The following is a 57,671-nucleotide window of genomic DNA, read 5'->3' on the forward strand; positions in this document are numbered from 1 at the left end:
TTGTACCATCACTCGCATTCACCGTAGCTGATTCTGCTTTGTACAAAATCATGCTGGCTGAGGCCACACCCGCTGTAAAGGTCATACTGGTTCCGGTACCAAAGTTCGTACCCGCTACCGTTGGTGTAGTCGCTGGACTTGGTGAAGCATTCGCTCCTGAGAAAGTAATTGTTTTAGCGCCTGTATACGTAGTAGCTGTATTGCCATTCGCATCTTGTGCCGTCACCGTAACTGTTTGAGAGCCTCCTGCAGTCTGTGTGCCTGTTCCTGTTACCACTAATTTCGTAGCGGCTCCTGCATTGATTGTTACACTTCCACTGGTAACGGGAGTTCCTATAGATGGAGTAAAGGTAAATGTGCCCACTCCAGAGGTTCCAGTAAAAATCAAGCCTAAACTTGTTAAGTCAGCAACACCACTCGGGAAATCCATAGCGGAGTTTAACTTATTAGTACCCGATAATCCTGAAATACTTCCTGTTAAACTTGTGGTTACAGTAATATTATTGCCTGAGGCATTAAATCCTATAACCGTATTTCCGAAAGCATCTTGAGCTGTTAAGGTATTCGTTCCTGTAAAGGCTGTGCCATTAATCTGCGGACTCGCTAAGCTTACCGCTAGTTTATTGAAAGCGGCTGCACTAACAGCTACTGTCAATCGATCTGCTCCTGTTGCTGAAATCGAACCATCTGTCACTGCTACTAATGCTGTCTCAGCATGGTACAATTTCATGTTCGTTGTTACGCTTCCCGATGCAAAGGTCAACGCTGTCGTTGATCCAAAAGCTATATCCGTTGCTGAACTATTCGTTACCTTAGCTGTGGTTACTGGGGCAGTTGAACTGCTTGCTCCTGAGAATGTTAAATTCTTGGAGCCCGTATATGTTGTCACGGTATTACCACTCGCATCTTTAGCTGTAATCGTTATCGAATTACTTGTTCCAGCCCCTTGGATAGCTGCACCTGTTACTACTAATCGCGTCACTGCTCCTGGATTAACCGTCACACTGGAACTAGTGATCGCCGTTCCTGTAGCTGGGGTAAACGTAAAAGTTCCTACTCCCGAGGTTCCGGTATAAATCATTCCATCACTAGTTAAATTAGCTACTCCACTTGTAAAGTCTCCAGCTTGATTCAATACATTGGTTCCTCCAGATCCTAAACCAGTCACCGTTCCTCCCAATGAATTAGTTACTGTTACATTGTTTGTCGAAGCATTAAATCCCGTAACGGTATTTCCATAAGCATCTTGTGCCGTTAAGGTATTCGTTCCCGTAAAGGCCGTTCCATTAATCTGAGGGCTAGCTAAGCTTACTGCTAATTTCGAGAATGGAGCTGGATTTACCGTTACGTTCAAGGTTCCGCCGGTATTCGAATTAATCGTGCCATCTGTTACATTAACGGTCGCAGCTTCAGCCTTGTACAATGACATAGGAACATTGATTGCAAATCCTGTAGTAAATGTTATGACTGTACCAGTACCAAAATCAACTTGAGCTGAATTTTTATCGGTTATTTTTGGGGAAGTTGGCGGTAACAAAGAAGCATTTGCCCCTGAAAAAGTTAAGGTTTTATCACCTGTGTAAGTGGTTGCAATATTACCATTGGCATCGAAAGCAAATATATTAATGGTTTGAGCGTTACCTGCTGTTTGAGTAGCTGTTCCTGTGATACTAAATTTGGTTGCCGCACCGGCATCTACGCTTACTGATGAACTAGTTACTGCCGTTCCTGTAACTGGTGTAAAAGTAAAAGTCCCAGAACCTGAGGTTCCTGAATAGGTAATTCCTAAACTAGTTAAATTAGCTACCCCACCGACAAAATCAAGCCCTCCGCTTAATTTGTTGCCTCCTGATAAACCACTGATACTTCCTGTCAAACTCGTTGTTACTGTAACATTATTTGTAGAAGCATCGAATCCAGTAGCGGTATTACCATAAGCATCTTGCGCGGTTAAGGTATTCGTTCCTGTAAAGGCTGTGCCATTAATCTGTGGACTAGCTAAGCTTACCGCCAATTTCGTCATCGTCGATGAACCAACTGTCACATTCAAAGTTCCGCCGGTATTCGAGTTAATTGTACCATCACTCGCATTTACCGTAGCTGATTCTGCTTTGTACAAAATCATGCTGGCTGAGGCCACACCCGCTGTAAAGGTCATACTGGTTCCGGTACCAAAGTTCGTACCCGCTACCGTTGGTGTAGTCGCTGGACTTGGTGAAGCATTCGCTCCTGAGAAAGTAATTGTTTTAGCGCCTGTATACGTAGTAGCTGTATTGCCATTCGCATCTTGTGCCGTCACCGTAACTGTTTGAGAGCCTCCTGCAGTCTGTGTGCCTGTTCCTGTTACCACTAATTTCGTAGCCGCTCCTGCATTGATTGTTACACTTGAACTAGTCACCGCTGTTCCTGTAGCTGGAGTGAATGTAAAGGTTCCTGCTCCTGAGGTTCCGGTATAGGTGATTCCATCGGTGGTTAAATTTGCCACTCCACTTGTAAAGTCTCCAGCTTGATTCAATACATTGGTTCCTCCAGATCCTAAACCTGTCACTGTTCCTCCTAAGGAATTTGTAACCGTTACATTGTTTGTCGAAGCATTGAATCCTGTAGCAGTATTACCAAAAGCATCTTGTGCAGTTAATGTATTCGTTCCTGTAAAGGCTGTGCCATTAATCTGCGGACTCGCTAAGCTTACCGCCAATTTTGTCATCGTCGATGGACTCACAGTCACTGTCAAACGATCTGCTCCTGCTGCTGAAATCGAACCATCGGTCACTGCTACTAATGCTGTTTCAGCATGGTACAATTTCATGTTCGTTGTAACACTTCCCGAGGCAAAGGTCAATGCTGTCGTTGATCCAAAAGCTATATCGGCTGCGGAACTATTCGTTACCTTAGCTGTGGTTACTGGGGCAGTTGAACTGCTTGCTCCTGAGAATGTTAAATTCTTGGAGCCCGTATATGTTGTTACTAAATTACCACTTGCATCTCTTGCCGAAATTGTAATCGAATTAGTTGCTCCAGCTGTTTGGCTTGCTGTTCCTGTTACCACTAATCTCGTTGCTGCTCCTGGATTAACCGTCACACTAGAACTAGTAATCGCTGTTCCTGTGGCTGGAGTGAATGTAAAGGTTCCTGCTCCTGAGGTTCCGGTATAGGTGATTCCATCGGTGGTTAAATTTGCCACTCCACTAGTAAAGTCTCCAGCTTGATTCAATACATTGGTTCCTCCAGATCCTAAACCTGTCACCGTTCCTCCTAAGGAATTAGTCACCGTTACATTGTTTGTCGAAGCATTGAATCCAGTAGCTGTATTACCATAAGCGTCTTGCGCCGTTAAGGTATTCGTTCCTGTAAAGGCTGTGCCATTAATCTGTGGACTCGCTAAGCTTACCGCTAATTTCGTCATCGTCGATGGACTCACAGTCACTGTCAAACGATCTGCTCCTGCTGCTGAAATCGAACCATCGGTCACTGCTACTAATGCTGTTTCAGCATGGTACAATTTCATGTTCGTTGTAACACTTCCCGAGGCAAAGGTCAATGCTGTCGTTGATCCAAAAGCTATATCGGCTGCGGAACTATTCGTTACCTTAGCTGTGGTTACTGGGGCAGTTGAACTGCTTGCTCCTGAGAATGTTAAATTCTTGGAGCCCGTATATGTTGTTACTAAATTACCACTTGCATCTCTTGCCGAAATTGTAATCGAATTAGTTGCTCCAGCTGTTTGGCTTGCTGTTCCTGTTACCACTAATCTCGTTGCTGCTCCTGGATTAACCGTCACACTAGAACTAGTCACCGCAGTTCCTGTGGCTGGAGTGAATGTAAAGGTTCCTGCTCCCGAGGTTCCCGTATAGGTGATTCCATCGGTGGTTAAATTTGCTACTCCACTTGTAAAGTCTCCAGCTTGATTCAATACATTGGTTCCTCCAGATCCTAAACCTGTCACCGTTCCTCCTAAGGAATTTGTAACCGTTACATTATTTGTCGAAGCATTGAATCCTGTAGCTGTATTACCATAAGCATCTTGTGCGGTTAAGGTATTCGTTCCTGTAAAGGCTGTGCCATTAATCTGTGGACTAGCTAAGCTTACCGCCAATTTCGTCATCGTCGATGGACTCACAGTCACTGTCAAACGATCTGCTCCTGCTGCTGAAATCGAACCATCGGTCACTGCTACTAATGCTGTTTCAGCATGGTACAATTTCATGTTCGTTGTAACACTTCCCGAGGCAAAGGTCAATGCTGTCGTTGATCCAAAAGCTATATCGGCTGCGGAACTATTCGTTACCTTAGCTGTGGTTACTGGGGCAGTTGAACTGCTTGCTCCTGAGAATGTTAAATTCTTGGAGCCCGTATATGTTGTTACTAAATTACCACTTGCATCTCTTGCCGAAATTGTAATCGAATTAGTTGCTCCAGCTGTTTGGCTTGCTGTTCCTGTTACTACTAATCTAGTTGCTGCTCCTGGACTTACCGTCACACTAGAACTAGTCACCGCTGTTCCAGTAGCTGGAGTGAATGTAAAGGTTCCTGCTCCTGAGGTTCCAGTATAAATCATTCCATCACTGGTTAAATTTGCTACTCCACTTGTAAAGTCTCCAGCTTGATTCAATACATTGGTTCCTCCAGATCCTAAACCTGTCACCGTTCCTCCTAAGGAATTAGTCACCGTTACATTGTTTGTCGAAGCATTGAATCCTGTAGCAGTATTACCAAAAGCATCTTGTGCAGTTAATGTATTCGTTCCTGTAAAGGTTGTACCATTAATCTGTGGACTCGCTAAGCTTACCGCCAATTTCGTCATTGTCGATGGACTCACTGTCACTGTCAAACGATCTGCTCCTGCTGCTGAAATCGAACCATCGGTCACTGCTACTAATGCTGTTTCAGCACGGTACAATTTCATGTTCGTTGTAACACTTCCAGAGGCAAAAGTCAATGCTGTCGTTGATCCAAAAGCTATATCCGTTGCTGAACTATTCGTTACCTTAGCTGTGGTTACTGGGGCAGTTGAGCTGTTTGCTCCTGAGAATGTTAAATTCTTGGAGCCCGTATATGTTGTTACGGTATTACCACTCGCATCTTTAGCTGTAATCGTTATCGAATTAGTTGCTCCAGCTGTTTGGCTTGCTGTTCCTGTTACCACTAATCTCGTTGCTGCTCCTGGATTAACCGTCACACTAGAACTAGTCACCGCAGTTCCTGTGGCTGGAGTGAATGTAAAGGTTCCTGCTCCTGAGGTTCCAGTATAAATCATTCCATCGGTGGTTAAATTTGCCACTCCACTAGTAAAGTCTCCAGCTTGATTTAAAACATTGGTTCCTCCAGATCCTAAACCTGTCACCGTTCCTCCTAAGGAATTAGTTACCGTTACATTATTTGTCGAAGCATTGAATCCTGTAGCTGTATTACCATAAGCATCTTGTGCGGTTAAGGTATTCGTTCCTGTAAAGGCTGTGCCATTAATCTGTGGACTAGCTAAGCTTACCGCCAATTTCGTCATTGTCGAGGAACTAACTGTCACATTCAAGGTTCCGCCTGTGTTTGAGTTAATGGCTCCATCACTCGCATTTATCGTAGCTGATTCTGCTTTATACACAGTCAAAACAACATTAATGGCTGCACCCGTGGTGAAAGTTATGACTGTACCTGTACCAAAATTTATTAATGCCGAGTTCTTATCTGTAATGGTTGGATTGGTCACAGGATTCGGGGAGGCAGTGGCCCCTGAAAAAGTTAGAGTTTTATCTCCTGTGTAGGTTGTGGCCACATTTCCACTAGCATCAAGGGCGAAAATATTGATAAATTGACTATTTCCTGCTGTTTGAGTACCTGTACCAGTGATACTAAATTTAGTTGCGGCACCGGCATTGACCGTGATACTTGAACTAGTTGCAGCTGTACCACTTGTTGGAGTAAAGGTAAAGGTTCCTGATCCTGATGTTCCTGTATATTTTAATCCTAAACTGGTTAAGTTAGCCACCCCGCTGACAAAATCACCCGCCTGATTCAATATATGATTAAGTCCTGATCCTAAGCCACTTACTGTACCTGTCAAGCTCGTTGTTACCGTAACATTGTTGGTGGCAGCACTAAAGGTTGATACCGTATTTCCATAAGCATCTTGAGCAGTCAAGATATTCGTCCCGGTAAAGGCGGTGCCGTTGGTTTGTGGACTAGCCAAACTTACTGCCAATTTATTAAAGGCAGCTGCACTAACGGTAACACTTAAATTATCACCTCCAGTAGAACTAATAGATCCATCTGTGACTGAAATCGTAGCAGATTCAGCTCTAAATAAGGACATAGGAACAGAAGATGCAACTCCATTCGTAAAAGTTATGAGGGTGCTTGAACCAAAATTAATTGCCACCGCATTTTTATTGGTTACAGTTGGATTAGTTGCCGGATTGATGGATGCATTGGCACCTGAAAAAGTTAAGGTTTTGTCTCCTGTATAGGATGTGGCAATGTTACCACTGGCATCATAAGCGGTCAAAGTTATATTTTGACTATTTCCTGCAGTTTGAGTGCCTGTTCCAGTAATGACTAGTTTAGTCGCTGCCCCAGGATTTACGACAATGGAACTACTAGTTATGGCTGTACCAGTTGCTGGAGTGAAAGTAAAGGTCCCTGTACCGCTGGTTCCCGTATAAGTCATTCCATCGCTTGTTAAATTAGCGACACCACTCGTGAAATCTCCCGCCTGATTCAAAACATTGTTAGCACCTGAACCTAAACCACTTACCGTTCCTCCCAGAGAATTAGTTACTGTAACATTATTGGTTGAAGCATCAAAACTTGTTACCGTATTACCATATACATCTTGTGCTGTTAAGGTATTGGTTCCCGTAAATACTGAGCCATTGGTTTGTGGAGTAGCTAAACTTACGGCTAACTTACTGTAGCTAGCTGGGCTTACCACGACAGATAGTCGATCGGCGCCGGCAGCCGATATAGTACCATCCGTAACTGCAATTAAGGCCGTCTCAGCATCGTATAATTTCATAACAGTGGTGGCTACACCAGCAGAAAATGATTCTGCAGTGGTTGAACCAAAGTCAATGTCAGCTGCGGAACTATTTTGTGCCGTGGGAGCGGTTACCGGGTTGGGTGAACTAGCTGCACCTGAAAATGTTAAATTTTTTGCCCCCGTATAGGCAGTGGCCGTATTTCCATAAGTATCCTGAGCAGTAATCGTAATGGTTTGGCTTCCACCAGCCGTTTGAGTACCTGTGCCTGTAATTACAAATTTAGAAGCCGTACCTGGAGTAACAGTTAATGTGGCAGTTTCAACAACATACCAACCCACTGAATTTTTTAATTCACAATTAAAGACTTTAGAACCAACTTGAGTATCTGTAACAGTAACTACAGCTGTACCAGAACCTGCAGTGGTACCTGGATTAGTTCCTGTTATAATAGCCGTACCACTGGTGGAGCTAAAAGTTGCAGTAATATTATTGGTATTGGCATTTGCCGTAGTTTTTGAATTGGCAGTTAAAGTAGTGGTAGTACCTGCTACAACAGATCCTGCCGTTAGTGTTAGAGTAGAACCCACACCAATGGCAGCAGAAAAAGTATGCACAATGGTACCTTCACTACCCGCATTACTAGCGTATGAGGTACTCGCATTGATTGTTGTGGTTGAATTTGGTAATTTCAATACATAACCAGCGGTAGTAGAACCTGTATTCAAAAATGCCAAAACCGAACCCGTTGGTGAACTTGTGATGGTTCTATTAACTGTTCCAGTTTGGCTACTAGCGCCAAAAAAGAACGTACATGCAATAGATCCAGTTCCACCTGTTGTGGCATTCCAGGCACTCGAAATCACAGCTGTTTCCAAACGAATCGGGGTAGATGCAATAGCAGAAGCAGCCGTAGTGAAGTTATTTCCAGATACCGTAGCAACCCAAGCTTGGGCTAAATATACCCCGGCATCTTCTACATGAATCGTTTTACCATCCACTTTGATCTTATTATGGTCATTACGAACCAAAATACTCTGGTAATAATCATCATTTACATCCAGCTTTAACAACGTAGTAGCAAATAAATCACCCTCATCACCTGGCGAATCTTCCAAACCATTCAAATAATCATCCATGGCATGGCCATATTCTTGCAAAAGCAAAGAAATCATTTGAGAGTCTGTTGCTTCTGGATATACAAAATTCCCCTGGCCTTCTGAATACTCTTTGTTCATGTAAATCCTAGGACGACCATCTGGACCGACAGAACTATAACTTGCCATGGCTCCGTGCATATTTTCCCATTTCACAAACTGAATAGGCACAAATAAGCCATTACCTAAAACAACATTTCGTAAAGAAACCGCCCTTTCGTCAAAAGAGGCATCCATTTGCTTACGCTTACCCGGGAAAAACTTAAATAATTGATCGCGGTAATCCGCCTTGGAAAAAAAAGATCTTAAATGAAAATCAACCCCGTTTTTAGCCTTTAATACCCGTTTTTTAGCAAAAGTCAGATCTAAACTATCTTCCGACTGCGCCACAAAAACATCTTGAGAATAGGGTATTACTGCGGCTTGAGCAAAAGAAGGAGCTAAAGGAGAATAACTTCTTTGAGCATAGGAATCAAAACTTAAGGTAAATAAATATAGGCCAAAAATTGCCATAGAGGCAGATCTGCCTATTATTGATTTTCGTGTAGAACAAAATGAAAGAATACAAGTGATTCTTTGTAGCATAAATTAATGAATAGAACAAAAACACATTAGATTAAGACTTTCCTATATTCTTAAGTCTAATGAAATTCAGTATAGGCTTGTTAAATAAAACTCTAAATATAAAGTATAAATCAATTCTTTAAAGGTACTAAAATTATGCACATGAAATAAATAAAACCCGAGGCAACTTGTTCTCAATTTTAAATTCCATTCTTCATATCCTTTAAATACTCCGATGGCGTTTTACCCGTATTGTATTTAAAAGCTTTCACAAAATTAGATCTAGATAAAAAGCCAGAAGAATGCGCTAAGGCCTCTAAGGTGTTCTGCTGGGCTTTTCCTGATTGAATTAAGGTAATAATATGCTTAACCCGTAACTCATTTTTCCAATCATTAAAACTTACTCCTAAATGATTATTGAAATAATATGACAATTGATAATAAGGTATTTTAGTATCCTCAGCGATCATAGACAAAGAAAAGCGGCTCCTTAAATATGGCTCATCTGCACAGTATTTAGCTATTTGATGGCCAATTTCTTCCAAACGGAAATAAGGAACTTCATAAGCCGTAGAAACAGCTGCACGTTTCACTGGAGGCGCAAAAGTTGATAGTACTAAATCCCCTTGATTACGGGAAGTACTGTGTTTCTTTTTCTTGTATTGAGGACTAAACAATACATAAGGAATAAATAGGATGGATAAATTCTGCAAGGAATAAACCCAATACTTTACATCATAACAAACCTTCAATACCGTAGGACTCAACAAACTTTGATTTGAATTTTTAAGCTCTATATTGTTCAAAAAGACCAAAAAAGCAGCTGTATTGAGCAGAATGTACAAAAAGATGATAAGCGCAATCCAAAGAATACTGACTTTATGTGTCACAAAATAGTTTTTAATTCGACAACGTTTAATCAAATAAAAACCTGTGTAAATAAAGTATCCTATTGTGAATACAGGACGAGACATGGACTGAACAAAAGTAGGTATTATCAAATACGGAGCATCATACAAAGCTTCTGAATTCTCTACAATTTTGTGAGCCAAAAGTAGCTTTTCATCAAAAGAAGAGAATAAATGAGGTAAAATGTTGATGAAAAATAAAACAGCAGGAATAACATGTAACCAGTCTTTTTGCACCAATCTTTCTCTTCCTATTATGACCTTGACAAAAAGGAAGAAAACAGGCCCCATTAGGAAATACAAGGGACTAAAATTGATGGCAAACAAGGAAATCATGAACTCAGAACGAGGCGTGCTGGTAACGTCATGGACAATACCAAAAACACTTGTCAAGAAGTAAAAAATAGCTAGAAGGATTTTGGCATAAGCTCTACCTTCGCGGTATATGTAGAGCAGTAACGCAACAACCAGTCCTAGAAAAGAAAGATTTAGTATCATGAATAATTATAGAACACGGAATGATGTAAAAATTTAGAACACGGGAGCAAACATCAATTAAGAAGATGCATCACAAAAATAGATTAAAAAATTTAAAATCAAGAACTTTAATTCTATTTTTTGTTCTTAATTTCAAATTAGATACTATTTATTTGAACAAAACAATTATTAAATATAATTATTTCAATCAAATTTAAAATTAATAAAAATCTTGATTGAAATTAATTTAAACTTATGTTTACAAGATTTGGCTAAATTGAACAAAAAAATTAGCCCAAATGAAGGCAAAAAAAACACTCGATCTCTGCTAAAAATCAGGATTAAAACAAATCAAATCTCAATCTTGATTCTATTTTTTTATAAAGATTACGACCAATTTCAAGGCGACGAGAATTGCCTATTTGAAAAACACTGAAGCATTGGTCGCAAATACTTAATTCTCAGGCTTTACAGAATTCAACATTTTAATCAAAAAAACCCGCCTTAATTTAACATTTAAATAATTAAACATTTTTTTAATTAAATATTTACATTAATAAAAAATAATACAATTAGTTTATCGTCATTTCTTTTATTTCACCTCGAATAATTAATTCTGCCGCCGTAGCAGCTTTAATTTTTTCAATACTTATACCTGGCGCACGCTCTACCAACAAAAAACCTCCTTCAGGTAGAATATCAATCACAGCAAGGTCGGTAACTACTCGGCGGACACATGATTTACCTGTTAAGGGCAAATCACATGTTTTCAACAATTTAGATTTACCATCTTTATTCTGATGAAGCATGGCAACAATAATATTAGGCGCAGAGGCCACCAAATCCATAGCACCGCCCATACCTTTAACTTGCTTACCCGGAATTTTCCAATTAGCTAAATCGCCATTTTCCGAAACTTCCATCCCTCCTAGTATCGTAACATCAATATGAGCCCCCCGAATCATGGCAAAACTATCTACCGAGCTAAATAAGGAAGCCCCTGGTATCATGGATATCGTTTGCTTACCTGCATTGATTACTTCGGGATCAACTAAATCCTCCGGAGGAAAGGGCCCAATACCCAATAAACCATTCTCAGATTGTAAAATAACCCGCATGCCTGCAGGAATATGATTAGCCACCATGGTCGGAATTCCAATCCCCAAATTCACATAGTCGCCATCCTTAATTTCCAAAGCTAAACGCTTAGCAATAATTTCCTTTTGAGCATCATAAACCGCAATTTGTGCCAGGTCTTTGTCGGTGGTCCGATGCTCAATCCTTTTCTGATAATCCTTTCCTTGAAAAATCCGATTCACATAAATACCAGGCAAATGAACTTCATCTGGATCAAGAGCTCCCAAAGGAAGCAATTCCTCTACTTCGGCTATGGTAATTTTACCAGCTTGAGCCATCATAGGATTAAAATTTCGGGCAGTACCATGGAAAACCAAATTCCCTTCCAAATCGCCTTTCCAAGCTTTTACTAAAGCAAAATCAGCGGAAAGTGCTTCTTCTAAAAGGTATTCTTTCCCTTGAAACACTCGAATCTCTTTACCCTCAGCCACCTCCGTACCTACTCCAGCAGGAGTAAAAAATGCAGGAATACCAGCTCCAGCTGCTCGTATACGCTCAGCTAATGTCCCCTGTGGAACTAATTTGACTTCCAATTCCCCCGATAAAAGTTGCTCTTCAAACAGCTCATTTTCCCCAATAAAAGAGGAAATCATGCATTTAATTTGTTTGTTTTTCAATAATATCCCTAAACCAAAATCGTCTACCCCAGCCTCATTGGATATACAAGTCAAATCTTTCACCCCTTTCCTACTCAATTCCGCTATCGAATTTTCAGGTATTCCAGCTAGACCGAATCCACCCAACATAATCCTTGCCCCAGACGAAACATCAAATAATGCCGTTTGGGCATCTTTAAACACTTTAGTATTCATATTGTCTATTTTCAAGCTACAATACTAAAGAAATTAGCTTATGATAAAAATGAAAAACAACCGATAGGGACCCCTTCAAGGAAGACATTGATCAGGTTTTTAGGGCTTTTTTTTCTTCACGCTGCAACGCTGTCAAGGTTTGAAACCTTGACAGCGTTAAACGGTTCCTGCGTGAAACGATTCTCCATTCACATATATTGTCCAACAAATTGATATTAAAATCGGTGTAATTTGGTCGCTAGCCTCATTTTGACATTTTGAGCTTTGGACATATTTATCTAATTTAAAGTCTTATTAGCTATTGCCTCTAAAACCTATCAAATGATGCCAGAAAAGGAACCTGGATTAAAAAGAACCTTAAGCCCACTCATGTTGTGGGGTCTTGGTGTCGGATATGTCATATCAGGCATGTATTTTGGCTGGAATCTTGGACTAGAAAAAGGAGGAACCCTAGGTCTTGGTTTAGCCACCCTCCTTATTATCCTTCTATATACCACATTTACTTTTTCCTATACCGAATTAGCCTGTGCCATACCCAAGGCAGGAGGTGGTTTTGATTATGCAGGCAGAGCCTTAGGACCTACTTGGGGCTTTATCGCGGGTATGGCCCAAACCATAGAATTCATCTTTGCTCCACCGGCCATTGCCTTTGCGATAGGTGCTTATTTTAATTTGTTTTTCCCTCAAATACCCATTCTAAGTATTGCTATATCCTCCTATTTTCTGTTTACCGCACTCAATGCCTATGGCGTAAAAGCAGCCGCCATCTTCGAATTAACTATCACCATTCTGGCTGTCGGAGAATTATTGCTTTTTGCAGGTATCACCTTACCCGCATTTGAATTAAAACACCTTCAAAGCAATCCGCTACCCCATGGCTGGTCAGGATTTTTTGCTGCCATTCCCTTTGCCATCTGGTTCTTTTTGGGCATTGAGGGGGTCGCCAATGTGGCTGAAGAGGCGATAAATCCTCAAAAAACCATTCTGATAGGATTCGGCTCAGCTATTTTGACCTTAGTGGTCCTGTGCATGCTCACTTTTTTCAGTTCCATTGGAGTTAACGGTTGGGAATCCATTGTCTACCAAGCCGACGGCTCTTTATCGGATTCACCGCTACCATTAGCCTTAAAACAGGTAGTAGGCGATAGCAACCTCTTGTACCATTTATTAATTTCCGTCGGTCTTTTTGGCCTGATTGCCTCTTTTAATGGCATTATTCTAGCTGCGGGTCGATCTACCTATGAATTAGGCAAAGTACATGCGGCACCCCCTTTTTTAGGACGAGTTCATCGAAAATTCCAAACCCCAGCCAATGCTTTATTCATCAATATGACCTTAGGGATTTTAGCTTTATTAACGGGCAAAACGGCTGAAATCATCACCATTTCTGTTTTTGGAGCACTAACACTTTATGCCGTATCCATGGTATCTATTATAGCGCTCAGAAAAAAGGAACCCCATTTAGAAAGACCTTTTAAAACTCCTTTTTTCCCTTATTTCCCTTGGATTGCCTTGATTATCTCAGCCGTATCCATGCTATCCATGATGTATTATAATCCTTATCAGGCGGCCATCTATTTTTTGATTTTACTAAGCAGCAGTATCATATATCGATTTTTTGGACCTAAATTGACCCATAAACCCTAATTTTCAACGTAGAAAATGACCTCTACCGAACTAAAAAACTATTTATCTGCCCACCCGACCTCGAAGGTAAAAATTGCTTTCACGGATATCGATGGGATTTTGCGTGGCAAATACATTTCCACCGAAAAATTCTTGTCTATTTTGGAAAAAGGCACCACCTTTTGTGATGTCGTTTTTGGATGGGATGCCGCCGATGTTTTATACAGTGATGGCAAAAAAACCGGCTGGCATAGCGGTTTTCCTGATACACCGGCCCAACTAGATTTGAGTACCTTTCGACAAATCCCCTGGGAAAATAATCTTCCTTTTGTACTGGGAGATTTCTTAGAGCAAGATGGAAGTCCATCTTCTGTTTGTCCAAGGCAATTACTGAAAAAAATTATATCTGAGGCAAAAGCCTTAGATTTTAATCCCATTTTTGCTCAAGAATTTGAATGGTTCAATTTCGCTGAAACCCCGGATTCGGCCCAGGATAAGCATTATAAAAACCTAAAGCCCCTAAGTCCTGGGATGTTTGGTTACTCTGTACTTAGAACCACCCTAAATAATCCGTTTTTCAACGATTTATTCGAACAACTAAAAGCTTTCAACGTTCCAATTGAAGGATTACATACCGAAACTGGGCCAGGCACCTATGAAGCGGCTATTGCTCATTCAGGTGCTTTGGAGGCAGCGGATAGAGCGGTCCTTTTCAAAACGGCTGTAAAGGAAATTGCCTATAAACATCAAATCATGGCCACTTTCATGGCAAAAATTGATGAAAACCTGCCAGGCTGCGGTGGACACGTACATCAAAGTCTTTGGGATGCCGATGGATCAACCAACTTATTTTACGATGCCCTAGATCCTTACCATTTAAGCCAAACTGCAAAACATTATTTAGCGGGTATTTTACATTGCCTACCACATATATTACCCATGTTTGCCCCAACCATCAACAGTTATAAAAGACTGGTGGAGGGTGCTTGGGCTCCAACCACCTTGACTTGGGGTCTGGATAACCGTACCGTTGCTTTACGAGTATTAAGCGCTGGAGCTAGTTCTGCTCGTATAGAGACTCGTGTTATAGGTGCGGATGTAAATCCATATTTAGCCATTTCTGCCTGTTTGGGAGCTGGTTTATATGGCATAAAACATAAACTTGCGCTTCAAGATCCTACCACGGGAAATGGATATTTAGATTATTCTCATGGTAGTATTCCCCATACCTTGATCGATGCTACCCGAAATATGCAACAATCAAGTATTGCCAAAGAGATTTTTGGCGAAGAATTTGTTTCCCACTTCACCATGACAAGAACTTGGGAATGGCAACAGCACTTAAAATCTGTGACCGACTGGGAATACAAACGTTATTTTGAAATCATTTAATCAAGCCTATATTTTAAACACATGTCTTCATCTATTTTACAGTACAATTTCCCAACCACCATCCGTTTTGGTGCTGGTGCTATCAGCGAAGTAGCGGATTATTTAATCAAAAATAATCTCCAAAAACCTTTGGTAGTGACTGACCCAGTGGTAGCTGGTTTGGATTTTTTTAAATCCTTCATTCAATCGCTTGAAAAGAAAAATATCTCGGTGGAGGTCTTTTCTCAAATTCATAAAAATCCTGTAAAATCAGACGTTTATTTGGGTGTTGATGCCTATGACGCTAGCCAAAGGGATTCCATTGTTGGAATCGGTGGAGGTGCCGCAATGGACGTAGCAAGAGCCATGGTTTTGCGCGTAAACCATCGAGAAGATTTATTTAAATACGATGATTTAATTGGTGGAGACATCTATGTTACCAACAATGTCCCTCACTTTATCACCATCCCTACTACGGCAGGTACAGGTTCAGAAGTAGGTCGTAGTGCCATCATTGCTGATGATATTACTCATCAAAAAAAGATTCTTTTTTCTCCGAAATTATTGGCTAAAACCATCTTTGCTGACCCTATGCTTACCATGGATTTACCTCCTGCCGTAACTGCAGCTACGGGTATGGATGCATTGACGCATAATTTGGAAGCCTACATAGCCAAAATGTCCCATCCTTTGTGTGAAGGCATTGCTTTGGAAGGTATTTCCTTGATTGCGAAATCCATGGAAAAAGCGGTCAAAAATCCAGACCTTGAATCCAAAAGCAATATGTTGATTGCCTCATTAATGGGCGCGGTTGCCTTCCAAAAAGGTTTAGGCGTTGTTCATTCTTTGGCTCACCCTATGTCCTCTTTATTGGATACGCACCACGGATTAGCCAATGCCGTCAATTTGCCTTATGGCATGAAATTCAATATAGCAGGTTTTGAAGAAAAATTCAGTCGCATTGCACGAACCTTAGAAATTAAGGATGAAAGTGGACAAGGAGTGGTGAATTTTCTGTTTGAATTAAATAGTAAAATTGGTATTCCGCATCAATTACGTGAAGTAGGGGTCAAAGATGAACATATTGAAACCTTAGCTGATTTGGCTATTGCTGACTTTGCTCACCCTAACAACCCAAAACCTGTTAGTCGAGAAGATTTTAAAAACCTGTATTTAGAAGCTCTTTAGGTAATGAAAATTCGTTTGGGCATAAGTTATAGTAGTACCAATTTCCAGAATTACCTCCGCTGGTTTGACCCGGAGGTAGATGCAGGGAAAGTGGAACTAATTGAACTGAAAGCTGGAAAAAGTACTGATTCCGATTTCGCTTTATGTGATGGATTTGTACTGAGTGGAGGTTGTGATATTGACACCTCCCTCTACCAAGGGGCAATCGATTACCCGCACAAACCCGAAGAATTTGAAACCGAACGAGATTATTTTGAAGCATCCATCTACAGGTATGCCAAAGCACATCACAAAGCATTGTTGGGGATTTGTCGGGGCATGCAACTTGTCCAAGTTATCGAAGGAGGAAAGCTCATTCAAGACTTGGGAGAAGAGGCCAATGGAGTACATAAAAAGGCAGGAAATACAGATAGAAAACATTCCATCCAGATTAATGGAGATAGCCTGTTAGCGAACATTAGTCGACTTAGCCAAGGAGAAGTCAATTCGGCCCATCATCAAGCTATTGACCCAGCACAATTAGGTAATAATCTTATGATTTCCGCTTGTGCACCTGAAACGAATAGCCCAGAGGCATTGGAATACCTTCATAAACAAGATCATGCTTTTATGCTTTGTGTACAATGGCATCCAGAACGCATGGAAGAAAAGGAGAAAAGTCCTTTATCTGAAAACATTAAACAATCATTTTTATCCGCGATCATTCATTCATTATAAGCTATGCAAGTTATTAATCCCGCCACGGAACAAGTTATTCAAGAATTAAGTGAAGATACCTCAACTTCTTTGGCACAAAAATTTGGTTTATTACAAGCAGGTCAACAGGCTTGGGCTGCCCAACCATTGTCCGAACGCATCAAAATTGTGCTCAAATTTTCAGCACTTTTAGAAGAAAACAGGGAAGAGCTGGCCGCTATTTTAAGTTCTGAAGTGGGTAAACCGCTACAACAGTCACGCAATGAAATCAATGGGGCAAGAGCCCGAATCCAATGGCTTTGTGAGCATGTCACAGCTTATTTGAAGGAAGAAATCATGTCAGATGGTTCAGGGATGCTAGAGAAAATTGTCTATGAACCATTGGGGGTCATTTGCAACATATCAGCTTGGAATTATCCCTATTTAGTAGGGACTAATGTATTTGTTCCGGCACTTTTAGCCGGAAATGCAGTAATGTATAAACCTTCTGAATTTGCTAGCTTAACCGGAATTGAAATTGCCAAATATTTCCATGCAGCTGGTGTACCTGAAGAGGTATTCCAATTAGCCATCGGAGCAGGTGCGGTAGGTGCAAGCCTTTTAGAAATACCTTTTAATGGTTATTGTTTTACTGGGTCTTACCAAACTGGACAAAAAATATACACACAAGTAGCCCATAAGATGGTCCCTGTTCAATGTGAATTAGGGGGTAAAGATCCATTATATGTTACCGATGAAGTGACAGACTTAGCAGGCATAGCGGCAGGAACAGCGGATGGCGCTTTTTATAATAATGGACAAAGTTGCTGTTCGGTAGAACGTATTTATGTGCATGAAAAAGTATATGATGCCTATGTTTCTGAATTTGTGAAAGAAGTAAAATCCTGGAAAATAGGCACCCCTACGGAAGAAGGAGTTTATTTAGGCCCCCTTTCTAGAAAAGCACAAATTGCCCTTTTGGAAAATCAAGTAAAGCAAGCCGTGGATTTAGGAGCTAAAATACTAACAGGAGGCAAAGCCATCCCTGGTAAGGGTTACTATTTCGAACCAACCGTTTTAGTGGATGTAAATCACCAAATGGACGTCATGAAAGAAGAATCCTTCGGCCCTATTATTGGTATACAAAAAGTCAAAGATGATGAAGAAGCCATTGCCTTAATGAAAGACACGGCCTATGGACTAACCTCTTCGGTGTATAGTGTTAATGAAAGTAGAGCCCAGCACATTTTAGCACAAATGGATTCAGGTACTGCCTATTGGAATTGCTGTGACCGCGTAAGTGCTGCATTGCCTTGGAGTGGTCGCAAGCATTCTGGTTTCGGTGCTACGCTTTCCCATCAAGGTATTCGCGCCTTTACCAAGACTAAGAGTTATCATTTACGACAGCCTTAACAGGGCTAAATAAACACAAAACCTCGAACCTATGAAAACGTCCATTTCCCTTGCCTGTTTGCTTTTGTTAGTTGGCATACATGGAACTTTGACAGCTCAAAAATCTGCGCTTAATCCATTAGCTTATGAAGAAATTCCATTGGGAAGCATACGACCAACAGGATGGCTGAAGCAACAAGTGGATTTGATGGTTAAAAATTCCACTGGGCATTTGGATGAAAATCATAAAAAAATTAAAACAGATAATGGCTGGCTAGGAGGAAAAGGAGATGATTGGGAGGAAACTCCCTATTGGTTAGATGGCGCCCTACCTGCTGCCTACTTAAGTGGTGACTCTGTACTCATCAAAAAAGTGCTAAATTATGTCCATTGGACCCTGACCCACCAAAGGCCTTCTGGTTTCTTTGGGCCCTACAGCAAATACGAAAAGGAAACGGGCAAAATGGCTGAGACAGGTGACCAAGCTGCCGATTGGTGGCCAAGAATGGTCATGTTAAAAATTTTACAACAATATTATCAAGTTAGTGGAGATCCAAGGGTGATTCCATTCATGACCAAATATTTCCAATTTCAACTAAAGAATTTGAAAAATACGCCTTTGGTAAAATATACCGAATGGGCACAATCCAGAGGCGGAGATAATTTGATGGTAGTCTATTGGTTGTACCGACAAACCAAAGCTCCTTTTCTCTTGGAATTAGGTGATTTGATTTATTCTCAAACGACGAATTGGACAGATTTATTAGGAAAAAGAGATTGGGCCATTCAGGCGGCCTATCAGCAAAACGACCAGCGATGGATGGACCGTCATGCCGTTAATGTGGGTATGGGAATCAAATTACCGGCAATTTATTCTCAAGCCAAAAAAGACCCCTATTATTTACAAGCACTTAAAACAGGTTTTCGGGATTTAATGACCTTGCATGGACTTCCTCATGGTATGTTTTCAGGAGATGAAGATTTACATGGCAACGATCCCATTCAAGGCACAGAATTATGCGCTACTACCGAAACCATGTTTTCTTTGGAACAAATCATCTCGATTACTGGGGATACCGAATACATGGATGCCTTAGAACGCATGACATTCAATGCCCTTCCTGCCCAAATAACGGATGATTTTAATGGGAAACAGTACTTTGGAATGGCTAATCAAGTGGAAGTTAAAAGAGGGGTTTACAGCTTTTCTTTGCCCTTTTGGAGAGGTATGAATAATGTGTACGGACCCTATAGTGGCTATACTTGCTGCACGGCCAACATGCACCAAGCTTGGCCTAAATACATGTCGCACCTTTGGTATAGAACTAAGGAAGGAGGCTTTGCCGCTCTGATTTACGGCCCCAATAAGCTAAGCACTACCGTGAACAAAGGTATCAAAGTTCAGATAGAGGAACGTACCAATTATCCTTTTGAGGACCAAATTCAATTTTTGATTCAACCAGAAAAGAAAGTTACATTCCCTATGGAATTCCGAATTCCATCTTGGTGTGAAGAAGCCATTTTACTGGTAAATGGAAAAGAAGTTTTGCGAGAAAAAGGTGGTAAAATAGCCAAAATAGCTAGAGAATGGACCCCTGGTGACCAAGTTACCTTACAATTTCCCATGAAAATCAGAACACAAAATTGGGGTAAAAATTCCCGTTCTGTGGAGTATGGTCCACTCATCTTTGCGCTTAAAATTCAAGAAGAATTTCAGAAGCAGGTTCATCCACAAGAAGGTGAGTATTATGAGATACTACCTAAAAGTGACTGGAACTTTGCCCTCTTGAAGAAATTTGTGGAAAAACCAGTAGAACATGCCACATTAATTAAAAAGCCCTTCCCGAAGGATTTTCTCTGGAATCAAGCCAGCGCACCCATGGAAATCACCTTAGAAGGCAAAAAACTTCCGGATTGGAAAACAAATGCTGGAGTAGCCTATCAACCTGTAACTACCCGAAATGGGGATTACTTGGGACCAAGTGAAGAAAAATCAGAAAAAATCACCTTGATCCCCTTTGGATTTACGCGTTTGCGCATAGTCGCATTTCCAGTAGTGAAATAAAATAATCAGGTTGATGATAATATTTAAAAACAGGTTAAGGCATTGAGAATTTCAACCTAGATTTGTAATAAAATCAGTTTTTATTCAAGTATCATAACAGTTTAGGTGATTATCAGTTTAAAAGCTTAATAGCTTTGACAGTTTAACAGCTTTGACAACAGCTTTGTCAAATTTTTAAAATTTGACAAAGCTACTACAAGCTACTACAAGCTACAGCAAGCTACAACAAACTACAGCAAGCTAAAGCAAGCTTAAGGAAGCACAAGGAAGAAAACTAAACCAAACTAAAGCCATCATTAAATTTAAATACCCCTTTAAAACAATATTCCCATGAACCCAGTAAAAAGTTACGGCGCAGTTAATAAAGATTCAGCCATTGCTCCCATGCAAATTGAACGTAGAGAAATAGGCGCTCATGATGTTTCCATTGATATTTTATATTGCGGTGTTTGTCATTCAGATATTCACATGGCTCGCTCCGAATGGGGTCCATCGGTATACCCGATTGTTCCTGGCCATGAAATTGTAGGCATAGTCAAGGCTGTAGGAGCTGAGGTTACTCAATTTAAAGTAGGTCAAACGGCTGGAGTGGGTGTATTCGTAGACTCCTGTAGAACCTGTCCTTCTTGCCAAGGCGGTCAAGAACAATATTGTGACAACAACTTTACTCCTACCTACAATGGGTTTGAAAGAGATGGTAAAACGCCCACCTTTGGTGGCTATTCATCCAACATCGTGGTCGATGAAAAATACACCTTGCACATCCCATTTACGGATCATTTAGCTCAAGTGGCCCCATTATTATGTGCCGGCATCACGACCTATTCTCCACTTAAATTTGCGGGGGTAGGAAAAGGACATAAAATAGCCGTTTTAGGTTTAGGGGGCCTTGGACACATGGGCGTAAAATTTGCCGTAGCCATGGGTGCAGAAGTGACCATGTTAAGTACTTCCCCTTCCAAAGAAGCAGATGCCAAAAGATTAGGAGCTCATCATTTTGTTTTGTCAACCGACAAAGAAGAAATGAAAAAGCTTAACAATTCTTTTGATTTTATATTGAATACCGTGGCAGCGCACCACAACATGAATGCCTTCCTAAACTTATTGAAATTAGAAGGTAAAATGCTGATAGTAGGCATTCCTCCAGAAGATCATCGAATTGCGGCTGCCAGTTTGATTTCCAAAAGAAGAAGCATCATAGGCTCCAACATTGGTGGCATTGCTGAGACTCAAGAAATGTTGAATTACTGTGCAGAACATAACATCTTGTCTGACATCGAATTGATACCGATGAATCAAATCAACGAAGCTTATGAGCGAATCATTAAGTCAGATGTCAAGTATCGATTTGTTATCGATATGAAGACCATTTAATACCCCGCATTGAAAAGAGCTTAGCCAACACTAAGCTCTTTTTTTATGATGATTCTCATAAATTAGCCCGTAACTATTTAGTAAATTGTGGAATGAAATGGATTTATCTATCGCTATTCCTTCTTACAATAAGTGCTTGTAAGAAAAATGAAGAAACTACTTTTCCCAGTGAAGGACCGATTTCCGAGTCTGTTTACGCTTCGGGAACATTAAAAAGTCAGGACCAATACCAGGCCTTTGCCCCAGTCAATGGAATTATTGAACAAGTATTTGTACAAGAAGGCGATAGCGTCAAGATAGGAGATCCCATCCTTGCAATTTCTCACGTAACTCAGCAATTGAACCAAGAAAATGCTGCCTTAGCAGCCAATTTTGCTGATTCCAAGAATAATCAAAGCAAGATATATGATGCTGAATTATTTATAGATTTAGCCAAAAATAAATGGAGAACAGACTCTACTCTTTTGGTGCGTCAAAGGAATTTGTGGAAACAACAAATAGGCACTCAAGTAGAATTAGAACAAAGGGAATTAGCGTATGAAAACTCCAAAGCAGCTTATTTGTCCTCGATTTTAAAATTGAAAGAATTAAAGCGTCAAATTCAGTTTACTGCCAATCAATCCAAAAAGAATTTATCCATTTCTAAACAACAGAGTGAGGATTTTACCGTCAAAAGTAAAGTTAATGGTATCGTATATGATGTTTTAAAATCCAAAGGAGAAATCGTTAGTCCTCAAACTCCATTGGCCATAGTAGGAAATCCTGCTCAATTTGTTTTGCAGATGCAAGTGGATGAGGAAGATATATTCAAAGTCAAATTGGGATTACCAGTCCTATTAACATTAGATGCCTACAAGGGACAGGTATTTGAGGCGAAGGTCAGTAAAATTTATCCCATCATGAATGAAAGGAGCAAGACTTTTTTAGTGGAAGCTCAATTCACTCAAAAACCAGCGAATTTATTTCCGAATGTCACCTTTGAAGCCAATATCATACTTTTCAAAAAAGAAAAATCGCTTTTAATTCCAAGAAATTACCTCATCAAAGACAGCTTAGTGATCAAAGCCTCAGGAGATACCATTTTAGTAAAAACGGGATTAAAAGATTTTAAAAAGGTGGAAATATTGGGTGGCCTTAGCGCACAGGATGAAATCAAAAAGCCTGGCAAATGAACATTAAATTAATTCAAAATATTGCCATTTCTTTACTTTTAGCACGATGGAGGCAAACTTTAGTTGCGGCTATTGGGGTTACTTTTAGTATCACCATGTTTATTACACTCCTAAGTTTCATGTCGGGTCTAAATGATTTATTGGATGGCCTAATTTTGAACCGTACTCCGCATGTGAGATTATACAAAGAAATCAAAGCTTCTGATCAACAACCCATTGATGTACATTCAAAAAACACCAATCAATACAATTTCATTCGTTCCATCAAGCCTAAATCCGAAAGGCTAGAAATACAAAATAGTGCCGCCATCATAAAAAACTTAAAGACGGATCCACGGGTACTAGGTATAGCTCCTAAAGTAACTGCTCAGGTATTTTATAATGTGGGGGTCATTGAGATTACTGGAGTTATTAATGGAATAGATCCAGAGGCTGAAAACAAACTTTTTTTCTTCAATGATTATGTCACAGAAGGCAATTTCATGGACCTCAAAAACATACCCAACAGCATCATTTTAGGCAAAGGCGCTGCAGAAAAAATGTTGGCTCAAATAGGGGATGTAGTCCAAATCACCTCCAGCAAAGGAGAAAGAATTTCCCTGAAAGTCGTCGGTTTTTTTCAATCTGGCTTACAGGATTTGGATAATGTTCAAAGCTATGCCTCCATCTCAACCACGCAAAAACTATTGGGAGAATCCAATAATTACATCACCGACTTACAAGTGAAGTTAAATGATATTTTAATGGCGCCGGATGTAGCCAAAGAATACCAGCGCATTTATGAAATTCAGGCCATTGATATTCAAACAGCCAATTCTCAATTTGAAACAGGTAGCTCAGTCAGAAGCCTAATTTCCTACGCGGTTGGGATTACATTATTGATAGTGGCAGGCTTTGGAATATACAACATCCTAAATATGATGATTTACGAAAAAATGGATTCCATCGCCATTTTGAAAGCCATCGGATTTTCAGGAAAAGATGTCAACCGTATTTTCATCTTAATAGCCTTAAGTATTGGCATATTTGGTGGAATACTAGGCCTTTTAGGAGGCTTTGGCCTATCTGCCATCATTGATCAGATTCCATTCAATACTAGTTCATTGCCGACAGTTAAAACCTATCCGATAAACTATAACCCGAGGTATTATTTGATTGGAACTGTTTTTGCTATCATCACAACCTACCTAGCTGGTTATTTTCCATCCAGGAAAGCGAGTAAAATAGACCCTGTCATCATCATAAGAGGAAAGTAGCATGAGCCAAATCATTTTAGAAGCCCAGGGAATAAGCAAAAGCTTTCATGATCCTGTCACCATACCGGTACTAAAGGACATTTCATTTACTTTAATGAAGGGCGAATTTGCCTCGATTATTGGTAAGTCAGGATGTGGAAAATCTACTCTTTTGTACATCCTTTCCACGATGGACACAGATTATGAGGGAAATCTCATCATCGACGAGGTTTCCATGCAAGGAAAAAATGAAGGGGAATTGGCCGTAGTAAGGAATGAAAAAATTGGCTTTGTTTTCCAATTTCATTACCTACTCAATGAGTTCTCCGTATTGGAAAATGTAATGCTACCCGGGCAAAAATTGGGAAAATATTCTCCTAAGGAAATCAAAGAAAGAGCATACCAAAAGTTGAAAATTCTAGGTATCGAAAACGAAGCTTTAAAAAAGCCCAACCAATTATCGGGCGGTCAAAAGCAACGTGTAGCTATTGCTAGAGCATTAATCAATGATCCATTAATCATCATGGGTGATGAGCCAACAGGGAATTTGGACAAAAAAAACAGTGAAATAGTCTTTGATATTTTTAAAGAATTAGCGGATGTCTACGGTCAATCTTTGCTCATAGTAACCCACGACAACGAGTTCGCTTCTAGGACAGAACGCATCATAGAAATGCAAGATGGAGCAATTCTCCGTATGTGATTATCCAGCTAGCCTTGATCCCCCAGGAATCTTTCTAAGTAGCCAAACAATTGTACCCGAAATCAACAAACAACTAAAGGCTGTCAATGGAATTCCTATACTAGGATGTACCAATTTATAATGTATTCCAATTTTAGCGATATAGAATAAGACCAAAATATGGACCAAATATATTCCATAGCTATGCGAACTAATCCATTCTCGCAAAGGAACTAACCTACGAATCTCAAAGGGAAAATACTTACATAACAAGAATAATCCCGCAGTAGACAATACTACGGAAGGTGAAAAATTGGCATAAAGCAATCCGTAAAATTTCCCATCACGCAGCGATAATTGATAAGTGCCCAACAAGGTCCAAGCTGTTCCAAAAACGAATAAGGCAATGGCCCAGAAACGTATTTGAACTAGATGATCAAAGTCTTTATGGCGCAAATAATAACCCAAAACCAAATAACCTAGGTAGCCAGTAAAATAAGGCAAAGGCACAGGAGATTCTAAAATTGGAAAATGAGGGTTATTGAAAACTATGGTCAACAACCATATTCCTAAAAAGTATTGAATTTGACGTTCTGAAGCCTGTCGAATCCAAGTTCCGATAATAGGAATAAATAAATACAAACCTATGACCATGTACACATACCAAAAGTGATATGAACCTCCGGTAAAGTATTGTTGACCTATCCAACGAATTAATTCCTCCAAGGAATGAAAAGCTTTTCCTCTTAACCGAACCGCCCAATTGAAATACACAAAAAAGATATTCCAAAATAAGAAAGGAACAACTATTCTCTGAAAGGACTTAGCGATAAAAGACCCGTAGGGTTCTTCTTTCCCAAGCACCAAAGCACCTGTTAACATAACAAAAATGGGCACAGCAAAACGCATGCAGCCATTGTAGACATTGGCATTCCACCATAAAGCATCAGGAACACGATGAAAACTCAGCAGCAAATTTGCTGCTGAGTGTATCAAAATCACTGCTAGAGTCGCAATGACACGTAAATTTGTTAACCAAATAATGGGGCCACTGGCCTTAGAGATTTGCATTGTCGGGACCTGCAAAAGGTTGACGATACAAGCGTTTCTTGGTAGCTGCAAACAAGGCATTGGCTACCGCTCCACCCGTAGGAGGTAAAGCTGGCTCACCTAATCCAGTAGGTGCAATACCATTATTCACAAAATGAGCCTCCACAGTTGGAATTTCATTTCCACGAATCAATTTATATGTATCAAAGTTCTTTTGCTGAGGAACTCCCTTATCAAAACTCAATTTGCTGTACATAGCATGACCATAACCATCTATGATTCCCCCAATCACTTGGTTTTCAGCACCCGAACGGTTGATCACTTCTCCGCAATCTGTCACGGCAGTAACGTGTGTTACCTTCGCTTCTCCATCCACTATTTTGGCCTCTGCAACTTGTGCCACATAGGAAAGATGTGAGAAATACACACTGAATCCTTGGTGGACATTCGGACCTTTCTTACCCCATTTAGCCTTTTCAGCTACTTGCTTAATCACTTCAATGAAACGATCGGGTTCGTAGGTAATTTTTCCAACTGGATTCGTTTTCACTTTTTGAAGCCACTCTAAACGCATTTGAATTGGATCTTTTCCAGCTGCTAAGGCTACTTCGTCTAAAAATGATTGCTCAGCTGATGCCAAAAAGTTGGTAATGGGTGCACGCCAAGGACCCGTGGTTATGGCAGAATTATAATTGAATGACTCAATTAGAACATTGTCAATGGCCCCCACAGGGAAATTATCTTGTCTAGTACTATTACCCGCATTTAAACCAACTCCACGTAGGTAGAAGGCCGTCATTTCACCTTTCTCATTTAAACCCGCCTTGAAATGATATCTTACTGCCGGACGATAAATACCTCCAGTCATATCATCTTCGCGCGTCCACATGACTTTAACAGGCATTTTAATGATACTTGAGAGCTCGGCAGCTTCTAAGGCATAATCATTATTTAATCGGCGACCGAAACCACCTCCCATTTTAGTCAATTCTACCTGAACAGTATTTTCCGGTACACCCAAAAGTGTTGCTACAGCTTTCTGCGCAGATTGAGGAACTTGAGTGGGTCCAGCCAATAAAACAGAACCCGGGCGAACATCCGCAAAGAAGTTCATAGGCTCCATAGGTGTATGTGACAAGAACGGACATTCATAGGTAGCTTCAATTACTTTAGCTGCTTTAGCTATGGCTGCATGAAAATCACCGTCCTTCCGCTCAACCTTGGCTTTGTCGGTCTTCATACCTTCATCAAACCACTTTTTATGCGTACTGTCACTCTCTAAATTACTCGTATCTGAATAGGTACAGGCCAATTTTTTTCTGGCTTGCATGACCTCCCAAGTAGATTTACCTACTACAGCCACTTTATTTTTGAAAGAAACCACATCAATGATTCCTGGCATTTTTTTAACTTCTGCGGCATCAAAAGAAACCAGCGTAGAACCAAAAGCCGGAGGGCGTACGATTTGCGCGACCACCATCCCCGATTTCTGTGTGTCTAACCCATATTGTGGTTTACCTGTTACGACTTTGTAATTATCGACACCTTTGACAAAGCTTCCAATAATTTGGTAATCCGCACGGCTTTTATAACTAACCTCGGCTGGAACCGCTAATTTAGATGCAGCATCAACCAATGCTCCATAGGCCAATTTTTGACCTTTATTGGGTCCTATTATAAATCCTTTGGAGGTTTTACAAGTACTAGCCTCCACACCCCATTGCTGAGCTGCAGCTTGAATTAACATGTGTCTGGCTGTGGCTCCTGCTTTGCGCAAACGCTCCCAGGAATGCTTCAAAGCCCCACTTCCTCCAGTCAACTGACGCTCAAATAATTGAGTATCTAAATTTGCTTGACGCACTTCCACTTGCTTCCAATCCACATCAAGTTCTTCTGCCACCACGATAGGAAATGCCGTTTTGATTCCTTGTCCAATCTCTGGGTTTGGGGAATACAAAATAATTTTTCCTGTGTTTTCGATGGAAAGAAAAGCATTAAAGCGATTGGCATCTAATACCGGATTCATTTGTTGAATGACCCCTGTATTTGCCTTGGATTCAAACCAGTCAAATCCTAAAGAAAAAACGCCACTTAATAAAGCCGTTTTTTGAATAAATGATCTTCTTGTCGTTTTCATCTTTATTTCTTTTTGGTTGAAGTGGACGTAGAAGCAATTTCAGCAGCGCGTTTCACTGCATTATGAATGCGGTGGTAGGTACCGCAGCGACAAATATTCCCAGACATTCCAGCCACGATATCGTCATGGCTAGGTTTTGGATTTTTCTTCAAAAGGGCAGCTGCAGTCATAATTTGACCTGCTTGGCAATATCCACATTGAGGAACATCTAATTCATCCCAGGCAACTTGAACAGGGTGTTCTGCCTTTTCATTTAAACCTTCAATGGTCGTAACCGCTGATTTCCCAACGGCAGAAACAGGCAACACGCAAGAACGCATAGGTTCTCCATCAATCCATACGGTGCAAGCGCCACATTGAGCTATACCACAACCATACTTGGTTCCTACTAGAGATAAATGATCTCTCAGAACCCATAGCAAAGGTGTATTGGGATCTACCTCCACTTTCACCTTTTTACGATTAATCTGTAATTCGATCGACTCCATTGTTAATTGGTTTAAAAAGATAAACGAAATATTATTTACGTTTTTTTGATTTTGTTTCTACTGGAACAAGCTCTTTCACTCGAATGTTTCGGAATTTCAGTTCATTTCCATGACCTAAAAAGCCAATATGCCCTTTGGGATTAAATAATCCTGGATGTTCTTTATGATCTGGGGTTCCACCTTTGGTTGCCTCAGCAATATCCCCATCTAAAATTACCTCACCATTTAAAATCACCTTAATGTGATTTCCCTCGGCAATTACTTCTTGTTGATTCCACTCGCCTACCGGTTTTAAGAATCCTTTTTTGGCTGGGATAATGCCATACACTGAACCATGATATTGATATGGCTGTAAGTTGGCATATACAGGAGCAGTATTATCCAAAATTTGTAATTCCATACCCACATAGGCAGCATCTCCTGTCAATGGGGCACGAATCCCCAAACCATTGTTTGCTCCAGGAGTTAATTGGAATTCAAATTTAAAATGGAAATTGGCATATTCATTTTTGGTGAACAAATTACCTTTACCGCCACGCTTTGGATAGATCACCAAATTGCCATTTTCTGGTACGTAATCCGTGGTGTTTCCTGTCCACTTAAACAAAGAGGAACCATCAAACAAAAGCTCAAAACCTTGTGCTTTTTCCTCTTCAGAAAGAGTTTGTAAAGGTTGAGGCTCTAATTCTTTGACATAGATATTACGGTAAACAATGTGATTACCATGAGCCTGTAATTCAATCGCATCCTTCACAAAAATCGGGATTTTACGATCCCAATAGTTTTCTAAAATAGTATTATCCACTACCAGTTCACCGTTTAAATAAACAGTTACACGCTCACCCACCATTTTGATGTAGAATGTATTCCATTCTTCCACTGGGTTATCGGCCACCATTAATGGATTTTTCGCATTGATTTGATTGTTATACAATCCTCCTGAACCTACATTGGCTCCTACTTTTAAAAGAGAAATATCCCAAATTTGAACCTGAGGGGCTCCACGTAAATAAATACCCGCATCACCAGCTTTTTCGATTTTCCAATCTACATACATTTCAAAATCCTGGTAATCTTTTACCGAACATAGGTTATCTCCATGACCTGTGAAATGCAATTCATCATCTTTGGCATACCATCCTTTGCGCATATTTTCATCGGCTTTCACCTGCTTAATCGCTAAACTATCAGCTGACATAGCACGGCGCTTAACTGGATTTTCAACTAATCCTTTCCAGCCAGATAAATCTTTACCATTGAACATAGAATAGAAACCAACTTTATTTCCTAAGGCATCTATGGCCTTTTGAGTAGAAGCTCGTAATTCAGCTGAAGAGATGAAAGGCATAGCTTCCAAGACCCAAGCCTTTGTCATTTGACCTTGTAATGCTGGATTCCCAACAAATAAAGTAGCTAAACCATCGGCAGCGACTGAACGGGCATTGGCTTCTTGTAAACCTATTTGCAAGGTTCTCATGGCAGATAAACTTGGGCAACGACCCAAACCTCTAAACACCAAAGCACGCGTGTCCATATCTTGAGTCAAATCCAACACCTTACGATAACGTAAAATTTGCTGGGTAACATTCTGCGTGGCTTTACCATTACTTTTCACGTATGCCTTGATTGCTTCCAAATTCTTGGTTTTTTTGACCAAGTCGCCTAACCAAACTAATGATTCTGCTTCTGAAACAAAAGGTACCCAGTTCAATTGATTTTTAGCTTTCAGGGCATAAGAATTTACTTTCGTAGCCACGCTTGGATCTAACTTTTGAATTTGAGTAATGCAATTTTGCAAATGCTTTACCTCGCTTTCATTACTAGCACTCGAAAGTTTTTGAGCAATAATATCAAAATCTGCTGCACTTACCCATCGATATAATACTTGATAAGCTGCAGCGCGGGTAGCCTCATTTGACTGAACTGCATTCCAAACATGTGATTTTATGGCCGGCCATTGACGGTAAGACGCATAAATAATCAACATGGTTTGTTGAGATGCACTGAGTGTAGCATAAGAACCCAGCATTTTTTCAAAAAAGCTATTGGCTGCTAAATTGCTAGCCACCTCTCCTACGGCAATTCCATCTACTTCTGTTGCAGCAGCGGTAGCCCAAACTTTAGCTAAACCTGCATTGCCTTGGATTTTCAATCGAGCAATGGATGCTGCTGTACGAAGAGAAGCATTTTTAGATGCTTCAGCGGTTGAAATTTGAGTTAATGCCCAAGCAACTTTAGCATTTCCTGCTGCTTGTACAAAAGAAGTTTTCTTGGCATCGGAAAACTTTCCAAAGGCAGCGGCTATAATTCCAGCATCACTAGTTTTGGCATGCTTAATCAAATGCTTGACCAAATAAGCCTCTAGCTCATTATTGTTTGCTTTGGCAAATGCTCCTAATAAATAAGGAACGGGTGCCTTGGATTTCGACAATAAAACCTCACTCACTTTAATTTGAGAGCCTGCAGGCCAAGAAGTTACATTTAACTGACTTAATGCACTAGCATCTTTGGAAGCTTTAACAAAAGACAAATAGGCTTCTAATGCTTGAGTTGGCTCATAAGCTCCATTAGCCTTGGTCGCTTGCTCTTTTAAAATTTTAGCAGCATTGGCTGAGCCTAAGGTCGATATCGACTTTAAAATCAATTGATTAGTACGTTGATCTGTCGAGGGCCATAAGGCTTCGATGGCTGGTCCTGCAGCTTTATAATTGATATCGGTCAAAGCCTGAATCATGTCTTTTTGAAAAGCCGCATTACCTTGCTGGAGGGCGGCAATCAGTGCTTTGCCCACTTGATCTTGACCAAATGGTGCCAGTTTAACTAATAAACGGGCAGCGGGTCCAGCCAAATGATTCTTTTGCAAGAATGGAATAATGACAGGAATGGATTCAGCACGAGCAATAGGTTGTAAGGCTAACATGGCAATAGCCTGCGCATTTACATCCGTTGATTCTTGAACAATTTTCAAATTCGCTTGTACTCGAGCCGCACGATCCGCTTCATTGCCTCCCGTCTTTACGGAAATGGCCGTGGGCTGTTTTTGCGCTAACATGGGTACCTGAGCCAGTGCACCAATCAGCAATAAATTAAGTATTGAAGTAGTATATTTTTTCATTTTGATTACATAGTAAATGGTGCACGCATTGGTTGATCAATCAAACGATTGGCCTCTTCATCTCCAACAAACTCTTGTTTTATTGGATCGAATTTCAAGTTTCTGTTTAATCTCATCGCGATTAAACCCATATTGACGATGGTACAAGAACGGTGACCATTTTGATCATTTAAAGCAAAGGTTTTTCTTCCTTTCACGGCATCAACAAAATCTGTTTGCTGAGCAGGAGGCTCAGGGAATTCTGCCAACTTACGTTCCAAATCAGGAATATCCGTCTTAAAACCACGGAATACCTTTCCTTTTGGGCCTTCAATATAAGCCACATTCTCATCTCTACCTTCACCATCTAATACGATTTGACAACCATCAGCGAAAGTATAGGTAATACGGCGGAAAGTGCCCACAGCATCAGCATCCTGAACAGGAGCATCTACTTCGACATAAATCGGACTCGTATCATCTTTTCCTAATAAATATTGCACGGGGTCAATATAATGCTGTCCCATATCGCCTAATGCACCTCCATCATAATCCCAATATCCACGGAAAGTCTGGTGGGTACGATGAACATTATATGGTTTGTAAGGAGCTGGCCCTAACCACATATCGTAATCCAATTCAGCTGGAACTGGCTGTTGGGTTAAACCAGTTTTCCCAACCCAATAAAATTTCCAATCAAAACCTGTATGCCTAGAAATAGTCACTTTCAAAGGCCAACCCAATAAACCTGAATCAACTAATTTCTTGATTGGCTTGATGGTGGTGTTCATCCCATAAAAATTACCCTCAAAACGGAACCAGGTATTTAGTCGGAAGATTCTTCCATGTTGCTGAACTGCTTCTGTTAATCTTTTTCCTTCGCCTATGGTACGCGTCATCGGTTTCTCACACCAAACGTCTTTACCGGCTTTGGCAGCATCGGCAGCAATAATACCATGCCAATGTGGAGGTGTTGCTACATGGACGATATCCACTTCTGGCAATTGAATTAATTCACGGTAGTCGCTAAAGGACTTCACTCCTTTCTCTACCTCATTTAAACCTAATTGTAAATTCTTTTTATCCACATCACATAGAGCTACTACCCTAGTGCCTGCATAAGGAATATGCCCACGACCCATTCCTCCTGTACCAACAATGGCCTTGGTCAATTGATCGCTTGGGGCTAAATAACCCTTACCCAAAACATGACGTGGAACAATACTAAAAGCAGCAAATCCTAATGCGGATTGCCCAATAAATTTTCTCCGAGAGACTTTCATATGATAAATAAGCTTATTGGGACAAGATAGAAAAAAAAAAGCTTTTTCTTGGACTTTACTATCATGGATTTATCCTGAGGAAGAAATTTTACTTTTCCTTGGCTGAAATAAGAATTTTGAAAATTTATCAAGAAGAAAATGGAAAGCCTAGCCTAACCAATAATCATGGCAAGCACAATATCAATAAATAGATGAAATAATGCGGAAAAAAAATCGTTGACCGAAGGATCTTTACTTCGATTTGCCTTCTTCATACAACGCTGGCAAGGTTCGGAACCTTGACAGCGTTTAGCATTCGGTCAACAATTAGCTAATCACTTGATAATAAATACTTTATAGCATCAATTAAAAAATGCTAAAATTGTCTACATTTGAAAAATACGTTCTATAATTTATATCTCATGAATAGACAAGAATTCCTCCTTCAATCAGGCATACTGACTGCATTAACTGGTATCCCAAGGTCATCTTCGGACCACAATCCAAGTTACACAGACCCATTAAAACCATTTCTTTTGAATCCATTACCACCCTTAGATCATAAAGGTTCCATGGATATTAGAGTTAGAGTTAAGTCTTCCATGACTAACGGAACATATTCTAATGTAGAGTGTGCTGTGGCTCCCAAAACAATGGGGCCTGCGCCCCATATTCACAAAGAATTAGATGAGTTAATGTATGTTATTGATGGAACAGCAAGTGTAATTGTAGGAGATGAAATAGTTCAAATAAAGGCTGGAGGCTGGCATTTAAGACCACGAATGATTGAACACACCTTTTGGAATGCCAGTGACAAACCATTATTGTTCTATGATATGTATTTTAATCAACCATTTGAGGAATATCTGGAAATTGTATTCCATCAACTGACTGCAGAAAATGGATATCCCAATGGCTCAGAGGCAAAAGGCAAGCAAATAAGAGCATTACAAGAAAAATTCGGCCTAATGGCTGCACCAAATGCAAATGCCAAAAAATTAGAAATCATGAAAAAATATGATTTAAAATAATCCTCAATTGAAAGGATTATCAATAAATAGATGAAATAATGCGGAAAAAAAATCGTTGACCGAAGGATCTTTACTTCGATTTTCCTTCTTCACGCAACGCTGGCAAGGTTCGGAACCTTGACAGCGTTTAGCATTCGGTCAACACCACTACCAAACTTCTTGCTCCATGGGCGCCAATCACCAAGGATTGTTCGATATCTGCTGTTTTGGATGGTCCAGATAAAAAGACGCCAAAGCCTGTTTGCTTATCACCTAATCTGATATAGGCTTCTTGTAGGGTAGGTAAAAGATTATTTTTAGAAAGATAAATCACTAAATGCTGACAAATAAAAGGTGCCACTCGGTGAGGTAAAATAGAATCATCGAGCCAAATGGCCCCATTTTCTGCCACGCCAAAATCGCCGTCAATTTCCAAGACGTCTATTTCAGCCAAACTTAAACCATCAGCTAATGGATGTAAACGGACACGTTGCATGTTGGGGAAATATTCATCTAGTTTTACACTGGCATCCTCAGCTTTGGCAACCTGAATTACGCTGGTACTAACTACCTGCATGGAATGCAAAAAATCTGCTAGAGTATCCTCTCCATGCACCTGAGCACTAAAAGCCCCAGGATAGTCTTTGGTAGGTACTTGCACTTCTTGTAATGCCTTTAATATTTCTTCCCGACTGCTCATGATCGATTCGATTTATACCATTCCTGAAAACTTTGTTTTGGTGGAGCTGGCATTTCTCTTTGTTTATACCAAGGATTCAAACCATTATTCACCATAAAAGGGAACCAACTCATTACCTTTCTGCCTATTCCCCCAGCCATTCTAAAAACGGCAGGACTTGACATCAACCAAGCCATCAATTTCATTCCAATAACTTTTCCTGCAGGTGCCAATCCTTCTTTCATTAAATCCTGTCGCCAAAACCATAATTGCTCATGGATATTAATTTTAACCGGACAAACATTGGAACAGCTACCACACAATGTACTAGCAAAAGGTAAGTCTGCATTCGACTTTTTATCAAAATTAGGTGCTAAAATTGAACCGATTGGCCCAGCAACTGGCTGATGATAACTATGTCCACCACTACGGCGATAGACAGGACAGGTATTAAAACAGGCTGCGCAACGAATACACTTCAAGGAATTCCTAAATTCATCACGAGCCAATTGTCTTGAGCGTCCATTATCCACCAAAACAATGTGCATTTCTTGTCCTTCCCGGGGTTTGGCAAAATGACTAGAATACGTAGTAATCAATTGCCCCGTGGCGCTGCGTGCCAATAATCGAAGAAAAACACCCAAATCTTGTCTTTTGGGAATAATTTTTTCAATTCCCATACAGGCAATATGTACATCAGATAAATGTGCGCCCATGTCGGCATTACCCTCATTGGTACAAACCACAAATTCACCTGTTTCAGCTACCGCAAAATTCACACCGGTTATAGCGACCTTAGCTCCCAAGAACTTTTCTCTGAGGTGAATTCTAGCCGCTTCCGTTAAGAACTGAGGATCTTTATTTCCTTTGGGTGTCCCTAAATGCTGATGAAATGTTTCTCCAACATCCTCCTTTTTCAAGTGAATGGCGGGTAAAACGATATGACTAGGAACCTCATTTCTAAACTGAACAATCCTTTCTCCTAAATCAGTATCCACTACATCTATTCCCTTTTTTTCTAGAAAGTCATTTAAATGGCATTCTTCCGTCAACATCGATTTGCTTTTGACTAAAGCTTTATCTCCATGTTTTTGAATGATGGAATACACGATTTCATTATGTTCATGAGCATCTTTGGCCCAATGAACCTGAATGCCGTTCGCCTGGGCATTGGCTTCAAACTCCAATAAATATTGAGGCAAATGACTAAGCAAGTGCTCTTTAATCTGGGAAGCTTGTTCCCTTAAGGCTTCCCATTCAGGAAGCAATTTACTTGCCTTATCCCGTTTGGATCTCACAAACCACAAGGTATCGTCATGCCAATCGGTTCTTTCCTGATTGGCAATGAATTTCTCAGAAGCTTCCGCGTGACTAAGCATGTGCATTCAATATTTCTACGATGTGTTTTACTCCAACTTTCGATCCGGAACGTTTCAAAATTCCTTCCATGTGCATTAAACAAGAAGTATCAGCTCCTACAATGTATTCCACCTCATTTGCTTGATGCTCTTGTATTCTATCTTGCCCCATTTTAACAGAAACTGCTTCCTCTGTCACACAAAATGTGCCTCCAAAACCACAGCATTCATCCTGGCGCTCCGGATATTTCCACTCACAACCTTTTACCAAATCTAATAAATAGGTCAATTTAGAAAATGGCTTCTCATTTAATTCTGTCATGGAAGAAATACCTAAACCTCTTTGTCCATGGCAACTTTGATGTAAACCGACTTTATGAGGAAAATAAGCAGGCAAAGATTTTACTTGCAAGACATCCACCAAAAATTCACAAATCTCATATACACTAGATCTAATTTTTGGATCTGGATGGTGCTCCTTCAAATGCAATACACAGGAGCCAGAAGGCCCTACGATGTAATCAAATCCGGAAAAATTATCAGAGAAATTGGTATCACAACCTCCCGTAATATTTGCGAAACCTGAATTAGCCATGGGTTGTCCGCAGCAAGTTTGATTCACAGGAACAACAACCTCACAACCTAATTTCTCCAATAATTCTAAGCTAGCAATAGCAACTTGTGGATAGAATTGATCAATGTAACAGGGAACAAATAAGGCTACTCGCATGCTTCATATCTTTTTAGGCTTACCAAATTAATGGGTATTTCTTGATCATTCCACGACGAATGTATCGCTAAGGCTGCCCCTAATGAACTCGCCTGAGCTACTTCAGCTCCATAAATGGCAACATTAGGAAAGGCAAAGGCCAAAAGCTGCATATAAATTTCATTTTTACTAAATCCACCGTCTACCAATATACGGTCTACTGGGGAAGAGTCCAATAACAATCGTAAAGAATAGATTTGTTGAACTACCAAATCTACCATAAACTGCTGGTATGCTTGTTCAAAATTTTCAAAACTTGACAAATCACGCCCATCGAATCCAGAATTAGCTAAAAAAGCAGCATTGGCTTCCTGCAAGGAAGGCATATTGTTTTGTATTTGAGACTTCAATCGAGCATTCAAATGCGTCGAATATGGAATCTGTAAATGGGCCTTTTTATCTACTCCAAAATGAGCTTGCAATCTTTTCAATTGAATTTCATGCTCATTGCCAGCAAATAGGCGTGCAGCTTTTACCGGCTTTCCATTATATTGTAAAAATGATAAGACATCATTTTTAAGCTCGACAGGCGTCAATGGTTGGGCATTGAAAGGATGCATGGAAATACACCAAGTACCCGTTGAAAGTAATAAAAATGGTTCTTTAAATTGTTTCAAATAAGGAATCAATGCCGATGAAGAATCATGCAATCCTACCCCGACTGGCAGATTGGATGAACTCATTGGAAAAGTCTGATTGGCTAAAACAGTGGGTGGTAACATATCCACCAAACCTTCTTGTTCTACCCAGGTATGGTAGCGCTGATGGTCAAAATCCCACAAATGGGTATGGCAACCCACTGAGGTCAATTCCGTGTAAAATTGATGAGTAAATAAACTGGATAAATAATTGGGCCAATGCAATACCCAACGAATTCCTTTATGTTGATTTTTGGCAGCCTTAGCCATCCAATAGGCCATCATTCCGGAATTTAAACTACCTAAAATGGGCGAAGCCGTAGCCCGGGCTACTTCTGACTCTCCTCCGTATTTAGCATAGAATTGATTCGCTAACTCTGCGGGAAATGGCTTTAAATAATTATATAATGGCAATACTGAATTGCCTTGATCATCTACAAAAACCACAGAAGCTCCGTATCCAGAAAAATTCAAAGCTAAAATTTCAAAGCGAGAATCTTGCTGAACTTCAGCAAATGAGGATAATACCCAGGATTGAACCGCGGCTAAATCCTCCCCCATGAAACCATCTTCATCGGGAATTTCTAGAAAATTTTGACTTTTCTCAAAGACTATTTGGTAGTTTTTATCCCAAAGAAATAGCTTCTTATTGGTTTTGCCAATATCGAAAATTGCAATAACGGGAAGTTTCTCCAGCACTGACATCTTATAATCCCGTAGCTTGGGTTTTTGCGCCTCTTTTTTGTATCAATTGATTTCTAATACCTAATTCACGGAATAAAGCCAAAGGATCTAAGGCCCCTCCTAATTCTAATCGAGCTTGTGCTACTAAGGCTCGTACATCCGTACGGAAAGCTGTTTGCAAGATTTCCTGGCATGCCACCACATCGTTTTCATTTCTAGCTTTTTCTAATGCAGAACGATCTACCAATAATGCTTGTGCATAGGCCATTTGAATGGCTTCCACCGATTGAAGTAAATCCTCCAAAGGATCTTTAACGTTATGCGATGCGTCAATCATCCATCCTAAATCTTTGGCATGATTCATACCTTTGGCATCCATTCCATCCACTAATTCATTGAAAATCAAGAACAATTGGTAAGGCTTGATAGAGCCTGCGGTCAAATCATCATCTCCATATTTAGAATCATTGAAGTGAAAACCACCCAATTTACCTTCCATCAACAGTAAAGCAACTATTTGCTCAATGTTGGCATTGGGTAAATGATGGCCCAAATCCACTAAGGTAAATGCTTTTTCACCCAATTTATTCACCATGGAATAGGATTGTCCCCAATCTCCCACGGTAGTAGAATAGAAATTAGGCTCATAGGCTTTGTATTCTAAAAACAACTTCCAATCACTTGGTAATGCGGCATAAATTTCTTTTAAACTATCGACGGTACGTTCGTATGCTTTTCTAAAGTTCAACTGTCCTGGAAAGCAAGAACCATCAGATAACCACACGGTCAAAGATTTTGATCCTAATTCAATACCTTGTTGGATCACCTCAATATTATGCTGAACAGCCTGTTTTCTTACCGCTGCATCTACATGTTGCAAGGAGCCATATTTATAACTTAAGGCTTGATTAGCTTGATCTTGAAAAGTATTGGAGTTAACTGCATCAAATGCCAAACCATGTTGGGCCGCTAAAGCTTTAACAGCCGCAGGATTCGTGGTACTATCCCATGGAATATGCAAGGAAATAGCGCCTGAGCTTTGGTTTAAAGCATGCAGCAAACCTACATCAGCAATTTTTTCTTCGAGATTACGAGGTTCACCACCCCCTGAAAAACGACCAAATCGCGTCCCACCTGTGCCTAAGGCCCAAGATGGAATCGCGATCTGAAAATCTTTCAATTTGGATATCAAATCAGATGGAATAGCTACCTCTGATTTAATAAATGTATATCTTCTTTCGTGCGCAGCTAAACGAAGCGCATTGTGGTCATGTAATTTTTCTCCAACAAACATCTAATTCTTTCCGATTTAACGTAAAAATCCTGCAGCTACACCTCCATCAACATTCAATGCATTTCCGGTAGATTTATGCAACAATCCGCCAACAAATGCGTAACAAGCATTGGCAATATCTTCTGGCAAAATAGATTGATTTAATAACGTACGCTTCGCATAGAAAGCAGGTAATTCTTCTACCTTAATTCCATAAGCCTTGGCACGTCCTTCTGCCCAACCTCCGGCCCAAATATTAGAATCCGCAATAACAGCATCTGGATTAACGGTATTCACACGAATACGATCTGGCCCCAATTCCGCTGCCAATAAGCGAGTCATATGAGCCTGAGCCGCTTTTGCCGAACCATAACCAGCGTTATTTGGTCCAGCAACAAATGCATTTTTAGAAACAATATTAACAATATCCCCTCCTAAATTTTGCTTACGCATGATGGCTACAGCTGCTTGGCTTACCAAGAACTGCCCTTTCACTAAAATATCAAATAAGCGATCCCAATCTTGTTGAGTATGCTCTAAAATTCCTTTTGAGATACTGATACCTGCATTATTGACAATCACATCAACCCCACCAAAAGCTAAACAAGCTTCCCCGAAGGCTTTTTCAATGGATTCTTGACTAGTAACATCTGCCAGGACAGTCGATACAGAATCTTTACCAAATAAAGAAGTGAATTCTTTCTTTGCCTCTTCCATGCGCTCAGCATTAACGTCGTTAATAACCACGCATGCTCCTTCTTGAGCCATTTTCTTAGCTATAGCCTTACCAATTCCACCTGCTGAACCTGTCACAAAAGCCACTCGGCCAGACATGCTCTTAGGTTTTGGCATACGCTGCAATTTAGCTTCTTCCAATAACCAATACTCAATATCAAATGCCTCTTGACGCGGTAAAGAGGTATACTTAGAAATAGCCTCCGCTCCACGCATCACATTGATGGCATTGGTGTAGAATTCAGCGGCCACACGAGCAGTTTGCTTATCTTTTGCAAAGGTAAACATACCTACGCCCGGGTATAAAATAACCACTGGATTTGGGTCACGCATGGCTGGACTATTCGGACGAGCACATGTGGCATGGTATTCTGCGTACATGGCACGATAAGCTTCAAACAAAGGTTGAATTTGTGCCTTAATTCCGTCTACATCAGATAAATCTTGATCTGGTTTCAAATTCAAAACCAATGGCGAAATTTTAGTACGCAAGAAGTGATCTGGACAAGATGTTCCCAGAGGAGCTAGTACATCCAAATCATTGGAATTAATGAATTGAAGGACGCGCTCATCATCCGAAAAATGTCCAATCATTTGAACATAAGAAGAGCAGAAGCCTCTCAATACTGGCGCAATGGCCTTAGCTTGAGAAATACGCTTTTCTGTATCTAAAGAGGAAATTTTTGGCCCTCCAAAAACAGGTCTGGTCTTTCCTTCATTTTGCTTAATGTATTCAGCACACTTTTCAATAACGTCAAGTGTATTTAAATAACAATCATATGAGGTATCTGCCCAAGTAAATAATCCGTGGGATCCTAACATAATTCCACGAAGCTGAATGCCTTTGGCTGCTGCCTCTTGTAAACAAGCACGCAACTGTAAACCTAAATCAAATCCCGGACGCTGCCAGCCAACCCATCCAATCTGTCCGCCAAATAATTCTTCCGTAATTTTCTTACCATCTTTAGCTGCTGCAATGGCAATTGCCGCATCGGGATGTAAGTGATCTATGTGTTTGAATGGTAAGAAACCATGCAAAGGAGTATCAATAGAAGGTGCCTTAGAAGCTAAGTCAAAAATACAATGGTTGAATAACTCCACCATCTCATCTTCATGCTCTAAGCCACGATATACATTTTCTAAACTCAATAAACGATCTAAATACAAGGCCGCACATCCCGATTTTTTCAGAGTACCGATGTCTCCACCAGAACCTTTAATCCACATTACCTCCGTCTCTTGTCCAGTTAAAGGATCTTTATCTTTTATTTTAACCGAGGTATTACCACCTCCATAGTTCGTAATTCTTAAATCTGCCCCAAGTATATTGGACCTATAAATAAATAAATCTACCTCGTTTCCAGATAAAGATGCTGCTTTTGAATCCTCCCATAGGTAGGATACATGCTGATAATTTTGGGACATATCTCCTTTTTTTCAGTAAAATTAAACCTTGTCAAGTTAAAACCGTCCTAGTCTTTATAAGGACAGTCCTATTTTTTATTTCTTACTCTTTTTAGTGGCAGGCATGGCTTGGTCAAAATAATCGACCACCAAATGGCTCAAAGCCTTTACTCCAAGCTCAAAACCTGACTCATCTATTTGAAAATCAGGGGTATGATGACTTGCTACGGGCACATTTAGTTTATCCAAAGGTCTTCCTCCTAAAAAGAAAAAGAATCCAGGTACCTTTTCTTGAAAAAAACTAAAATCTTCTGCCCCTGTATGAGCAGGTTTTAATAAGACCTTATCACGACCATTCAAGGCGATGAGTGAAGGAAGCATTTTATCCACCAAGTTTACATCATTTATTGTAGCTGGGTATCCCGTTCCAATATGCACATCTGCCTCCGCACCGCCACTCTTGGCAATGTTCGTAGCAATATCCTTAATCCGCTGGTGCACTAATTTTCTTTGTTCCGTACCAAAAGTCCTAATGGTTCCAATCATACTAGCATTCTCTGGTATAATGTTATACCGAATACCACTATGAATAGCTCCTACCGTGACGATGGCCGGGTCCTCCGGCAAATTGACATTCCGACTAACTATCGTCTGCAATCCCATAATAATCTGGGAAGAAATAACAATGGGGTCTATGCCTTGCCAAGGATAGGCTCCATGTGCTTGCTTTCCTTTTACTTGAATATCCAACTCGTCCACAGCAGCCATCGTGGCTCCTGGACGATACTGAATCGTTCCTGCAGCTGCTTCTGCCATGATATGTAATCCAAATATGGCATCTACTTTAGGATTTTCTAAGACACCCTCTTGAACCATCAATTCAGCTCCGGAAACAATTTTCTCTCCTCTCGCTCCATACACTCCTTCTTCAGCCGGTTGAAAAATAAATTTGACCGTTCCAGCTAAATTAGCCTTTTCCGAGGCTAAAATTTCTGCTACTGACATCAATATGGCCATATGACTATCATGCCCACAAGCATGCATGATGCCTGTTTTTTGGCCATTATATTCTGTGGTAACCTTCGACTTAAATGCTAAGTCTCCGCGCTCAGTGACAGGTAAACCATCCATATCTGCCCGTAAGGCAACTACCGGTCCAGGTTTTCCTCCTTTGAGTATCCCAACCACACCTGTTTTTGCTACTTTTTCTAGTACCTCTATCCCCAAGGATTTTAAATGTGCCGCAATAATACCCGCTGTACGAACCTCATTATTTCCCAGTTCAGGATGTTCATGAAAATCCCTTCTCCAAGCAATGGTTTTAGATTCAATGACTTGAGCTTTCTGGTTAATACTGGGCTTCAGAGAAGCTTGCGCTAGAGCCCATGGACCCATCAGCAATAAGGCTGGTAAAGTAAATAATGATTTCATATACGAGTTTTTATAGCAAACAAAAGGAAAGAGCTGGGCTCTTTCCTTGATTATTGAGTTGATGCAATTTACAAAAAAACATCACTAAGCTTCATGATAAAATCACTTAGCTTAATGTTTCTTACTTTAGGATGCGTATCCCCACTTCTTCATAATTTCCAAATCTTCTCTAACGCAATCAATCGGCTTTTTGCCCTGATAAGATTCCTGCTCAATGATGAAATGCTTCGTTCCGCCTTTCTTTTCGCCTAATTTCACCATCTCCAAAACAGAAATGATGCCCGTACCCAAAATGGTACTTTCATATTTTTCTCCATGACCAGCTGCAGCGGCTATCTCATCTTTCACGTGCATGGATACGAAACGACCAGGATATTTCTTTAAAATGTCAGCAGGAACTCCACCGCCATTGATCATATTACCTATATCCAGCTGCTGGGCTACCAATTTTGAATCGGTATTCTCCATGATTAAATCAAACAAAGTCACTCCATCCAATTTCTCAGAAAATTCAAAATCATGGTTGTGGTATCCAAAACGCATGCCTGACTTTTGGCATAACTCACCCGACTTATTGAAAACATCCATGTAGGTTTTGAATAAACTCGATGAGGTACGTATCGACTTATCCAAAGATGGGCTGATGACAATCTCTTGGCCGCAAACCGCCGCATCTTCTACTGTATATTTCCACAAATCCGTAAACTCCTTTTTAGACTCATCCCAGTGTTGCTTACCCATAACAGTATGACCACTCGGCATTTTTAATCCTAAACCGTCCAATCGCTTTCTAAATTCTTGTGCAGACCAACCATAAAACTTACGGTTGACGTAATTGGCATGTTCAACATATTTGTAACCCATTTCGGCCAATTTTGTTAAAGTACCCATTGGGTCTGTTTTCATATCCTCCCGAATGGAGTATAATTGAACACCTACTATTTTCTTTGCTTTGGCATTGGCTAAAGCTTCCCATGTCGAAGAAGTGAAGGCTGCTGCTCCTAAAGCAATAGCTCCTTTCTGTAAAAATGATCTACGCGATGAATTCATAATTATTTAGATTTATTTATCTTTCAAAATTAGAATTCTAATTGAATTTTTTATCCTTTTCTGAGATTATTTATCTGAAGTGACTTAATTGTCATCCACGATTTTATAGAAAAAGCGTAACTTCGAAGACTATGCAACCGCTCGCCGAACGAATGCGTCCTTCTTTGTTGGAGGATTATATTGGACAAGAACATTTGATGGGACCTCAAGGTCCACTTCGAAGAGCTATTGATGCAGGACATTTACCCTCCTGTATCCTTTGGGGGCCTCCGGGTGTGGGAAAAACTACCCTAGCTACTCTGTTAGCAACAGCTTTAAAAAGAACCATATACACGCTATCGGCGGTTTCTTCCGGAGTGAAAGAGGTCAGGGAAACCTTAGAATTAGCGAAAAAAAATAGGATGTTTGAGGCCAATTCGCCCATCCTTTTTATTGATGAGATTCACCGTTTTTCTAAATCCCAACAAGACTCTTTATTAGGTGCTGTAGAAAAAGGAATCGTTACTTTAATCGGGGCCACCACAGAAAATCCCTCTTTTGAAGTTATATCCGCTTTACTTTCCCGTTGCCAAGTATATGTACTTCAACCTCTTTTGGAATCACACATGGTCCAAATGTTGGAAAAGGCCATCCAGATAGATCCACTATTTAAGGGGAAAAAAATCACCTTGGAAGAGACAGATGCACTCTATCATTTTTCGGGAGGGGATGGCAGAAAGTTGTATAATTTGTTTGAATTACTCGTTAGCTCGGCTAATTCCAATGAACTTAACATTACTAATGCCTTAGTTACGGAAAGGTTACAAAAAAACTTAGCGCTTTACGACAAAGACGGAGAGCAACATTATGATATTATTTCGGCATTCATCAAGTCGATTCGAGGCTCCGATGCCAATGCAGCCATTTATTGGTTGGCCAGGATGCTCCAAGGGGGAGAATCTTTGGAATTCATTGGCAGGCGACTGCTAATCCTAGCCTCAGAGGATATTGGATTAGCCAATCCGAATGCCCTATTATTGGCTCAAGCTTGTTTTGAATCCATTCGGGTCATAGGTAACCCTGAATCCCGTATCATTCTTTCTCAAACCGTGATCTATTTAGCTAATTCGCCCAAAAGTAATTCAGCTTATTTGGCAATCGATGAGGCCTTGGCCTTTGTGGAAAAAACGGGTAATCTACCTGTTCCCTTGCACTTGAGAAATGCCCCAACCAAACTCATGAAGGAAATGAATTATGGGGTAGCATATAAATATCCTCACAATTATCCAGGACATTGGGTGGCGCAAAATTACATGCCCGAATTGGAGGTTAATCCGGTATTTTATCAAGCTGCCCAAAATGCGGCTGAGGAAAAAATGAGGCAAAAAAATTCAAAAAAGGAAGATTAATCGTGACATTCCATCAAGAGTAATTGACCACTCTCATAGCTTATTTTCACCATTCCATCTGCTTTGGTCACATTACTTGAGCCCGTTCTAAGGCCGATGCACAAATCCATGCCATCTAATTCATACAATAATCCTGAACTAGAGATTTGTTTGGCTTCAGCCATGGGCATCAAGGAAATGGAAGTACCAGCTGGATACCACTTTTCAAATACGGGTGGTAACAAATAGCTCACTGAGTAATCATCTATCATGACAATTTTCAATTTTCGACCATAACTAGCCATTGAGTGAAAATTATTAAGCGTATGATCCATGCGTTTTCCTGTCGCCCAAACTACATTGACACCAGGGTATCCCTCTTCCAATAAATAATCAAAAGCTTTTTCTAAATCCGTTTTATTTTGGTCTGGGGTATGGATTTTTTTCAAAGGGTAATCATCATAATTTTTCCCTGAAGCGAATGAGCGATCAAAATCACCCAACCAAACATCCACTTTTATACCCAGTTCAATCACCCGCTCCAAGGCTCCGTCCAAGACAATCACCGTAGGAGACCACTCGAGTAATTGCTCAAGTATTTCTATGGAACATGCCTCTCCATTGGCTATGATTAAAGCAGGTTCTTGCTTATCTCGAATGATGTGATGAGATGACATATTAAGCTTGAAAATCTGATTTGCCGCCAGACTTCGACAATAATTTAGTTTCACGTATCACGAGCCCCTTTGAGACCGATTTACACATATCATAAATGGTTAATGCAGCCACACTAGCTCCTACCATGGCTTCCATTTCAACTCCTGTTTTGGCATGCAATCGACAAGTACATGTTATGATGATTTCTTCTGATTGAACATCCATCTCAAAGCTACAAGCATCAAGTCCTAGCGGATGACAAAGAGGAATTAAATCACCCGTTTTTTTGGCCGCCATAGTACCTGCAATGATGGCCGTTTGTAGAATACTTCCTTTTTTATTTTGCCAACCAGCCGCTTCGAAATGCTGAATGATTTCAGCCCCTAAATACACGATGGATTGAGCTTTGGCTTCTCTAGTAGTACTTATTTTAGCTCCAACATCCACCATACCAGGTTGATTTTGCGAGTCCAAATGTGAAAATTCTGCTGCCATAATGATGCTAATTGAAAACAAAAATACATCTATTGAGTCATTTCAGCGATTTTTTTAGAAATTTATAGATTAAGCCACAAGAAAAGATATGATTAAGCCACAAGAAGCCTTTCAAATACTCAAAGAAATACCAATCCCTCGCCAAAAAAATCACCGCCCATTAATTCAATGCTTGGGAGGTATTTTAATGGAAGATTTATTGGCAGATCGCGACTTCCCTCCTTTTGACCGCGTCATGATGGACGGTATTGCCCTGGGAAATATAAACCGAAGGGAATGGGTATTGGAAGGTACAGCCTATGCAGGTGAACCCCAGAAAAGTCTGATGCATGCAGATGGTGCCTGGGAAATTATGACAGGTTCCCCGCTACCTAAAAACTGTGTGGCAGTCATTAAAGTAGAGGATTTAACATTCTTTGAAAAAGAGGGTCAAAAATGGGTTTCCTGTCAACATGAAACCATCGAGAAAGGCAGTTTCATTCATCAGCAAGGAAGCGACATCCGACAAGGACAAGTCATATTAAAGAAAGGAACCCGGTTAAAAGCCAATCACATTGCCATTGCGGCAAGTGTCGGATATTCCCATTTGTGGATAAAAAGCCTAGGAGAAATTAGTGTTTTTTCAACAGGTGATGAGTTAGTTCCTATTGAATCAAAACCCTTAGAACATCAGATTAGATGTTCTAATTCCATCATGATGCAATCGTCCTTACAAAATTTGGGAATAGCATCGGAACATCATCATTTACCAGATGACCCCAATCTGATTAAAAATTCTTTGCTAGCCAGCCTAACAAAAAATGATATCATTTTACTTTCTGGAGGAGTTTCGGCAGGTAAAAAAGATTATATACCCGGTATTTTAAAGGAATTGGGGTTTGAAGCTAAATTTCATAAAATTGCTCAAAAACCAGGTAAGCCGCTTTGGGTAGGAAGTAGAGAAGATGGAAAAGTGATTTTTGCATTTCCAGGAAATCCTATCTCAACCTTGGTGTGTTTTTCTATTTATTTTTTATCTTGGATACAAGATCAAACTACTCCATTCCCTCAAGTTAAAATAAAAGGTTTACAGCCTCCATTGGCCAATTTAGATCATTGGATTCCGATTCAGTGGACCACGGAGAGTGAAGCTGTGGTATTGAAACATAATGGTTCTGGAGATTTGGTGCATTGGCAGCATGCCAATGCTTTGGCTTGGCAAAAAGCAAACGATCCCAGTGATGAATTAATCTATTTCCCTTTGTAGCTATGGAATTGCATGTACATACTTTCGACTTGCCTTTGAAACATACTTTCACGATTACGCATGAATCGAGGGATGTACAACCTACCCTGATTGTAGAATTAAGCTGGCATGGGAAAAGTGGTTTTGGGGAAGCTACGGAAACTCCTTACTATGGGGTGACCATGGAAAAAATGAAGCAGCAACTGGAGCTTATTCGATCCTTTTTACCCAGTGATATTCTTCCGCATCCAAATGATTTCTGGAAAATGATGTCCCAATATTTGTTGGACGACCACCCCTTTGCTTTATGTGCATTGGACGTAGCATATTGGGATTTATGGGGAAAAACGCATGATAAAGCTTTGTACCAATTATGGGGACTAGATATTTCAAAAAATCCAATCACCGATTATACGATAGGCATGGATAGTATCGAAGTAATGGTCTCTAAAATGAAAGAAATGCCATTCCCCCTGTATAAAATCAAACTTGGTACCAAGCAGGATATTGAAATTATCGAAGCCTTAAGAAAAGAAACCGATGCGGTTTTTCGAGTTGATGCGAATACCGCTTGGACAGTCGAGCAGACTTTGGAATTTGCCCCGAAATTAAAGGTATTAGGCGTGGAATTTATTGAACAACCACTACCAGCTACTGATTGGGAAGGTATGAAAATATTGAAAAAAGAATCAGTATTGCCCATTATAGCTGATGAAAGCTGCATCGTTGAAACAGATGTTTCTCGCTGCGCTGACTATTTCCACGGCATCAATATCAAACTCATGAAATGCGGAGGAATTACCCCCGCTTTGAGGATGATTCAGCAAGGTCGAAAATTAGGTTTAAAAATCATGGTGGGTTGTATGACTGAATCCACGATTGGCTGTTCGGCCATTGCCCAATTACTACCTATGTTGGATTATGTAGATATGGATGGATGTTTATTAGTGGAAGATACTATTTCCCAAGGCATACGCATTGATTATGGTCAAGTTATCTATGCCAAAGGTGGAGGAACTGGGGCAAAACTGATAAAGCATGACTAATTTTAGACATTTTGCGCATTCCATTCCTGGACGAATCATTGAGGTAGAAGGAAAACCGTATCGATGGTTAGGAGGCACAAATTATTTGGGAATTGGGGAACATCCTTTGTTTAATGAGAAACTAAAAAAAGGGATAGACCTATTCCCTCAAAACTGGGGCAGCTCAAGAAAAAACAATATTCAGTTTTCCGTTTGGAATGATTTAGAAAATACTTTGGCTGAAAAACAAGGTCATGAAGCGGCAGCTCTTTGCTCCTCTGGATTTGCAGCTGGTCAAATAGCTCTTCAATTTTTATTGAAACAATACCCAAGTGCCCGTTATTCTTTGGCTCCCTATTCCCATCCTGCCATTTCCACATTTCAACATTCCCCATTTGATGGAAGTCGAACATCATGGATTCAACATGGAATCAAGGAAAAGATAAAAATTATAGGTACAGATGGCATCAGAACGCCTTTTGTTGAGTTATTTGATTTTAATTGGACCGAAGACCTACATCAAGAGCAATTCCTATTGATCGATGAATCCCACCGCATTGGTGTCCAAGATATTCAAATAAATAGTTTAGCTCAATTACTTCAAACAGCCTCTTTATCCAAGGCTTATGGTATACCTGCGGGCATAATTATGGGTTCCCAATCTTTGATAGATGAAATCAAGAAAGATTCCTTATGGATTGGTAGTTCTCCTCCGAATTTGGCCTTTTGTTATGCATGTTTGCACGCCCATAAAGCCTATGAAGAACAAAGGGAAATATTGACTGAAAACGTGATACTATTTCAATCTAGTTTATCTGCATCCTCTGTGATTTGGGCGCCAGGCCATCCATCCTTCTGTACCACGAATGAAAAAATCATACAGAAATTAGAAAATCATGGATTTAAAATGAATCAGTTTTCTTATCCACAATGGAATGACCCGGCCATAGGAAGAGCATCGATTCATGCGACATTAAAAAAAGCTGACATAATGGAATTAAGTCAGCTTCTTCAAGAATAGTCGATAAATTAGTTCAGGCTCGCATTCTTTTTCTTGGCATAAAGTAAAACGCTTAGACCAAATAACATGGCTGGAATAGATAAAATTTGACCCATATTTAAAGTCATGTAATTTTCAAATTCGCTCTGGTTTTCTTTTAAAAATTCATAAAGGAAACGTAAAGCAAAAAGAACGATCATAAACCAACCCGTGATAAGGCCTTCTGGAGTTTTTTCCTTTTTTCGGGACCAAAACCACATAATTATAAAGAAAAGTACAAGGCAAGAAAGTGCCTCATAGAGTTGTGAAGGATGCCTTGCAAGTACTTCGGCATTTCCCATGGAATTGAATTCAGTATCTCGATAAAATTTAAAACCCCAAGGCAATGATGTAGGCTTTCCCACAATTTCGGAATTCATTAAGTTTCCCATACGTATAAAGAAACCACCCAAGGCCACTGTAGGCACCACGCGGTCGGTTACATACAAATAAGACTGACCTGGATATTTTTTGGTATACAAATAAAATGCTGTGAATAATCCAATTCCTGCGCCATGGGATGCCAAACCTGAATAGGGAGGAATAATCATTTGAGTAAAAAAGCGAATGGGGTCAGATTGTAATAGGGGAAATTCATAGAAGAAATAATGCCCTACCCGTGCACCGATTACCGTAGCTACCATGGCATAAATCAACAAATGATCAGCTTGTTCGACAGGTCTCCCCTCCTTTTTAAAAATATAACTTAATACTTGAAAGCCCGCTAAAAAAGCCATGGCAAAACAAAGTCCGTACCAACGAACTGGAAATCCGAACAATTCAAAAATAGTTGGATCGGGATTCCAATCAATAAACGATAAAATCATGGGGATTGACGTTAAATATAGCAATCCAAATTTAAGATAAAATTTAGGATAATTGCCAAACGTCCTGTAAGCGAAAATTATTTTTGAACCTTAGGGATAACGAAACTTACTGCCTTCTTTAACACTTTGGCAGGAAATAAACGATGTGGGAAACCTAAAGCAAAAGAATCTGAGGCAAAAAGTACACCTAGTATTAATAGAACAGCAACTTTCTTTTTCATATGTTTATTGATTGATAGACAAATGTAGTAAACATATAGTACTTTGCAATACAAGGTACTATAATTATTTATTTATTTGTGATGATTGGTAGTCAAGATGCGCCCATTGGTCGATTGGTTGCATGAGCGTAACGATACATGCTATATTTTTGATACGAAAACAAAAACAATAGGCGTTTAACAGTCAAATTAAATTTTATACTTATGAAAAATCAATTGCTTACAATCGCCCTAGTAGCTAGCCTTGGTTTAGCAAGCTGCTCAAAAGAGGATGCATTAAATCCTAGCTCAGATGCCACTGGCTTTGTTAGCCAGAATGTTATTCCCACTGCTGTTAAAACAACTATCACCAACACCTATCCCTCTGCTCAGGTAGATTATTATGTATTACAAAGTAATTCACTGTATGGTGCCAACATTGTTGTCAGCAATACTGAATCGCAAGTCGTTTTAAATAAAACGGGTGAAATCAAAGAAGCTTTCACCAAAATTACCGAAGCTGAATTACCAGCCGCCATTACTACTTACTTGAAACAAAAGTATAGCACCTATACATTCCTACATGCTGGTAAAAAGACTTCAGGTACTCCTATTACTTACCGAGTAGAAATTAAAGTGGAATCCACGGTTTATTCTATTTTATTTGATGAAACGGGTGCCATGATTTCCACCATTGAAGGTAAAAAAGGTGAAAAAGGAGGAAAAGGTATGGGAGCGGCTGTCAGCAAATTAGCGCTAACAGAACTTCCAGCTGCCGTTCAATCAGCCATTAGTTCTTATACATTTAAAAATGCGGTACTTCGTTTGGATGGAAGCGGAGTAGCTACTTACCATATTCATGCTGAAAAAGATGGTAAAGTGTGGGATTTAAAAATAGATGCCTCAGGAAAAATACTTTCTAGTGAAGAAGAAAGTAAAGATGATGTCAAAATTGTTAAAACCGAACTGACGACACTTCCCCAAGCCATTGTAGATTATTTAAATAAAAATGCTGCTGGATGGACATTAAAAAATGCCATTTCAGTGCAAAAAGATAATGTAACCATACACTACCATGTAGTTGTTAGTGTAGCCGGAGTATCTCAGGCATATATGTTTGACAAAGATTTCAAATATGTAGCAAATGCAGGTAAAGGACCAAAGGATAATCCAAACCCTGCAAATTTCCAGGTAACGGAAATCACTAAAGACAAAATCCCTTCGGCAGCCATCGCCTACTTAGATAAAACATATGCTGGATGGGTCTTGACAAAAGCTGTTTCTGTTAGTAAAGATGGTGCAGCCTATGAAATTGAAGTCATTATTAGTTTGGCTGATAAAAAGTATAAAGTTGAATTTGACCTCTCTGGAAATTTCAAGAGTGCACGTAAACTTTAATTATTAGGTTGATTGTTTAAAAAGGCTTGCTCTCGCAAGCCTTTTTTTGTTATTTCGAGTGCTATGCAAGAAATAGAACCTTCCTATCAATGGGAATCGATATACAATGCTTCCCATGACCCTAAGTCGCCATTTTATGGGAGAACATACTCAAGTACAGAATATGTCCATACCATCTACAGCTATTACATACATCCTCTTTGGGATGATATAGATTCGGAAACGCTTTATTGTAAAATACTATTTACGGATTACGGATTACAGTATAGTATTATTGAATTAATGGGAGAATGGAATGACACCTTGCACAATGACATCATGTTGCTCAAGCGAGGGGTAATCGATCATTTATTGGCCGCTGGAATAAAATATTTTATTTTGGTAGGTGAAAATGTATTTAATTTTCATGGTTCTTGGGAAGATGATTATTATGCAGAATGGTTTGAGGAAATAGAAGACGGTTGGATTGCGGGACTGTGTTTCCCTGAATTCATTGAAAAAGAATGGAATAAATACAAAATCGATTATTACATCAATTTTGGAGGAACATTACAAATACCCAATTGGCGAACTGCCAAACCAGAAATGCTTTTTCTTTTGGTCCATAAAATCCTTTCAAATCGATTAGGTGCCTAAAAACCAGAACATTGATTAAAATAATCAGAAAGCAGGATAAAAAACTTAATTCAAATCATACCTTTGCCTAAAGAATAATCTCTATAAAATTATTTGGGTTTGAATTTGGTTTAGATTTTGGTTTAGATTTGTCAACTCTTCAAGAGTTGACAAATCTGAGTCCCCTGAGTCGTGAAAAGTTAACAAATCTGAGTCGCGAAAAGTTAATAAATCCAAGTACCAAGCCCATACATAAACAAAAACAATATCCATTTTACCCCATCATTACCTATGAAAAAATTATTAACCCTCCTCCTATTATTCGTATCCACACAGATGATTGCCAAAAAACCCGATAGTCGTTATTACGAATTACGCGTATACTATTGCCACCCAGGTAGATTAGATGCTTTGATCCAACGATTCACCAATCACACGACCAAAATTTTCGAAAAACATGGTATGACCAACGTGGGCTATTGGATTCCAAATAACAATGAGAAAAATGCACTTTATTACATTTTATCATACCCAAATCAAGTAGAGCGTGATAGTTCATGGAAGCGTTTTGGCCGTGATCCAGAGTGGAAAGAAGTAGCAAAAAAATCAGAAGAATCGGGTAAAATCGTAGCTAAAGTAGAAAGTACTTTTATGATGGCTACGGACTTTAGTCCAAAAATTAAGCCTTCTCACAAAAGTGTAGATCGTGCAATTGAATTAAGAACTTACACGGCGACACCCAACCACATTGAAGACATCTTGGCTCGTTTTAGAAACCATACAACTAAATTGTTCAAGAAGCATGGTATGACAAACATTGCTTACTTCAAGACCATTGAAAAAGATCCAAATGTACAACCTCGATTAGTGTACTTGTTGGCCCATGATAGTGAAGCTGCCGGAAAAGCTTCTTTCGATGAATTCAGAAAAGATCCCAATTGGATTAAAGTACGTGACGAATCAGAAAAGAACGGAAAAATTGTAGATAAAGTAGAATCTATCTACATGCATCCAACGACTTTTTCAACTATCCGATAAAGCTTTGTATCTTTGTTGTCCCGAAAATTCGGGACAACAAAGAAATAATATGCGTTGGAATAAACAAGGACTCATCTTTTGTCCAGACGGGCAATCTGAATGGAATCAAAAAAAATATGCACATGTTGTATGTGCTGATACCAATTACTCGGACCGCATCCGTTTGTATTATTCCGCCCGAGATTCTAAGGGGCGTTGCCAAGCCTCTTTCATTGATCTAGATTCTCAAAATTTATCCAATGTACTTTATGTTCATCCCGAGCCTATATTAAGCTTAGGGGCTCCTGGAACTTTTGATGATTGCGGCATCATGCCTACTTGGTTTTTGCAAAATGGGGATGAAAAATGGCTATATTACATTGGATGGACCGTCAGAAATACCATTCCCTACCACAATGCCTTAGGCTTAGCATATTCCTCGGATGGTGTTCATTTCCAAAAAAAATTCGAAGGGCCAATCATAAGTACAACTGCTACTGAACCCTTTTTCAATGGTTCAGCTTGTTTTCTATATGATCAAGGTAAATATAAAGTATGGTACTTAAATTGTACCCATTGGCTTCCTGATGGTAGTTTAATGGAGCCATGCTACCATATTAAATATGCCGAATCCATTGATGGTATCAACTGGGATAGAAAAGGTCAAGTGGCCATCGATTACCGAGATGAGGTAGAAGGGGGAATTTCAAGACCTACCGTACTTATTGAAAATGGGGTTTTCAAAATGTGGTTTTCAGCTCGGGCATGTACCGACTACCGCAGCAATCGTGATCGTTCCTATCGAATATATTATGCGGAATCAAAGGATGGAATCCATTGGGAAAGACAAGAAGGTTTGGCGGGTATAGATGTCAGTGACAATGAACAAGATTGGGACTATGAAATGATTGAATACCCACTTGTGATTCGTCATCAAGAAAAAACTATTCTATTTTACAATGGAAATCATTTCGGTCAAACCGGGGTAGGTTATGCCATTTTAGAGGAAAAATAATGGATTTTAGCTATTTGAACCATCAGCTTTATGGCAAGCCGCAAACGCCGAAACATCCCAAAGTTTCTGTTTGCCTAATTACCTACAAGCATGAAGACTTTATCCAAACTTGTTTGGATAATATTCTACAGCAAAAAACCAATTTTGAATTTGAAATTATCATCGGTGAAGATCATTCACCTGACCAAACCGCTTCACTGGTTAAATCCTATGCGGACCGCTTTCCGGATAAAATCAAAGCCTACATTCGCCCAGAAAATGTAGGAGCGAAAGTGAATTTTCTTCATTGTTTTTTTGATTGCCAAGGGGAATATATCGTTCACATTGAAGGTGACGATTATTGGACTTCGCCTGATAAACTCCAAAAGCAAGTAGATTTTTTAGATAGTCATCCGGAGGCATCTGCCTGTTTTCACAATGCTCAAATCATCTATGAAGATGGTAGCGGAAGAAAACCCACATTAATTAATCCGGAAGACCAAGCCCCTTGGATCTACTCCACAGATTTATTGAAAGAAAGAGAGGCTTGGTTTATGGCAACCGCCAGTGTCATGATGAGGAAAAAATTAGTACAAACTCTTCCCGATTGGTTTTTTCACTCTAAAAGTGGTGACATTCCATTATACGTCATTCTTGCGGAGGAAGGTCCCATCGCCTACCTTCCTCAAACAATGTCCGTATATCGAAAAAACGAAGGGGGAATGAGTTATACAGATAGCAATAAATCAGCTGCATTTATACATAACCGTATATTCATGTATTCCAAAATCAATGAATATACCCATGCTAAATACCAACATTTAATTCAGCCAATTTTATTTGAATACCATTTGCTGCTAACTAGAATTACGGAAAATGAAAACTCTTTCCTTAAAAGAAGTTACTATTTATGGAAAGCCAGCGCTCATTCACCTAAAAAACTGAGTCTAGATGACTGGAAAAGACTTTTTAAAGAGCACGTTTTTACGGCTGATTCCTTTTTAGCTTATTTGGCTTTCCGAAAAAAAATTAACCAATTTTTGGGAATTCGTTCATAAATCAGGATAAGGCCATTAGGATTTTACAGGGTTTTAATTGAAATTTATGGGTATTCTACGGAAAACCATAAACTCATGAATTGGACATCTTCTAAAAAGCCTATTTTTTTAACGGCAATTTCCCTTTTTGCCTTATTATTTGCATCCTCTTTTTACAAAAACCAATCGGCCCGCTGGGGACAAACCTTATTAGATTCCTTAACTGAATCACAAAAAAGACAGACTGAAAATGCCCTAAAAGGCTTAAAAATACATCCTGAATTAGAGATCACCTTATTTGCCTCTGAACCGATGCTTCAAAATCCCACCAATATCGATGTGGATGCACAAGGTCGTGTATGGGTAGTAGAAGCTTATAACTATCGCCCTAATATCAATGGAAACCCTACGAATTCACTCGGAGACCGGGTATTGATTTTAGAAGATACCAATGGTGATGGGAAAGCAGATTCCAGAAAAATTTTCTACCAATCACCCGAATTAAATGCTCCTTTGGGCATTGCCGTATTGGATTCCATGGTCATTGTATCGCAAAGTCCCTACATCTGGAAAATGTTTGATGATAACCGAGATGGAAAAGCGGATCGTAAAGAAGTGATGTTTCAAGGAATTGGAGGAGAGCAACATGACCATGGAGCCCATGCTTTTACTTTTGGCCCCGACGGAAAACTGTATTTCAACTTTGGAAATGAAGGTGGACAATTATTAGACGCTCAAGGTAAAGCTGTATTGGATCAGGATGGAGACCCCATTGGACCCAAAAAATACAAACAAGGCATGGTCTTCCGCTGCAATATAGATGGTTCCCAAGTAGAAGTATTAGGTCATAATTTCAGAAACAATTACGAAGTGGCCGTTGATTCTTATGGAGGACTTTGGCAATCTGATAATGATGATGACGGGAACAAAGGAGTGCGCATCAATTTTGTAATGGAGCATGGGAACTATGGATATCGCGATGAAATAAGTGACGCAGGCTGGTCGGCTAATCGAACCAATATTGAACCTGAAATTCCGAGAAGACATTGGCACTTAAATGACCCAGGTGTGGTTCCCAATTTATTGCAAACAGGCTCAGGCTCGCCAACAGGAATGATTTTATATGAAGGAAATCTTTTACCCAAAGCATTCCAAAATCAAATGATACATTGTGACGCTGGCCCTAATGTGGTGCGAAGTTATCCTGTCAAGGCCCAAGGTGCTGGTTTTGAAGCTAGTATCTTGCCCCTGGTAGAAGGTGTAAATGACCAATGGTTTAGACCAGCAGATGTGACGGCCGCTCCAGATGGATCTTTATTTATAGCAGATTGGTACGATCCGGGTGTCGGGGGACATCAAGCTGGGGATCAAACGCGTGGTAGAATTTATCGAGTTGCTCCCAAAGGACATGCCTATCAGGTAAAAGCCATGAGCCTAAGTTCTCCTGAAAATGCCATCAAAGCCTTAGAAAACCCCAATTTGGCTCAAAGGTACTTAGCTTTTAAAAAATTAATGAGCTGGGGCAAATCCGCTGAAGCTGCCTTAGAAAATTCTTATCAAAACAATCCGAATCCACGCATGAAAGCGCGTGCTTTCTGGGCGCTAATGAAAACTAGTCAAGCTCAAAAATATTTGACTTTAGCGGCCAAAGATGCCAATTCAGATATTCGAATGATGGCAATTCGTCAGGCCAAAAGGTCAAATTTTAATCAATGGAAAGAATGGGCTTCCATTTGGGCTAAAGATGAAAATCCACAAGTTCGTAGAGAACTGGCCATTGCCTTACGCCATATCCATGATCCACAAGCAGATGCGATTTGGGCACTCTTAGCTCAACAGCACCAAGGTCAAGATCGTTGGTATTTAGAAGCTTTAGGCATAGGAGCAGATGGACATTGGAATACCCG

At 40.0% G+C, this 57,671-nt stretch carries 41 protein-coding genes (1 of these 41 running past the window's edge); 21 read left to right on the plus strand and 20 right to left on the minus strand.

The window, feature by feature from the left end:
• From SKC36_RS06575 to SKC36_RS06585, 3 genes are all read right to left on the minus strand, one after another.
• A partial coding sequence (locus SKC36_RS06575) for a beta strand repeat-containing protein (protein WP_459465279.1) occupies positions 1 to 8,641 on the minus strand: 8,641 nt, incomplete at its 3' end.
• 251 nt (positions 8,642 to 8,892) lie between these two features.
• Positions 8,893 to 10,098, minus strand: a complete 1,206-nt coding sequence (locus tag SKC36_RS06580) for a helix-turn-helix domain-containing protein (protein WP_459465281.1) — start codon at positions 10,096 to 10,098, stop codon at positions 8,893 to 8,895.
• A gap of 551 nt (positions 10,099 to 10,649) precedes the next feature.
• Positions 10,650 to 12,026 carry a 3-oxoacid CoA-transferase gene (locus SKC36_RS06585; protein ID WP_459465283.1) on the minus strand — a complete coding sequence of 459 codons (1,377 nt, stop codon included), beginning with the start codon at positions 12,024 to 12,026 and terminating at the stop codon, positions 10,650 to 10,652.
• 321 nt (positions 12,027 to 12,347) lie between these two features.
• On the opposite strand from SKC36_RS06585, the gene eat reads away from it, so the two are divergent.
• The 10 genes from eat (at position 12,348) to SKC36_RS06635 (ending at position 24,827) form a co-directional block, all read left to right on the plus strand.
• Positions 12,348 to 13,673 carry an ethanolamine permease gene (gene eat, locus SKC36_RS06590; protein WP_459465285.1) on the plus strand — a complete coding sequence of 442 codons (1,326 nt, stop codon included), beginning with the start codon at positions 12,348 to 12,350 and terminating at the stop codon, positions 13,671 to 13,673.
• Positions 13,674 to 13,688: 15 nt separating this feature from the next.
• Positions 13,689 to 15,044, plus strand: a complete 1,356-nt coding sequence (locus SKC36_RS06595; protein WP_459465287.1) for a glutamine synthetase family protein — start codon at positions 13,689 to 13,691, stop codon at positions 15,042 to 15,044.
• 21 nt (positions 15,045 to 15,065) lie between these two features.
• Positions 15,066 to 16,211, plus strand: coding sequence for an iron-containing alcohol dehydrogenase (locus SKC36_RS06600; protein ID WP_459465289.1), 1,146 nt, complete (start codon positions 15,066 to 15,068; stop codon positions 16,209 to 16,211).
• A gap of 3 nt (positions 16,212 to 16,214) precedes the next feature.
• Positions 16,215 to 16,928 (plus strand): gamma-glutamyl-gamma-aminobutyrate hydrolase family protein, encoded by a 714-nt coding sequence (locus SKC36_RS06605; RefSeq protein WP_459465291.1) that lies wholly within the window; start codon positions 16,215 to 16,217, stop codon positions 16,926 to 16,928.
• Positions 16,929 to 16,931: 3 nt separating this feature from the next.
• Entirely contained in the window at positions 16,932 to 18,299 is a 1,368-nt protein-coding gene (locus SKC36_RS06610; protein ID WP_459465293.1) for an aldehyde dehydrogenase family protein, read from the plus strand.
• Positions 18,300 to 18,330: 31 nt separating this feature from the next.
• Positions 18,331 to 20,343, plus strand: a complete 2,013-nt coding sequence (locus SKC36_RS06615) for a beta-L-arabinofuranosidase domain-containing protein (protein WP_459465295.1) — start codon at positions 18,331 to 18,333, stop codon at positions 20,341 to 20,343.
• 330 nt (positions 20,344 to 20,673) lie between these two features.
• Positions 20,674 to 21,717 (plus strand): NAD(P)-dependent alcohol dehydrogenase, encoded by a 1,044-nt coding sequence (locus SKC36_RS06620; RefSeq protein WP_459465297.1) that lies wholly within the window; start codon positions 20,674 to 20,676, stop codon positions 21,715 to 21,717.
• A gap of 92 nt (positions 21,718 to 21,809) precedes the next feature.
• The gene (locus tag SKC36_RS06625; RefSeq protein WP_459465299.1) at positions 21,810 to 22,889 is read left to right on the plus strand and encodes an efflux RND transporter periplasmic adaptor subunit; all 1,080 of its coding nucleotides are present in this window, start codon (positions 21,810 to 21,812) and stop codon (positions 22,887 to 22,889) included.
• Positions 22,886 to 24,145 (plus strand): ABC transporter permease, encoded by a 1,260-nt coding sequence (locus SKC36_RS06630; RefSeq protein ID WP_459453631.1) that lies wholly within the window; start codon positions 22,886 to 22,888, stop codon positions 24,143 to 24,145. Before SKC36_RS06625 ends, SKC36_RS06630 begins: the two co-directional genes overlap by 4 nt.
• 1 nt (position 24,146) lies before the next feature.
• Positions 24,147 to 24,827 carry an ABC transporter ATP-binding protein gene (locus SKC36_RS06635; protein WP_459465301.1) on the plus strand — a complete coding sequence of 227 codons (681 nt, stop codon included), beginning with the start codon at positions 24,147 to 24,149 and terminating at the stop codon, positions 24,825 to 24,827.
• Here the strand turns inward: SKC36_RS06635 and SKC36_RS06640 are convergent, their stop codons facing one another.
• From SKC36_RS06640 to SKC36_RS06660, 5 genes are read right to left on the minus strand one after another with little or no spacing between them, the layout of a single operon-like run.
• Positions 24,828 to 25,877, minus strand: coding sequence for an acyltransferase (locus SKC36_RS06640; RefSeq protein ID WP_459465303.1), 1,050 nt, complete (start codon positions 25,875 to 25,877; stop codon positions 24,828 to 24,830).
• On the minus strand, positions 25,864 to 27,993 hold the full coding sequence (locus SKC36_RS06645; protein ID WP_459465305.1) for a xanthine dehydrogenase family protein molybdopterin-binding subunit: 2,130 nt from the start codon (positions 27,991 to 27,993) through the stop codon (positions 25,864 to 25,866). The genes SKC36_RS06640 and SKC36_RS06645 overlap by 14 nt, the downstream gene beginning before the upstream one ends.
• A 2-nt stretch (positions 27,994 to 27,995) precedes the next feature.
• Complete coding sequence (locus tag SKC36_RS06650) at positions 27,996 to 28,481, minus strand: (2Fe-2S)-binding protein (RefSeq protein WP_459453627.1); 486 nt, start codon at positions 28,479 to 28,481, stop codon at positions 27,996 to 27,998.
• A 31-nt stretch (positions 28,482 to 28,512) separates the two neighbouring features.
• Complete coding sequence (locus tag SKC36_RS06655; protein ID WP_459465307.1) at positions 28,513 to 31,596, minus strand: family 16 glycoside hydrolase; 3,084 nt, start codon at positions 31,594 to 31,596, stop codon at positions 28,513 to 28,515.
• Between the two features lie 5 nt (positions 31,597 to 31,601).
• Positions 31,602 to 32,858 carry a Gfo/Idh/MocA family oxidoreductase gene (locus SKC36_RS06660; RefSeq protein ID WP_459465309.1) on the minus strand — a complete coding sequence of 419 codons (1,257 nt, stop codon included), beginning with the start codon at positions 32,856 to 32,858 and terminating at the stop codon, positions 31,602 to 31,604.
• 401 nt (positions 32,859 to 33,259) lie between these two features.
• Here SKC36_RS06660 and SKC36_RS06665 point away from each other — a divergent pair, with 401 nt between their 5' ends.
• Positions 33,260 to 33,868, plus strand: a complete 609-nt coding sequence (locus SKC36_RS06665; protein WP_459453625.1) for a cupin domain-containing protein — start codon at positions 33,260 to 33,262, stop codon at positions 33,866 to 33,868.
• Between the two features lie 127 nt (positions 33,869 to 33,995).
• On the opposite strand, the gene SKC36_RS06670 is transcribed toward SKC36_RS06665, so the two are convergent.
• From SKC36_RS06670 to SKC36_RS06705, 8 genes are all read right to left on the minus strand, one after another.
• Positions 33,996 to 34,547 carry a LutC/YkgG family protein gene (locus SKC36_RS06670; protein WP_459453624.1) on the minus strand — a complete coding sequence of 184 codons (552 nt, stop codon included), beginning with the start codon at positions 34,545 to 34,547 and terminating at the stop codon, positions 33,996 to 33,998.
• Complete coding sequence (locus SKC36_RS06675) at positions 34,544 to 35,911, minus strand: lactate utilization protein B (RefSeq protein WP_459453623.1); 1,368 nt, start codon at positions 35,909 to 35,911, stop codon at positions 34,544 to 34,546. The genes SKC36_RS06670 and SKC36_RS06675 overlap by 4 nt, the downstream gene beginning before the upstream one ends.
• Positions 35,898 to 36,614, minus strand: a complete 717-nt coding sequence (locus tag SKC36_RS06680; protein ID WP_459453622.1) for a (Fe-S)-binding protein — start codon at positions 36,612 to 36,614, stop codon at positions 35,898 to 35,900. Before SKC36_RS06680 ends, SKC36_RS06675 begins: the two co-directional genes overlap by 14 nt.
• A complete protein-coding gene (locus SKC36_RS06685; protein ID WP_459453621.1) occupies positions 36,605 to 37,996 on the minus strand; it encodes an FGGY-family carbohydrate kinase in 1,392 nt (463 codons plus the stop codon). Before SKC36_RS06685 ends, SKC36_RS06680 begins: the two co-directional genes overlap by 10 nt.
• A 1-nt stretch (position 37,997) precedes the next feature.
• Positions 37,998 to 39,269, minus strand: a complete 1,272-nt coding sequence (locus SKC36_RS06690; protein ID WP_459453620.1) for a TIM barrel protein — start codon at positions 39,267 to 39,269, stop codon at positions 37,998 to 38,000.
• A 15-nt stretch (positions 39,270 to 39,284) separates the two neighbouring features.
• A complete protein-coding gene (locus tag SKC36_RS06695) occupies positions 39,285 to 41,408 on the minus strand; it encodes a bifunctional aldolase/short-chain dehydrogenase (RefSeq protein ID WP_459453619.1) in 2,124 nt (707 codons plus the stop codon).
• A gap of 75 nt (positions 41,409 to 41,483) precedes the next feature.
• Complete coding sequence (locus SKC36_RS06700) at positions 41,484 to 42,818, minus strand: amidohydrolase (protein ID WP_459465311.1); 1,335 nt, start codon at positions 42,816 to 42,818, stop codon at positions 41,484 to 41,486.
• A gap of 126 nt (positions 42,819 to 42,944) precedes the next feature.
• Entirely contained in the window at positions 42,945 to 43,868 is a 924-nt protein-coding gene (locus SKC36_RS06705; protein ID WP_459453617.1) for a sugar phosphate isomerase/epimerase family protein, read from the minus strand.
• A 131-nt stretch (positions 43,869 to 43,999) separates the two neighbouring features.
• Here SKC36_RS06705 and SKC36_RS06710 point away from each other — a divergent pair, with 131 nt between their 5' ends.
• Positions 44,000 to 45,256 (plus strand): replication-associated recombination protein A, encoded by a 1,257-nt coding sequence (locus SKC36_RS06710; protein WP_459465313.1) that lies wholly within the window; start codon positions 44,000 to 44,002, stop codon positions 45,254 to 45,256.
• Here the strand turns inward: SKC36_RS06710 and SKC36_RS06715 are convergent.
• Together SKC36_RS06715 and moaC are read right to left on the minus strand one after the other, a co-directional pair.
• The gene (locus tag SKC36_RS06715; RefSeq protein ID WP_459453615.1) at positions 45,253 to 45,912 is read right to left on the minus strand and encodes a thiamine diphosphokinase; all 660 of its coding nucleotides are present in this window, start codon (positions 45,910 to 45,912) and stop codon (positions 45,253 to 45,255) included. The two genes, SKC36_RS06710 and SKC36_RS06715, sit on opposite strands and share 4 nt — an antisense overlap.
• A 1-nt stretch (position 45,913) precedes the next feature.
• Positions 45,914 to 46,387, minus strand: coding sequence for a cyclic pyranopterin monophosphate synthase MoaC (gene moaC / locus SKC36_RS06720; protein ID WP_459453614.1), 474 nt, complete (start codon positions 46,385 to 46,387; stop codon positions 45,914 to 45,916).
• Between the two features lie 88 nt (positions 46,388 to 46,475).
• Here moaC and SKC36_RS06725 point away from each other — a divergent pair, with 88 nt between their 5' ends.
• Genes SKC36_RS06725 through SKC36_RS06735 form a run of 3 tightly spaced genes read left to right on the plus strand, consistent with a single transcriptional unit; the run spans position 46,476 to position 49,658 of the window.
• Entirely contained in the window at positions 46,476 to 47,633 is a 1,158-nt protein-coding gene (locus SKC36_RS06725; protein WP_459465315.1) for a molybdopterin molybdotransferase MoeA, read from the plus strand.
• Positions 47,634 to 47,635: 2 nt separating this feature from the next.
• Entirely contained in the window at positions 47,636 to 48,658 is a 1,023-nt protein-coding gene (locus tag SKC36_RS06730; protein WP_459453612.1) for a dipeptide epimerase, read from the plus strand.
• Positions 48,651 to 49,658, plus strand: coding sequence for an aminotransferase class I/II-fold pyridoxal phosphate-dependent enzyme (locus tag SKC36_RS06735; protein ID WP_459465317.1), 1,008 nt, complete (start codon positions 48,651 to 48,653; stop codon positions 49,656 to 49,658). The genes SKC36_RS06730 and SKC36_RS06735 overlap by 8 nt, the downstream gene beginning before the upstream one ends.
• A gap of 8 nt (positions 49,659 to 49,666) precedes the next feature.
• Here the strand turns inward: SKC36_RS06735 and lgt are convergent, their stop codons facing one another.
• Together lgt and SKC36_RS06745 are read right to left on the minus strand one after the other, a co-directional pair.
• Entirely contained in the window at positions 49,667 to 50,503 is an 837-nt protein-coding gene (lgt, locus tag SKC36_RS06740; protein ID WP_459453610.1) for a prolipoprotein diacylglyceryl transferase, read from the minus strand.
• A 77-nt stretch (positions 50,504 to 50,580) separates the two neighbouring features.
• The gene (locus SKC36_RS06745) at positions 50,581 to 50,724 is read right to left on the minus strand and encodes a hypothetical protein (RefSeq protein ID WP_459453608.1); all 144 of its coding nucleotides are present in this window, start codon (positions 50,722 to 50,724) and stop codon (positions 50,581 to 50,583) included.
• Between the two features lie 204 nt (positions 50,725 to 50,928).
• On the opposite strand from SKC36_RS06745, the gene SKC36_RS06750 reads away from it, so the two are divergent.
• The 6 genes from SKC36_RS06750 to SKC36_RS06775 form a co-directional block, all read left to right on the plus strand.
• On the plus strand, positions 50,929 to 52,101 hold the full coding sequence (locus SKC36_RS06750) for a PepSY-like domain-containing protein (protein ID WP_459453606.1): 1,173 nt from the start codon (positions 50,929 to 50,931) through the stop codon (positions 52,099 to 52,101).
• Positions 52,102 to 52,164: 63 nt separating this feature from the next.
• Positions 52,165 to 52,737, plus strand: a complete 573-nt coding sequence (locus SKC36_RS06755; RefSeq protein WP_459453604.1) for a hypothetical protein — start codon at positions 52,165 to 52,167, stop codon at positions 52,735 to 52,737.
• A gap of 270 nt (positions 52,738 to 53,007) precedes the next feature.
• The gene (locus SKC36_RS06760) at positions 53,008 to 53,754 is read left to right on the plus strand and encodes an NIPSNAP family protein (RefSeq protein WP_459465319.1); all 747 of its coding nucleotides are present in this window, start codon (positions 53,008 to 53,010) and stop codon (positions 53,752 to 53,754) included.
• A gap of 49 nt (positions 53,755 to 53,803) precedes the next feature.
• Positions 53,804 to 54,748 (plus strand): glycoside hydrolase family protein, encoded by a 945-nt coding sequence (locus tag SKC36_RS06765; RefSeq protein ID WP_459465321.1) that lies wholly within the window; start codon positions 53,804 to 53,806, stop codon positions 54,746 to 54,748.
• Positions 54,748 to 55,785, plus strand: coding sequence for a glycosyltransferase family 2 protein (locus tag SKC36_RS06770; RefSeq protein ID WP_459465323.1), 1,038 nt, complete (start codon positions 54,748 to 54,750; stop codon positions 55,783 to 55,785). The genes SKC36_RS06765 and SKC36_RS06770 overlap by 1 nt, the downstream gene beginning before the upstream one ends.
• A 75-nt stretch (positions 55,786 to 55,860) precedes the next feature.
• On the plus strand, positions 55,861 to 57,671 hold the 5' portion of the coding sequence (locus tag SKC36_RS06775; protein WP_459465325.1) for a PVC-type heme-binding CxxCH protein. Its footprint extends 1,243 nt past the window's final position; the window shows 1,811 of its 3,054 coding nt (coding positions 1-1,811); its start codon is at positions 55,861 to 55,863; its stop codon lies beyond the right edge, outside the window.

It is taken from the genome of Aquirufa sp. OSTEICH-129A (assembly GCF_054558355.1).

Excerpts from the sequence above, each read along its gene's own strand:
- SKC36_RS06580 (WP_459465281.1), bottom strand. The coding sequence starts at position 10,098 with ATGATACTAAATCTTTCTTTTCTAGGACTGGTTGTTGCGTTACTGCTC.
- SKC36_RS06585 (WP_459465283.1), bottom strand. The coding sequence starts at position 12,026 with ATGAATACTAAAGTGTTTAAAGATGCCCAAACGGCATTATTTGATGTT.
- eat (WP_459465285.1), top strand. The coding sequence starts at position 12,348 with ATGATGCCAGAAAAGGAACCTGGATTAAAAAGAACCTTAAGCCCACTC.
- SKC36_RS06595 (WP_459465287.1), top strand. The coding sequence starts at position 13,689 with ATGACCTCTACCGAACTAAAAAACTATTTATCTGCCCACCCGACCTCG.
- SKC36_RS06600 (WP_459465289.1), top strand. The coding sequence starts at position 15,066 with ATGTCTTCATCTATTTTACAGTACAATTTCCCAACCACCATCCGTTTT.
- SKC36_RS06605 (WP_459465291.1), top strand. The coding sequence starts at position 16,215 with ATGAAAATTCGTTTGGGCATAAGTTATAGTAGTACCAATTTCCAGAAT.
- SKC36_RS06610 (WP_459465293.1), top strand. The coding sequence starts at position 16,932 with ATGCAAGTTATTAATCCCGCCACGGAACAAGTTATTCAAGAATTAAGT.
- SKC36_RS06615 (WP_459465295.1), top strand. The coding sequence starts at position 18,331 with ATGAAAACGTCCATTTCCCTTGCCTGTTTGCTTTTGTTAGTTGGCATA.
- SKC36_RS06620 (WP_459465297.1), top strand. The coding sequence starts at position 20,674 with ATGAACCCAGTAAAAAGTTACGGCGCAGTTAATAAAGATTCAGCCATT.
- SKC36_RS06625 (WP_459465299.1), top strand. The coding sequence starts at position 21,810 with ATGAAATGGATTTATCTATCGCTATTCCTTCTTACAATAAGTGCTTGT.
- SKC36_RS06630 (WP_459453631.1), top strand. The coding sequence starts at position 22,886 with ATGAACATTAAATTAATTCAAAATATTGCCATTTCTTTACTTTTAGCA.
- SKC36_RS06635 (WP_459465301.1), top strand. The coding sequence starts at position 24,147 with ATGAGCCAAATCATTTTAGAAGCCCAGGGAATAAGCAAAAGCTTTCAT.
- SKC36_RS06640 (WP_459465303.1), bottom strand. The coding sequence starts at position 25,877 with ATGCAAATCTCTAAGGCCAGTGGCCCCATTATTTGGTTAACAAATTTA.
- SKC36_RS06645 (WP_459465305.1), bottom strand. The coding sequence starts at position 27,993 with ATGAAAACGACAAGAAGATCATTTATTCAAAAAACGGCTTTATTAAGT.
- SKC36_RS06650 (WP_459453627.1), bottom strand. The coding sequence starts at position 28,481 with ATGGAGTCGATCGAATTACAGATTAATCGTAAAAAGGTGAAAGTGGAG.
- SKC36_RS06655 (WP_459465307.1), bottom strand. The coding sequence starts at position 31,596 with ATGAAAAAATATACTACTTCAATACTTAATTTATTGCTGATTGGTGCA.
- SKC36_RS06660 (WP_459465309.1), bottom strand. The coding sequence starts at position 32,858 with ATGAAAGTCTCTCGGAGAAAATTTATTGGGCAATCCGCATTAGGATTT.
- SKC36_RS06665 (WP_459453625.1), top strand. The coding sequence starts at position 33,260 with ATGAATAGACAAGAATTCCTCCTTCAATCAGGCATACTGACTGCATTA.
- SKC36_RS06670 (WP_459453624.1), bottom strand. The coding sequence starts at position 34,547 with ATGAGCAGTCGGGAAGAAATATTAAAGGCATTACAAGAAGTGCAAGTA.
- SKC36_RS06675 (WP_459453623.1), bottom strand. The coding sequence starts at position 35,911 with ATGCACATGCTTAGTCACGCGGAAGCTTCTGAGAAATTCATTGCCAAT.
- SKC36_RS06680 (WP_459453622.1), bottom strand. The coding sequence starts at position 36,614 with ATGCGAGTAGCCTTATTTGTTCCCTGTTACATTGATCAATTCTATCCA.
- SKC36_RS06685 (WP_459453621.1), bottom strand. The coding sequence starts at position 37,996 with ATGTCAGTGCTGGAGAAACTTCCCGTTATTGCAATTTTCGATATTGGC.
- SKC36_RS06690 (WP_459453620.1), bottom strand. The coding sequence starts at position 39,269 with ATGTTTGTTGGAGAAAAATTACATGACCACAATGCGCTTCGTTTAGCT.
- SKC36_RS06695 (WP_459453619.1), bottom strand. The coding sequence starts at position 41,408 with ATGTCCCAAAATTATCAGCATGTATCCTACCTATGGGAGGATTCAAAA.
- SKC36_RS06700 (WP_459465311.1), bottom strand. The coding sequence starts at position 42,818 with ATGAAATCATTATTTACTTTACCAGCCTTATTGCTGATGGGTCCATGG.
- SKC36_RS06705 (WP_459453617.1), bottom strand. The coding sequence starts at position 43,868 with ATGAATTCATCGCGTAGATCATTTTTACAGAAAGGAGCTATTGCTTTA.
- SKC36_RS06710 (WP_459465313.1), top strand. The coding sequence starts at position 44,000 with ATGCAACCGCTCGCCGAACGAATGCGTCCTTCTTTGTTGGAGGATTAT.
- SKC36_RS06715 (WP_459453615.1), bottom strand. The coding sequence starts at position 45,912 with ATGTCATCTCATCACATCATTCGAGATAAGCAAGAACCTGCTTTAATC.
- moaC (WP_459453614.1), bottom strand. The coding sequence starts at position 46,387 with ATGGCAGCAGAATTTTCACATTTGGACTCGCAAAATCAACCTGGTATG.
- SKC36_RS06725 (WP_459465315.1), top strand. The coding sequence starts at position 46,476 with ATGATTAAGCCACAAGAAGCCTTTCAAATACTCAAAGAAATACCAATC.
- SKC36_RS06730 (WP_459453612.1), top strand. The coding sequence starts at position 47,636 with ATGGAATTGCATGTACATACTTTCGACTTGCCTTTGAAACATACTTTC.
- SKC36_RS06735 (WP_459465317.1), top strand. The coding sequence starts at position 48,651 with ATGACTAATTTTAGACATTTTGCGCATTCCATTCCTGGACGAATCATT.
- lgt (WP_459453610.1), bottom strand. The coding sequence starts at position 50,503 with ATGATTTTATCGTTTATTGATTGGAATCCCGATCCAACTATTTTTGAA.
- SKC36_RS06745 (WP_459453608.1), bottom strand. The coding sequence starts at position 50,724 with ATGAAAAAGAAAGTTGCTGTTCTATTAATACTAGGTGTACTTTTTGCC.
- SKC36_RS06750 (WP_459453606.1), top strand. The coding sequence starts at position 50,929 with ATGAAAAATCAATTGCTTACAATCGCCCTAGTAGCTAGCCTTGGTTTA.
- SKC36_RS06755 (WP_459453604.1), top strand. The coding sequence starts at position 52,165 with ATGCAAGAAATAGAACCTTCCTATCAATGGGAATCGATATACAATGCT.
- SKC36_RS06760 (WP_459465319.1), top strand. The coding sequence starts at position 53,008 with ATGAAAAAATTATTAACCCTCCTCCTATTATTCGTATCCACACAGATG.
- SKC36_RS06765 (WP_459465321.1), top strand. The coding sequence starts at position 53,804 with ATGCGTTGGAATAAACAAGGACTCATCTTTTGTCCAGACGGGCAATCT.
- SKC36_RS06770 (WP_459465323.1), top strand. The coding sequence starts at position 54,748 with ATGGATTTTAGCTATTTGAACCATCAGCTTTATGGCAAGCCGCAAACG.